General features: G+C 63.5%; 51 protein-coding genes and 1 pseudogene. 27 read left to right on the forward strand and 25 right to left on the reverse strand.

Annotation, left to right across the window (positions count from 1 at the left end):
- Nucleotides 1-585 precede the first annotated feature (585 nt).
- A pseudogene (locus GV832_RS22075) lies at nt 586-806 on the forward strand (hypothetical protein); the annotation flags it as partial.
- A gap of 44 nt (nt 807-850) precedes the next feature.
- On the opposite strand, the gene GV832_RS16565 reads toward GV832_RS22075, so the two are convergent.
- From GV832_RS16565 to GV832_RS16575, 3 genes are read right to left on the reverse strand one after another with little or no spacing between them, the layout of a single operon-like run.
- Nucleotides 851-1,114, reverse strand: coding sequence for a hypothetical protein (locus GV832_RS16565; RefSeq protein WP_168775997.1), 264 nt, complete (start codon nt 1,112-1,114; stop codon nt 851-853).
- A complete protein-coding gene (locus GV832_RS16570) occupies nt 1,111-1,719 on the reverse strand; it encodes a hypothetical protein (protein ID WP_168775998.1) in 609 nt (202 codons plus the stop codon). Before GV832_RS16570 ends, GV832_RS16565 begins: the two co-directional genes overlap by 4 nt.
- Entirely contained in the window at nt 1,716-2,441 is a 726-nt protein-coding gene (locus GV832_RS16575) for a nucleotide-binding protein (protein ID WP_168775999.1), read from the reverse strand. Before GV832_RS16575 ends, GV832_RS16570 begins: the two co-directional genes overlap by 4 nt.
- A gap of 776 nt (nt 2,442-3,217) precedes the next feature.
- Here GV832_RS16575 and mobC point away from each other — a divergent pair.
- The 3 genes from mobC (at nt 3,218) to GV832_RS22560 (ending at nt 7,559) form a co-directional block, all read left to right on the forward strand.
- Nucleotides 3,218-3,517: a plasmid mobilization relaxosome protein MobC gene (gene mobC, locus GV832_RS22080; RefSeq protein WP_227754487.1), complete on the forward strand. Its 300-nt coding sequence runs from the start codon at nt 3,218-3,220 to the stop codon at nt 3,515-3,517.
- A 157-nt stretch (nt 3,518-3,674) separates the two neighbouring features.
- A complete protein-coding gene (locus GV832_RS16585) occupies nt 3,675-5,318 on the forward strand; it encodes a relaxase/mobilization nuclease domain-containing protein (protein WP_168776001.1) in 1,644 nt (547 codons plus the stop codon).
- 144 nt (nt 5,319-5,462) lie between these two features.
- A complete protein-coding gene (locus tag GV832_RS22560) occupies nt 5,463-7,559 on the forward strand; it encodes a UPF0149 family protein (protein WP_494338079.1) in 2,097 nt (698 codons plus the stop codon).
- Between the two features lie 140 nt (nt 7,560-7,699).
- Here GV832_RS22560 and GV832_RS16595 read toward each other — a convergent pair whose 3' ends face one another.
- From GV832_RS16595 to GV832_RS16660, 14 genes are all read right to left on the reverse strand, one after another.
- Nucleotides 7,700-9,634: a type IV secretory system conjugative DNA transfer family protein gene (locus GV832_RS16595; protein WP_168776003.1), complete on the reverse strand. Its 1,935-nt coding sequence runs from the start codon at nt 9,632-9,634 to the stop codon at nt 7,700-7,702.
- Nucleotides 9,635-9,639: 5 nt separating this feature from the next.
- On the reverse strand, nt 9,640-11,673 hold the full coding sequence (locus tag GV832_RS16600) for a hypothetical protein (RefSeq protein ID WP_168776004.1): 2,034 nt from the start codon (nt 11,671-11,673) through the stop codon (nt 9,640-9,642).
- A gap of 295 nt (nt 11,674-11,968) precedes the next feature.
- Entirely contained in the window at nt 11,969-12,955 is a 987-nt protein-coding gene (locus tag GV832_RS16605; RefSeq protein WP_168776005.1) for an ATPase, T2SS/T4P/T4SS family, read from the reverse strand.
- Nucleotides 12,955-14,265 (reverse strand): TrbI/VirB10 family protein, encoded by a 1,311-nt coding sequence (locus tag GV832_RS16610; RefSeq protein ID WP_168776006.1) that lies wholly within the window; start codon nt 14,263-14,265, stop codon nt 12,955-12,957. The genes GV832_RS16605 and GV832_RS16610 overlap by 1 nt, the downstream gene beginning before the upstream one ends.
- Complete coding sequence (locus GV832_RS16615; protein ID WP_168776007.1) at nt 14,262-14,999, reverse strand: TrbG/VirB9 family P-type conjugative transfer protein; 738 nt, start codon at nt 14,997-14,999, stop codon at nt 14,262-14,264. The genes GV832_RS16610 and GV832_RS16615 overlap by 4 nt, the downstream gene beginning before the upstream one ends.
- Before the next feature lie 53 nt (nt 15,000-15,052).
- On the reverse strand, nt 15,053-15,712 hold the full coding sequence (locus tag GV832_RS16620; protein ID WP_168776008.1) for a VirB8 family type IV secretion system protein: 660 nt from the start codon (nt 15,710-15,712) through the stop codon (nt 15,053-15,055).
- 75 nt (nt 15,713-15,787) lie between these two features.
- A complete protein-coding gene (locus tag GV832_RS16625; protein WP_168776009.1) occupies nt 15,788-16,786 on the reverse strand; it encodes a TrbL/VirB6 family protein in 999 nt (332 codons plus the stop codon).
- Nucleotides 16,786-17,289 carry a hypothetical protein gene (locus tag GV832_RS16630; RefSeq protein WP_227754488.1) on the reverse strand — a complete coding sequence of 168 codons (504 nt, stop codon included), beginning with the start codon at nt 17,287-17,289 and terminating at the stop codon, nt 16,786-16,788. Before GV832_RS16630 ends, GV832_RS16625 begins: the two co-directional genes overlap by 1 nt.
- A 2-nt stretch (nt 17,290-17,291) precedes the next feature.
- Nucleotides 17,292-18,098: a type IV secretion system protein gene (locus GV832_RS16635; RefSeq protein WP_168776011.1), complete on the reverse strand. Its 807-nt coding sequence runs from the start codon at nt 18,096-18,098 to the stop codon at nt 17,292-17,294.
- Complete coding sequence (locus tag GV832_RS16640) at nt 18,095-19,192, reverse strand: lytic transglycosylase domain-containing protein (protein WP_168776012.1); 1,098 nt, start codon at nt 19,190-19,192, stop codon at nt 18,095-18,097. The genes GV832_RS16635 and GV832_RS16640 overlap by 4 nt, the downstream gene beginning before the upstream one ends.
- Before the next feature lie 259 nt (nt 19,193-19,451).
- The gene (locus tag GV832_RS16645) at nt 19,452-21,707 is read right to left on the reverse strand and encodes a VirB4 family type IV secretion system protein (RefSeq protein WP_168776013.1); all 2,256 of its coding nucleotides are present in this window, start codon (nt 21,705-21,707) and stop codon (nt 19,452-19,454) included.
- A 76-nt stretch (nt 21,708-21,783) separates the two neighbouring features.
- Nucleotides 21,784-22,050 carry a VirB3 family type IV secretion system protein gene (locus GV832_RS16650; protein ID WP_168776014.1) on the reverse strand — a complete coding sequence of 89 codons (267 nt, stop codon included), beginning with the start codon at nt 22,048-22,050 and terminating at the stop codon, nt 21,784-21,786.
- 10 nt (nt 22,051-22,060) lie between these two features.
- The gene (locus GV832_RS16655; protein WP_168776015.1) at nt 22,061-22,357 is read right to left on the reverse strand and encodes a TrbC/VirB2 family protein; all 297 of its coding nucleotides are present in this window, start codon (nt 22,355-22,357) and stop codon (nt 22,061-22,063) included.
- Nucleotides 22,358-22,384: 27 nt separating this feature from the next.
- On the reverse strand, nt 22,385-22,930 hold the full coding sequence (locus GV832_RS16660) for a lytic transglycosylase domain-containing protein (protein WP_227754489.1): 546 nt from the start codon (nt 22,928-22,930) through the stop codon (nt 22,385-22,387).
- 124 nt (nt 22,931-23,054) lie between these two features.
- Here GV832_RS16660 and GV832_RS16665 point away from each other — a divergent pair, with 124 nt between their 5' ends.
- From GV832_RS16665 to GV832_RS16710, 10 genes are all read left to right on the forward strand, one after another.
- Nucleotides 23,055-23,378 (forward strand): hypothetical protein, encoded by a 324-nt coding sequence (locus tag GV832_RS16665; protein WP_168776017.1) that lies wholly within the window; start codon nt 23,055-23,057, stop codon nt 23,376-23,378.
- A gap of 259 nt (nt 23,379-23,637) precedes the next feature.
- On the forward strand, nt 23,638-24,429 hold the full coding sequence (locus GV832_RS16670; protein ID WP_227754490.1) for a hypothetical protein: 792 nt from the start codon (nt 23,638-23,640) through the stop codon (nt 24,427-24,429).
- Between the two features lie 194 nt (nt 24,430-24,623).
- Nucleotides 24,624-25,475 (forward strand): hypothetical protein, encoded by an 852-nt coding sequence (locus GV832_RS16675; protein ID WP_168776018.1) that lies wholly within the window; start codon nt 24,624-24,626, stop codon nt 25,473-25,475.
- Between the two features lie 300 nt (nt 25,476-25,775).
- On the forward strand, nt 25,776-26,906 hold the full coding sequence (locus GV832_RS16680; protein WP_168776019.1) for a Fic family protein: 1,131 nt from the start codon (nt 25,776-25,778) through the stop codon (nt 26,904-26,906).
- A gap of 334 nt (nt 26,907-27,240) precedes the next feature.
- Nucleotides 27,241-28,386 carry a plasmid partitioning protein RepA gene (gene repA, locus GV832_RS16685; RefSeq protein ID WP_168776020.1) on the forward strand — a complete coding sequence of 382 codons (1,146 nt, stop codon included), beginning with the start codon at nt 27,241-27,243 and terminating at the stop codon, nt 28,384-28,386.
- Nucleotides 28,376-29,278, forward strand: a complete 903-nt coding sequence (repB, locus tag GV832_RS16690) for a plasmid partitioning protein RepB (RefSeq protein WP_168776021.1) — start codon at nt 28,376-28,378, stop codon at nt 29,276-29,278. Before repA ends, repB begins: the two co-directional genes overlap by 11 nt.
- A gap of 188 nt (nt 29,279-29,466) precedes the next feature.
- Nucleotides 29,467-30,534, forward strand: coding sequence for a helix-turn-helix domain-containing protein (locus GV832_RS16695; protein ID WP_168776022.1), 1,068 nt, complete (start codon nt 29,467-29,469; stop codon nt 30,532-30,534).
- A 109-nt stretch (nt 30,535-30,643) separates the two neighbouring features.
- Nucleotides 30,644-32,875 (forward strand): ParB/RepB/Spo0J family partition protein, encoded by a 2,232-nt coding sequence (locus GV832_RS16700; RefSeq protein WP_168776023.1) that lies wholly within the window; start codon nt 30,644-30,646, stop codon nt 32,873-32,875.
- 99 nt (nt 32,876-32,974) lie between these two features.
- A complete protein-coding gene (locus GV832_RS16705) occupies nt 32,975-33,445 on the forward strand; it encodes a UCP036055 family protein (RefSeq protein WP_168776024.1) in 471 nt (156 codons plus the stop codon).
- 517 nt (nt 33,446-33,962) lie between these two features.
- Nucleotides 33,963-35,021: a hypothetical protein gene (locus GV832_RS16710; protein WP_168776025.1), complete on the forward strand. Its 1,059-nt coding sequence runs from the start codon at nt 33,963-33,965 to the stop codon at nt 35,019-35,021.
- A gap of 153 nt (nt 35,022-35,174) precedes the next feature.
- On the opposite strand, the gene GV832_RS16715 is transcribed toward GV832_RS16710, so the two are convergent.
- Complete coding sequence (locus tag GV832_RS16715) at nt 35,175-36,062, reverse strand: AraC family transcriptional regulator (RefSeq protein WP_168776026.1); 888 nt, start codon at nt 36,060-36,062, stop codon at nt 35,175-35,177.
- Nucleotides 36,063-36,235: 173 nt separating this feature from the next.
- Between GV832_RS16715 and GV832_RS16720 the strand changes: the two genes are divergently transcribed.
- Nucleotides 36,236-37,261, forward strand: a complete 1,026-nt coding sequence (locus tag GV832_RS16720) for an aldo/keto reductase (RefSeq protein WP_168776027.1) — start codon at nt 36,236-36,238, stop codon at nt 37,259-37,261.
- 60 nt (nt 37,262-37,321) lie between these two features.
- Here GV832_RS16720 and GV832_RS16725 read toward each other — a convergent pair whose 3' ends face one another.
- The gene (locus GV832_RS16725) at nt 37,322-38,344 is read right to left on the reverse strand and encodes a hypothetical protein (RefSeq protein WP_168776028.1); all 1,023 of its coding nucleotides are present in this window, start codon (nt 38,342-38,344) and stop codon (nt 37,322-37,324) included.
- A 535-nt stretch (nt 38,345-38,879) separates the two neighbouring features.
- On the opposite strand from GV832_RS16725, the gene GV832_RS16730 reads away from it, so the two are divergent.
- Entirely contained in the window at nt 38,880-39,044 is a 165-nt protein-coding gene (locus tag GV832_RS16730; RefSeq protein WP_168776029.1) for a hypothetical protein, read from the forward strand.
- Between the two features lie 167 nt (nt 39,045-39,211).
- Here GV832_RS16730 and GV832_RS16735 read toward each other — a convergent pair whose 3' ends face one another.
- The gene (locus GV832_RS16735; RefSeq protein WP_168776030.1) at nt 39,212-39,508 is read right to left on the reverse strand and encodes an H-NS histone family protein; all 297 of its coding nucleotides are present in this window, start codon (nt 39,506-39,508) and stop codon (nt 39,212-39,214) included.
- A 454-nt stretch (nt 39,509-39,962) separates the two neighbouring features.
- Here GV832_RS16735 and GV832_RS16740 point away from each other — a divergent pair, with 454 nt between their 5' ends.
- Nucleotides 39,963-40,373, forward strand: coding sequence for a single-stranded DNA-binding protein (locus GV832_RS16740; protein WP_168776031.1), 411 nt, complete (start codon nt 39,963-39,965; stop codon nt 40,371-40,373).
- Between the two features lie 92 nt (nt 40,374-40,465).
- Here GV832_RS16740 and GV832_RS16745 read toward each other — a convergent pair whose 3' ends face one another.
- Nucleotides 40,466-41,455, reverse strand: a complete 990-nt coding sequence (locus GV832_RS16745) for a DUF5623 domain-containing protein (protein ID WP_168776032.1) — start codon at nt 41,453-41,455, stop codon at nt 40,466-40,468.
- 615 nt (nt 41,456-42,070) lie between these two features.
- Here GV832_RS16745 and GV832_RS16750 point away from each other — a divergent pair.
- A complete protein-coding gene (locus tag GV832_RS16750; RefSeq protein WP_168776033.1) occupies nt 42,071-43,267 on the forward strand; it encodes a DUF932 domain-containing protein in 1,197 nt (398 codons plus the stop codon).
- Between the two features lie 163 nt (nt 43,268-43,430).
- Nucleotides 43,431-43,871 (forward strand): JAB domain-containing protein, encoded by a 441-nt coding sequence (locus GV832_RS16755; RefSeq protein ID WP_168776034.1) that lies wholly within the window; start codon nt 43,431-43,433, stop codon nt 43,869-43,871.
- A gap of 119 nt (nt 43,872-43,990) precedes the next feature.
- On the opposite strand, the gene GV832_RS16760 is transcribed toward GV832_RS16755, so the two are convergent.
- Nucleotides 43,991-44,317: a hypothetical protein gene (locus GV832_RS16760; protein WP_168776035.1), complete on the reverse strand. Its 327-nt coding sequence runs from the start codon at nt 44,315-44,317 to the stop codon at nt 43,991-43,993.
- 355 nt (nt 44,318-44,672) lie between these two features.
- Here GV832_RS16760 and GV832_RS16765 point away from each other — a divergent pair, with 355 nt between their 5' ends.
- The 6 genes from GV832_RS16765 (at nt 44,673) to GV832_RS16790 (ending at nt 47,977) form a co-directional block, all read left to right on the forward strand.
- Entirely contained in the window at nt 44,673-45,179 is a 507-nt protein-coding gene (locus tag GV832_RS16765) for a DNA repair protein RadC (protein ID WP_168776054.1), read from the forward strand.
- Between the two features lie 114 nt (nt 45,180-45,293).
- Entirely contained in the window at nt 45,294-45,785 is a 492-nt protein-coding gene (locus GV832_RS16770; RefSeq protein WP_227754491.1) for a DUF6878 family protein, read from the forward strand.
- Between the two features lies 1 nt (nt 45,786).
- Nucleotides 45,787-45,993 carry a hypothetical protein gene (locus tag GV832_RS16775; protein WP_168776036.1) on the forward strand — a complete coding sequence of 69 codons (207 nt, stop codon included), beginning with the start codon at nt 45,787-45,789 and terminating at the stop codon, nt 45,991-45,993.
- Nucleotides 45,994-46,079: 86 nt separating this feature from the next.
- Complete coding sequence (locus GV832_RS16780; protein WP_168776037.1) at nt 46,080-46,517, forward strand: hypothetical protein; 438 nt, start codon at nt 46,080-46,082, stop codon at nt 46,515-46,517.
- Nucleotides 46,514-47,380 (forward strand): DUF7007 domain-containing protein, encoded by an 867-nt coding sequence (locus tag GV832_RS16785; RefSeq protein WP_168776038.1) that lies wholly within the window; start codon nt 46,514-46,516, stop codon nt 47,378-47,380. The genes GV832_RS16780 and GV832_RS16785 overlap by 4 nt, the downstream gene beginning before the upstream one ends.
- A 174-nt stretch (nt 47,381-47,554) precedes the next feature.
- Nucleotides 47,555-47,977 carry an antirestriction protein gene (locus tag GV832_RS16790; protein ID WP_168776039.1) on the forward strand — a complete coding sequence of 141 codons (423 nt, stop codon included), beginning with the start codon at nt 47,555-47,557 and terminating at the stop codon, nt 47,975-47,977.
- Between the two features lie 38 nt (nt 47,978-48,015).
- Here the strand turns inward: GV832_RS16790 and GV832_RS16795 are convergent, their stop codons facing one another.
- The 3 genes from GV832_RS16795 to GV832_RS16805 all read right to left on the reverse strand — a co-directional run bounded on the left by GV832_RS16795 (nt 48,016) and on the right by GV832_RS16805 (nt 50,515).
- Nucleotides 48,016-48,933 carry a nucleotidyl transferase AbiEii/AbiGii toxin family protein gene (locus GV832_RS16795; RefSeq protein WP_168776040.1) on the reverse strand — a complete coding sequence of 306 codons (918 nt, stop codon included), beginning with the start codon at nt 48,931-48,933 and terminating at the stop codon, nt 48,016-48,018.
- Nucleotides 48,923-49,735, reverse strand: coding sequence for a type IV toxin-antitoxin system AbiEi family antitoxin domain-containing protein (locus GV832_RS16800; protein ID WP_168776041.1), 813 nt, complete (start codon nt 49,733-49,735; stop codon nt 48,923-48,925). Before GV832_RS16800 ends, GV832_RS16795 begins: the two co-directional genes overlap by 11 nt.
- Nucleotides 49,736-50,218: 483 nt before the next feature.
- Entirely contained in the window at nt 50,219-50,515 is a 297-nt protein-coding gene (locus tag GV832_RS16805; protein ID WP_168776042.1) for a hypothetical protein, read from the reverse strand.
- Between the two features lie 223 nt (nt 50,516-50,738).
- On the opposite strand from GV832_RS16805, the gene GV832_RS16810 reads away from it, so the two are divergent.
- Together GV832_RS16810 and GV832_RS16815 are read left to right on the forward strand one after the other, a co-directional pair.
- Nucleotides 50,739-55,259, forward strand: a complete 4,521-nt coding sequence (locus GV832_RS16810; protein ID WP_227754492.1) for a bifunctional class I SAM-dependent methyltransferase/DEAD/DEAH box helicase — start codon at nt 50,739-50,741, stop codon at nt 55,257-55,259.
- 12 nt (nt 55,260-55,271) lie between these two features.
- Complete coding sequence (locus GV832_RS16815; protein ID WP_168776043.1) at nt 55,272-56,303, forward strand: DUF7146 domain-containing protein; 1,032 nt, start codon at nt 55,272-55,274, stop codon at nt 56,301-56,303.
- Nucleotides 56,304-56,512: the final 209 nt, after the last annotated feature.

The following is a 56,512-nucleotide window of genomic DNA, read 5'->3' on the forward strand; positions in this document are numbered from 1 at the left end:
CGAAAGCAACAACGCTCGCGACGAAATCAAAGCCTTCATGACAATCCCGCTCGATTCACAAATCCGTGAACCAGCCTAACCACCCATATCCCCAAATCAACCAAAAATTAGCAAACAATGCCAAAATCCCAGAAGCTTACCCCGCCACAGGCGCCTGGTGCACGCCTTACAGCGCCAAAATAACCTACTGTGCACCCAACCTCCACTGGCCAGCAGGAGGAGGCGGACGACATCGTGTGCTTTGCCTTCTCCCCGCTTCGCCATAGGGAGCTTGGGCGCTGGAAAGCATGCGACCCCTCAGCGGACCGCGGGACATCTGAACCTGCGCTACTGGGTTGGTCGAGGTGGAGTTTAGGACTTCAGCCACGAAAATCACGGAGAGCGCCCGGTAGTACTGATGCATCCTGCAAGTGCGTCACCGGAATGTTCTGCTTAGGTCAACCAAGGACAGATAGAACCGGCGTTAGTGTCCGCGGAGCTGGTGTAAATTCATCGCCGTCGGCGGTGTGATCCTGAGTGGCCATCGAGGTGTGGGATCGAGGTGGAGTTTGGCGACTTCCACCAGAGACCATACGGAGCCCCCCGATGACCAAGACCAACATGGACCCATCCGAGCTTCTGGCCAAGCACGATCAGGGTGATTTCCTTCGCGGCATAACCGAGGCCGTCCTGCAGCTGATCATGGATATCGAGCGTCAAGAAATCGATCCGGGGGATCGATTTTAGCGAAGATGGACGTGGAGGGCCTGATCGGCGCCGGTCGGCATGAACGCAGCGGCGAACGGACGACCTGGCGCAACGGGTATGGACCCTATTTCAAACCGACATCCGATCTCGGGGGCCCATTCCGCTATCCATTCCCATCCATTTCTTCGGCGCAAATCACTGGCTGGGGGCGCAAGGCCTGCAATTCCAGGAGACTGGTGACTGTCAAGCAGGCCTTTGGCTTGCGCTTGTTGGCGGTGTACCAAACGGACCTGCGTTCTCCGGACAGGGCGAATGAATAGGTCACTCCAACAAGCTCGCGCGTGACGGGGTTCAGCATCCATTCGACGGGCCGGCCAATGTCGAGCGGAGACAAATCTGCACCCTCGGGCGTCTGGATAGCGGTCATTGGGCGTCTCCCTCGTTGTCCTTGGTCATGAATTTGGCTTTGGTCAGGGCCGCATCGAAGGCGGCCTCGAACCTTTGTCGAAAGGCGGGGCCAATGGCGCGGCCGAGACCCATGAGGCCCAAAGGGTCACGCTTGGCCTTCAGGGCAGCCGCAAAATCGGCAGGCAGGGTCAGGGTGACGCTGGTCGGGTACTTGCCCCGGGCGCCGCGCGGTTCGTTGACCTGCGGTATCCCGCTGACCGCCCAATCCGCGCACATCTGATCTCGCATCCCTTGAGCCACGTGGCGGATCAACAAGGAAACGGGGCAAAGCGCAGCCTCTGCCCAAGCCTGGGCCAAAGTGGCTTGCCTCTCCGTCAGGGAGACCGCGACATAGACGACGCATCCCCTTGTGCCTGACTTGACCGAAGACGGCGCCAACGGGGCCGCAAGCGTTTCCTTCTCGTCACGGGTTTCTTTGGGCGCAGCAGCGATGCCGCCGGAGGATTGGCGCCCTCCAGCGGCTCCTTCATGAACGACCAATGGACCGCTGCCAAAGCCTAGCTTCTCGGAAAAGCCGCTGTCGCGACGGATGATCTGCATCAGGTCCTTGCGGGGCGCCATCATTCGGCCTCCGCAGGCGAAGAGATCAGCCGATCGATCTCGTCAAGGACTTCGCCCGCCTCGCTGATCGCATTCTGTATGTGAATGGCCAGGGCACGGTTCGGGATGTTCACGGCGATCTCGCCAAGGAGCCCTTCTTTGTCCATGCGCAGATAGGCACTGCGGTTCGACAAGAAGGCATCGCAAGCTGGCAGCGTGCAGAAGAGTTCCTCGGCAATTCCGCGCTCGGTTTCAGAGATGCGAACCGGTACCCGGCTCAGGGTCACGGAGAAGCCTGCGAGCTTTGATGGCTCTGCCACACGGCTGCGCAACTTGAGATACCAGTTGGCGGTCTCGATGGTTTCGGCCAGGTCGCCACGCGAGAGCATCATCGGCGCGACAATGCGGTGGGCTGCGATGGCCAAAAGGTCTTGCGCCTCTGAGCCGCCGCCGAAGGTGTCGATCAGGATGAGGTGCTCCTGATCGGCTTGCTCGTAGATCTGATCGATGGCCTCGGTCACCCGCTGCGCTTCAAGGGTCGCGATCACCTCGACCGAAGGCGACCAATTGCCGGAGGCCTTACCCTCTGTCATCCACTTCAGGCAGGACTTCGACGTGTCGGTGTCAAAGATCGTGACCGTCTCACCCCGCGAGGCAGCCACGGAAGCGAGAGCCCGGCAGAGGGTACTCTTTCCTGACCCGCCCTTCCTGTTCATCACCAGCACAACGCGTATGCCGTTTCGCATAAGTCCCCTCCCCCAAGTCTGATCGCATTTCTCCGAATGCGGATCGCTGAATTCTTTTATCTGAATGCGCAACGCTCAATTCACATGACGTGGCGCACTCTTCTGAATGCGCTTCACATGTATCATAAAGCGGAGTGCGCAAGTTTTATCGCGCTTGCCTTAAGTCTGAGCTCACTTCTCCGATATCTGAACGCACAAATCTTTTATCTGATCGCACATTTCATCTATCTGATCCCTGAACGCCGAATACGCAGTTCTGACCGCATATGACGCATCGCCGCCTTCCTTTCTCCGAACGGGGATCGCTGAGCGGCCCGGCCCGTAATACAACAAAAACAGTCCCCTACAGACTATTACCTCAAGCGGATCCTCTTGGCGCAGATCACTTTCCTGAACCACCAACCTGTCACCCCGGATCCCGTCGTGCGGTCAGTGATCAGCGTTGCGCATTCGGTGGCGGGTGACCTAACGAAGGTTCGGACTGACCGCAAGTAAATTTTTACCTACGCAACACCCTTGAAATCTAGAACGGAAGGAAGGATAAAAAAGGTGGCAGGAAGTGCGATATGTCTACAATAATTCCGGGGTTAGAATTGACGGCTGAGCGGTTGAAGAATTCGGTGGAGACCCCGACGCCATTGGTCGCGGGCATAAAGCAGCGCGGCCGTCCGGCACTTGAGGCTAAGGGGCAAGTCGTGAGTTGCCGGCTTCCGGCAGAAGAGCTCAAGGCTTTCGATGCGCTCTGCGGACATCTTGGTGGATCACGCTCAGATGGGATGCGCTCGATCATCCGCATGGCCTCGGGCTTCCTGGAGTTCAGCCGCGAGGACAGCGCCCGCTTGGAGGAGATCCGCTACGAGCTCGGCAAGATCGGGACCAACGTGAACCAGATCGCACTGGCGGCGAACCGGGGTCGAGTGCCCTTGGTGCGGGCACAGTGGGAGGCTATCGATGAGCTGCGACGTGCGTTGCCAGGCGTGCGCAAGGCCTTGAGCGATGTTGTGGCCGAGCATCGGCGGCGTGGCGTGGAGCTCTTCCGCCGCTTTGCCGCAGCCGAGGCGGCATCGCGTGGTTAAGTTCGCCCCTCGCTCACAAGGCCTCGCGGAGGCTGTCCTTGGGGATCTCGACCTCCTGCGCCCTCAGCGCGGTCGTGTGCAGGGCAGTTCATCGGGCTTCCGCTTCTCGCCCAGGGCCAGCCAGCTCTGGCGTTTTGCCCTTGGCTCCAACGCAGCCGTGATCAAGAAGATCCGCAACGGGGGCACTGCCAATGGGCGCGAGCTTGCGACCCAGATGGACTATCTCTTCTCGAAGTCAGACGGCCTCTTTGGCAACGCCGTGGTGCTGGATGCCGAGGGCAAGGGCCTGTCCAAGGAAGAGCGCGCCGAGATCATCGGGGATTGGTCGGAAGCCTGGCGCGGCAGCCCCAAGAACGGCCACACCACGCACCTGCTTCTGAGCTTCCCGGCCGATGTCCGCCCGGACAAGGCCAAGCTGATTGCGGAAGTCTGGGCCTTCGAGATGTTCCAATCGGGCGAGCACCAGGACGATGCTTGGGCCTATGTCGCCGCACTTCACACCGATCGGCCGCATCCGCATGTTCACATGGTGATCAACAACCGGGGCCTCATGCGCGACAGCTGGTTCTACATGGCACGCGATCATGTCTTCAACCTCGACACGATGAAGGAGCGCTTGGTCGCCATCGCTGCCGAGGAGGGGGTCTTCCTCGATGCCACCTCCCGGGCTGAGCGAGGCTTGATGAGCTATGGTCCATCAAGGGGAGAAGTCGAAACCGCGAGACGCGAGGGCCGGGCACCCGAGCCTCGCGCGAAGGAAGGGCGAGCCTTGGACGCGGCCCTGGTGACCTTTGCTCAGACAGCCGAGACAATGCGCGGCCTCGCCCAAGTTGCAGCGCTGACGGGGCTGACAGAGGTGCATGACCGGATTGCCGAGACTGAGCAGGCCTTGGCCAAGGGTGGCATCTTGCATCGCTTCCAAGGCAGCGCCGATGCGGGCCGCGCCAACCTCGCGCGGCACTTCGAGGGCTGGATGGCGGGCGCTGAAGACCGGATTCGGAAGCTGGGGGCACCAGAGCGCAATGCGATGCGGAAAGAACTCTACGCCCATGCGACCGAGATCGCGTTGCGCCTTGGGGATACCCGAAGCGCAGAACTGCTGAGGATGCCGCCGCAGACCGCCCTCTATGGGACCGCCATCGCGGGCGATAGGGTGATGGCGGGCGATACCGTCACCGACCTGCGACCTAGTGCGAGGGATGTTTTGCGGAACGATCTTGTCGCCGCGGCCGCGTCTTTCGGTCTGAGCAGTGATCGGATAGTGGAACGCCTCGAAACTGGCGCAGCCAATGCTTGGGAAGAGCGCGCCTGGGTGCGAAGTGACCTTCTGGTCCTTTCGGGCCGGAGACGATTGGGCCTGCGCGATCCTGCACAGGCCAAGCTGGTGGCGGGGGATCTGCAGCAGTTTTACGACAAAGCCGGAACTCTCATTGATCGCAGCGTTTCGGCCGAGCTGGGGGCCCAGACGTACCGTGTGGTCAGCACGCTTCGCTCCATGGGGCGCATGATGCAGCTCGATGGCAAGGTCGCGTTCCGAAGTGACAGGCAAGCGGAACGCTTTGCGGACGATCTGCGGGACCGTTATGGGCCGACCATCATCGGTGATCTCGCGGCGGGAAAGATCGACGCATTGGCGCAGGTTATCGAGAGCCCCCAGGAACGCCTTTTGATCGCAAAAGCGATCCTCGCCGCTGGAAAGGCGCATCAGGCGCTTAGGCCGACCCTGCAAGATCAGACCGAAACCAAACAGCACTTGGGCTTCGAGGCAGGCGGGGGCAAGGACTGGGATCGGGAGCGCTAAAGCGATGAAGGCTCGGCAGGCTTGAGCTGCCATCGGCAGACCTGCCCGTCGAGGCAAGCCTCGGTCGCCCAGGCGAGGCCCTGACAAATCCTGTCCGGGGGGTTAGTCTGACACCCGGTCCAGGAACGACAAGGCAGCGAAGACGTGACACAAGGACGGATCGACGGCGCGGTGGCCGCTCTCGAAAGGGCGACCGACGGCAACATGGAGCATCGCCGCTGGGCGCGGGAGCGGTTCAGTGCGGATCTCCTCGATCAACCCGTCTTGGGCGCCCAAGTTGTTGCACAGATTTGCGCCTCGGCAGAACCGGGTCCCCGCGCCGAGCACTTGGCCGATCTCTTGGACGCCGGCCTCGATGCCGCCCGTATCGCACAGGAGAACGGCAAGGCCAGCGGGGCCCGGCTTATCCAGGCCATGGAAGAGGCCCTCGTCCTGGCCAGGCAACAAGGACGATTGACCCCGGTCCATAGCCTGCTCTTCGCACGTCTCTGGAGCCAAAATGGGCTGACGGCACCCACCGCGCTGGTGCTGAACTCGGACGATGTTTTGCAATCGGATCGAAGCCCGAAGGGCACCTCGTCTGAGGGGGAAGCCATCCTGACGGATCTTTTTGCCGAGCTGACCGAACAGGCAGGAGGCGATCCTCTGACCTTGCACACCGCTTTGACCGAATGCTTTCCCTCGATGCCGCCCGAGTTGCGCGCGCAAGTCGTGGCCTACTCGGTCGGGCGCAGTGATCCGCTCCACGCTGACTTGGCGTGCTTCTGGCTTTTGAACCCAAGCCCAGAGCTGCGCCTCGCTGCCGCCCAAGGGCTTGGGGCGCGGCTGGCCAAGGGCGCCCTGGGCGGTCGCATCCATTCCAAGCTGGTTTTCCTGCGCAGTTGGATGCCGGCGGATGCCGCCCGACAGGTGATCGACGCACTCCTGAAAGACGCCCTGCGCCGTGGCGTGCAAACCGATGCCGACAAGAGCCCCTGGAAGATCACCGAAGCGCGCGCCAGCCTGCCCGATGGCAGCGGGGCACAAAGCATTGCGGTCGCCCTCCAACACGGGTCCAACCGGAAGCTGGCCATGCTGCTTTTGAAGCAAGGGCACGGGGTGAAGGATGCCTATGCGATTTCCTGCCGGACGGCGGCCAACCTGAAATCCCTTCTGACGCGCATGACCAAGGAAGTGGGGGCCCTGAAGGTGACCAGCGGCTATGTTCAAAGCGCGGTGGCTGCAGCTTTGGCCGACGGTCTCGCCCAGGATCAGCCCCCGGTGCCGGGACTGATCGATCTGGTTCAGCTTTGCGGTTTTGATGCCCTGCGCCCCGAAACCTCTTCCACCGCCGATCTCCTTGGTCGCTTGTCCGGGGCGGTACAAATCGCGACCATGACCCCCAAGGCACGGGGGGACCTTGTCGCCAAGAGCGATGAACTCTGGGAGCGCCTGGATTTCCTGGACAGCTGGTTCGAGGACAGCGACGCCGTCCAGGACCTCTTGAATGCAGCGCGCAGCACGAAGGCAGCCGAGGCGGCACTTTGGAAATGGCTGGAAACCCGCCGAGACTGGTGGGCGCGCATATTCGCCCGCACGGCCGAGGTTCTTGCCGCCGCAGGCGACAAGGATGCGGCCGCCTTCGCGGTCAGCAGCATGGCACTTCTGGACGGCGCCAATCTGAAAAAGGTCCCGCTGGTGGGGGACGTACACACCCAGACCATGCAAGCGTGGGAAGAGCGCAGCGGGGACAATGATGCTAAGATGTCCTTCGAGGAAGTGCCCATGGAGAGCCCGCCCGCTGAGAAAAAGGGCGAGTTCAACAGCTACCTGAAGGGCTCCGGGATCTCTCTCGACTGGGTGGAGGGCTACCTGACCTTCATCGTGATCACACCCAAGATGCTTCAGCCGAACCTCTGGCTGCCCCAGGTTCTGGCCGCGACATCGGCGCCCCTGACCCAAACGGAGTTCTTGCGCTTCATCGAACTGGTGATGATGCGCGCCCAGGCGATCTCGGATATGGCAAGCTCCGCTCAGGACTTCGCGGCAGCCTTGGCCGCTCGGTCCACCAAGAAGAAGCAGGACTGGCTCGCCGGCCTCGCCACTGCAGCGTCCGAGTTCAAATCTGCCTGGCCGAAGAAGGGGATGAAGCCAGAGGATATACGGCTCCTGACGCTTGCGGGGCGCGAAGCATTGACGCCTGACGAATGGGCTGAACTGGCCCCTTTGATTGCGTTCCGGCAATCGCGGAACAGGGACTGAACGCGCGTCAGACGCCGACGCTGATCAAAGGCCAGCCCGTCTTTGTGGGCCCATGGACACTCAGGCCATCAGACTGATGGCGGTGCCGGGAACGCTTCCGGCCTGAATGGCAACTATTCTTCGACGGGCCTAGCGCTGAACTACGCCCCCATTTCTGCCAGTTTGCCTTCGAAGCCAGCCATCCGGCGCATGGCCACAGTTTGCGCTGGTGTCAGGACCGCAAGGTCCGGACTAGCCTCGGGCTCCTTGGTCCGGGGCGCATGCACACCCACCGGAGCGACGAGAGCGGCGGCGAGGGACGGCTCTTTCGGCCCATCCTGCGCCGCACCCTTTCGGACATATTCGATTTGTCCGAGGGCCGCGATCTTGCGCTCCATGGCATCGAGCCGCGCGGCCAGCCCTTGGACTTCCGCCGTCTCAGAGGACGTATAGGGCAGCGGCCCGGTCTGTGCTTCGAAGATTTTCAGGAAGGTCGGGTCCTGGAAATAGACGATGCGGCTGACCAGGAGCGGGTTTTGACGCTCGGGGATCAGGATGGCCTGATCAGCATCGAGGCGGCGGATCTCGTCGGGCATGAGGAGGGGGCGTTCTTCCATGCGGCGGCTGACCGAGCGACGCTGCACGAAATCCCGGTCACGGGACAGGCTGTCGGAGACGGCGAGTTTGGTGGTCTTGCCGAGCGCGTTGGAGATCTCATCGGCGGTCTTCTTGTCGTTGGCTGCGAGATAGAGCTTCATGCCAGCGGCGGATTCCAGCGACATGCGAATGTTCTCACCATAGATGTTGTCGAGGCCGGGGATGGACTGGGTGATGATCGAAACGCGAGCCCCGTGGCCCGCCAGCTGTTTCAGGGCCTGTTCGACGATGGGCATGGGACCGAGCTGGTCGAACTCGTCCAGCAAGATCATCACGGGCCATGGTTCTTCCTCCGGATGGGGGAGGGTCGCGCGCATCGTGGCGATCAGCTCGCCGAAGAAGAGGCGGATCAGGGGGGCCAGGGTGCGGATGTCGTCGGCATTGACGACGACATAGATCGAGGTAGGGGTCTTGCGCAGGTCGCCAAAGGAAAAGTCATTGGCGCTGGTGGCGCGGTCGACGGCGGGGTTGTTCCAGAGCGTCATCCCTGCGCCGCCCAAGACCGAGGCATGGGACGACAGCGTCCGGTCGGAATAGCCCGCGAACTTGCGGAAGGTTTGGGCGGCGTTGGGGTGGGTCACCTCTTCGGCATGCTGGCCATAGATCTCAGACGTTGCTCCTTGGCCGAAGAGGATGCGGCTGATTTCGCCCAAGGTGGGGCGGCCACGCTCAATGGCGAGGAGACCGGCGGCGACGAAAAGTTCGCGCCCTTCGGTCAGGAAATCGCCCGCAGTCCCCTTGTCCGAAACCGTCAGGAAATAGTCCGAAATCTTGGCAAGTTCGGTGTAGCGCTGCTCCAGGTTTGCGATGCGCGAAACGCGTTCGAGCGGGTTGTAGCGGTGGGTCGGGTGCTCGAAGTCGAAGGGCGAGAAACGAAAGACCGCATCTCCCTCGGCTTGGCGGTGGCGCGAGGTCGCCTCGAAGATCTCGCCCTTCACATCGAGGATGACGCAGGAGCCATTGAACATGAGGGTGTTGGGGATGACATAGCCCACGCCCTTGCCGGCGCGGGTGGGCGCCACGACGAGGCAATGGGGGAACTTCTGGAAGGTGGCGCTGACGTATGGCCCCGGCTTGGCCGGCGCCGAGAGCTTGCCGAAAAGAAGGCCTGCGCCGAGGGGCTGGAGAAGCCCGTTCATCTTCATCTCGATGCGGCTTTGGAAATGCGCCTGGCCATATTCGGTAAGCTGCTGGCGGAAGGAGAAGAGGACGGCGGCGAAGCCGAAGACGAGAGAGGACGCGCCGGTGATTTGCCAGGGCAGTGCCCAAGGCGGGGAAAGGACCGCACGCAAGCCTGGAAAGTCGGTCAGCATGACAAAGACGCCGGAGGCATTCGGGTCATGGCCGCGGGCGAAGTTGTAGATCAGACCACCAGCAAGGAGACCGGCGAGGGCTCCGGTCAGGAGGCCGAGAGCCAGGAGGGCGAGGGTGCGGCGCATGGGTGTCAAAGCTCCCGGTCGGTGGAATGGGTGTGGATACGCTGGGGCTGGCGCTTGCCCTCGGGCGCGAGGGCTTCGGCCCGCGGCACATGACGTTGCCCCGCAGCTTCGATCTCGGCCGGGGTAAGGCCGATCCCGGGATGCTCCTTGGCGGCAGAGACCAGGGCCTCGGCCATGGCCGCGCGGGTGGCAGGGTTTGGGACATCCTTGGCGAGCGCCTCGGTGCGGCCCGCCGCGAGGTCTCGGATGACGCCCTGACCGAACTCGGACTTCAGGTCTTCGGCAAAGCTCCGGGCCTGATCGTCCGACTTGAAGGAGGCGGCGCCTTGAATGGCATTGACCTTGGCCAAGGCCGCCAACGCCCCAAGGACACGTCCGTGATCGGGCGCACGATCCAAGACTTGCTCGGTGCCATGGGCTTCGCGGAGGGTGTCGGCAGCTTTCTGGTAGAACCGGTCGACCAGTTTCGCGGCCTGGCTGCGATCATCGTCATCGCCCATGTCGAGACGGTGGCGGGAGGCGACTTCCCGGATGTCGGACTGGACCCAGCCTGCCTCCTGCCGCGCATTCACCGCCCCGGTTTCCAGGCGGCGCGTGATCTTGGCAGGGTCAATGCCAATGGCTTCGGCCTCGGTGGTCAGCGTCTCGCGAACCCGTTCGCGGCTCTCGGGAGTAAGGACCTTTGCTTCACCTCCGAGGGTCAAAGTCTCGGCATGAAGGCTCGCCCCATAGAGGGTTGAACGCGGGGCGGCGTCGAAGCTTGCCTTTTCCCGGTCAAGACCGAAGGCGGCAGCCGCCTCAGCGGCGATACCGTACATTTCTTTGCGGAGATCGTCTTGGGCATCCCAAGGGAGCTTTCCGATCCGGGCATCGGTGGCCTCGACCCAGGCCGAGAGACTGGCCGAAGGATCCCGCCAATCCTGGGTTCGGACCCGTTCTTCGGCCGCGAAGGCCTGCAAGACCGGGCTCTCGCTCAGGTGGTTGGCGACCGCACGACTGACGACGCTTTGGTCAGGAAACTGTACCAAGGTCGCACTCTGCCCCTCCCGGGTCTGGGCAGTGACAGTCAGGACCCTGTCGGGCAGGTGACCGATGGAGCCACCGTCGATGAAATCCCCGCGCCCGAGTGTCTCCTCCGCGTCAGGGACATGGGCCGCGACTGCCTTGCGGAAGCCGGGATCGGCCACGAGATCATCGGCGAGCCTTCGGGTTTGGCTGTCATTGCGGCCGAGGCTCAGGATCAGCTGGGCATCCTCGCCCGCGTAGATCGCCGTCTCGCGCTTGGGTTCATCGGGAGGCGAGCGCAGTTCGACGCCGAGCGTCACCCCTCGCTGGTGTGCTGGGACCACTTCCGGCACCCCCGCATCCGCCCGAACCATCCCCTCCTCCCGGGAATTGACCGCCGCTTGGAACTGCAGCCCGGGAGGAGGTCCTTCCCCATGCTCGGCCCACAGTGCCGCCGCCCTTTCGGGCCGAGCACCCGCATAGGTCTCGAGATCGTCCTTCAGCTGGGCATCGATCCTGGCCTCGGTGGTCCTTGCGGAAACGGCGTGCTCGGTCCCTTTGGGCGACACCTCCGCGCCGCGATCTGCATTGCTGAGACGCTCGGAGATCGAGACCTCCATGGCATCATAGAAGCCAGTGCGGAAAGCGGCGTCCGGGGCATGGGAGTTTGGCAGGGATTTGACGTGACGCGGTTCGCCCGCCTCGTTGCGCCCGTGGATCTCGGTGCGGGCCATGGTGCGGGCGGTGTTGCCATCGACATGGGTGACCGAGGGCCGCTCGGCAGGATCGGCGCGGAAGAAGGCGGCACCTGCCTCGCGCGGATCGGTGAACTCCCGGGCCTCACCGGAATGGGTCAGGCGAACCGAGAAGTATTCTCTGCGGCTTTCTGGAGGAATGGCCTCGAGATCGGCGCCGGATGTTTGGGGCCGCTGGGCCAAAGGTCGCACCTCAGGCGCCCGCACTGCCGCCGTCGGCACCGGCACTGGCGTGGCTTCGCCCCTTGCCGCGGGCTCCCCCGCCCATTCCTTGGACACCGTCCGTTCCGTGGCCCCTTTCTCCTTCCCGGGCTCTTCACCGCTCTCAGCGGTCACTGTCTTAACCGGCTCAGTCACCGCGGCGGCCTTCCGCGCTCGGGGCGCGCGTTTCTTCTCGGTCGGTTCGACCGGTGTGTCAGTGTCTTGGTCCATGGCTTGGCCTCGGGAAAGTTCAGGAATGAAGAGCTGGGGATGGGCGCTTTGCGCGGCGCGACCGCTCAAGCACTGCCTCTTGGCGGATCAGGGCAAGGCTGCCTTTCGGGGGCTCTGCGACGGGCCCAGAGATGTCGACCGCTCACGAGTCGAGCCCGGGAAAATACATCTCCATGATGCCCCGGCGTTCGCCGTCACGGCCCATCTGGAGGATCACATCGATGGAGGTCTCGAGATAGCGGATCACCTCGCCGAAAGAGAGCCTGGTCCCCTGCCCCATCACCAGAAGAGCCAGGCGATCCATCGCCTTGCGCGCCGAATGGGCATGCAGCGTCGTGAAGGAGCCAGAGTGGCCGGTGTTGATCGCATCGAGAAAGGTCGCGGCCTCGGCGCCACGGAGTTCGCCCAGGATGATGCGATCAGGGCGGAGGCGAAGGGTCGCCTGCAGAAGCTTGTCGGCAGAGCGAGGTGAAGCCTCCACGCGCTGAGCAATCAGGCTCACAGCATTGGGCTGGGAGGGCATGAGTTCAAGGGAATCCTCAATGGTCACGACGCGCTCTTGCGGGGCGACGAGGTCGAGGAGCTTGCGGCCAAGCTCGGTCTTGCCCGTCGAGGTGCCGCCCGAGACGATGACGTTGAGCCGCTCTTCAACAAGGCGGGCGAGAAAGGCCTCGACATCGGCCGCATCGGACTGAGCGCGGATCTCCGCCACCCGCGCGCGGCGCTCGTCCTCCAGCGACCTCTCCTGTCCGCGCAGGAAGTGGAAGGCCTTCGGCGCCCGGCGCACCTCGCCTTGACGGGTTCGAAAGATGCGGAAGCCAATGACCGTACCGCCCGAGACTGCGGGGCTGCCCACGACCTGGGCGCGGAGCATCAGGTCCCGGTAGCGCACCGTTGTCGAAACGAGGGGCGCGCCTTCGGTAAAGGTGTTCGAAGTCGAATTGGCGATCTGGGCGGCGAGGTCGCGGACCTGGGCCGACGGCAGCGGCGCCATGCCGCTCGCGGTCATATGGATCTGACCCGCGCGCTCGACCCAAGCCTGGCCATCGGCATTGATGGCCAGTTCCATGACGGCGGGGTCGGAGAGCGCGGGGTCCAACGCTTGAAGGTAGGTGTCGAGATAGCTCATCAGCTGAAGGCCAGATCGGCATCCACACGGACCATGACGATGGCGCCTTGGTCGACAGAAATGGTGGGCGGGATGAGCAGGTAGTCAGCCATCACATCGCTGACCGCACCGCCAAGGTCTTTGCCCACATTCTCGGCCGTGTCCGAGGCAAGCTGGTTGTTGGCATAGCGGGCCGCCGCAGCGGTCGGGACAGCACCGATGACCGAGATGAGGGAGGCCGTGCCAAAGCGCTGCAGGAAGTGCGTGCGGACCTTTCCGGGCAGGCCCGAGCGGCCGACGCGGTCGGTGCCATAAGCCGCAAGACTCACCGATTGGCCGGTGGTGGTGACGATCCGGTCCCAGGCAATCAGGACCCGACGCTGGCCGGAGGCGACCTCGGAATCGTATCGCCCATAAAGCCGCGAGCCCCTCGGGATCAGCACGCGGGACATATCAAAAGACCAGACATCATGGGAGACAAGGGCTGAGACATTGCCCGCAAGATCGGTGCTGAGCGCGGTCTCGAGGGCTGCTTCGATCAGCGTGCCTTGCATGATGGTGTGGCTGGGGTCAGCGATGACCTCGGCCTGACGGACCTCGGCAGCCTTGGCCCCCGCAGTGCGAAAGGCTTCATCGCCCGATGTGCCGGAATCCGCGATTTCCGGTGGGTAGGCGGAATGGCTGTCGAAGCCCCCATCAGGGCTGCCGCCGTCACCGGTGCCGGAACCGCTCGCGCGCAACGCCACCATATCTGAGTTGATCTGCGCCGAGGCCAGAGTCTCGGCATCCTGGACCTTCTGGTCCTCTGCCGCGCCGTCCCCTTCGATCAGCGCCTTGGTATCGAGCGCAGTCTTGAGTTCGACATTCTCACGCTCGAGGTCCGATAGCTTGGCCTCGCGCGACTGCGCCTCGGTGGTCAGGTTTGCAACTTGGGACTTCAGATCAACCAGTTCGGGATCGGGCGTGGCCGCATCGCCTTTGAACTTGGCAATCTTGGCATTCAGGGTCTCGATCTCGGCCTTGAGACGGATCTCTTCGCTGCGATCGACAACCACCGGCGTGATCTGCGGCTTGGCCTTGGTCGCCATGAAGCCCTCCGTCCCGGGCTCTTCGCCCTGGAAGCCGCTGACCGAAGCGGTTTCGAGAACCGGCGCAGGGGGTGGGGCCGCAGGCGCTGCGAGCACCAGCCAGGCACCGATGCCTGCACCCGCCACCGCAGTGACCGCGGAGAGGGCATAGGGGTTCAGGCCAACCTTGCGCTTCGGCGCCTCGGGCGGCTTCATGCGCGCCATGCGCTCGGCGAGCTTGTCTTGTGGCTCGATCTCGCTCATCGGGTGCCCCCCTTCTTGCCGGTGATGCAGACGTAAGCCTCGCCGTAGCGCAGGACCCAACGTTCGGAGCGGGTGGGCACGGTGATCGTCGTGCCCGAGACCATGGAATTGACAGCGTATTCCTGGCCGAGCTCGTCGGCGCGGAAGACCGTCGGCATCGGAGCGCCGGGCGGAATGACGAAGGTGGTCTTCTGACCATCATCCGAGATGGCAGTCGGCGCGAAGTCGGGAACCGGACGCCCCTTCTTCAGGATGCGATAGGTCATCGGCGGCTCGAGCGGGATCGGTGCCGCCGCGCCCGTGCCAGAGGCCGGACGAACGTTGCCGGGGGTGGTGAACTTGACCGAATAGGCGGGCGCCCTGCCGCCTTCGCTCACTTCCAGGAAATAGATGCTGCGCTGAGTCTCAACCGTAAGGTTGGTCACGGCCCCCGCGACCACCGGCTTGATGATGAAGAGGTTTGGCCGCTCCAGCTTGTCGATCTTGAAGCTTTCCAGATCCCCGATGGCGATGGACTGGATGCGTTCACCATCACCAAGTTCCACCAGGGTCACGGTCCGAAGCCGCGTGGCGATCTTGTAGACTTGGCCCTCCTGAAAGGTGGCATAGGTCACCCTTGCATCGCGAGACCCGGCCTTGGGCACGGTTTCGGCTGAGATGGGCAGCACGAGACAAGTGGCGAGGGTGGCGGCGCTGGCAAGCATCCGGGCGGTGGAGTTGATGATCCTGGTCATGCGAATGGACCTCGCTCGCGCCCCGTTCAGGGTTGAATTCATGGAGGCACGCATCAGCTCTTCTCCTCGGGCATGGCCTCGGAGGTCAGGCGGTAATCCATGACGAGGAACCCGGTCGGGTTCTGCCAGACGAGATCGAGCGCGGTCTCCTTCGTGGGCTCGAAGCGGAAGGTGACGGTGGCGGTGAACTTGCCCTCGCGGTCGGGAACGCCCTCGCCATCCGAAACCCAGGTCTTGGTGAGGCGCACCTGGGCCGTGGTCTCGCTCACCGGCGTGATCGAGAGGATCTGGACGCGCACCTTGGCGCTCGGACCATAGAGCTTCGGCGGATAGTTCGGGTCACCCTCGGTCCAGAGGCTGACGAGCGATTGCCGGGCATTGCCCTCCGACCAAGTATAGGCCCTTAGGATCCGCTTCTCGTTGTCGTTCTGATCGTAGGTCTCGCGGTCGGTGACATAGGCGAATAGAAGGCTCTGGCGGATCGCCTCGGCCTGTTCCATCCCCGCATTGTCGACCGCGACCACACGCTCGGCCACGCCCGTGTCCTTGTCCACGATGGCGAGAAAAGCCTCGGTCTGTTTCAGGGGCAAGAGGACCATGACGGCGACCATGCCCATGAGACCTATGGCAAGGCCGATACCCGCCACGCCATAGGCGATACGCTCGCGCTTCTTCACGCCGAAGAACATCTCGGCTTCGAGAAAACTTCTCAATTCAGGTGGGGAACCTGGCATCGTCTGCTCCGGATTTTGGGGAACCGAGGTTGTGGTTGGATGGCGGTGCAGCCGTCAGCTGTCACGGATGAACTGGCCGAGGCGCTGACGCGCGGCATGGCCGCTCTCGGCGTCTGACCGCGCCTGATCGCGCGCATGATGGTGCTGGGTCTTGCCGGTCATGAAACCCGAGCGGAACTCGTTCAGCCGCCGTGCAGCATAGTCAGTGCTCTTCTCCAGGGGCTTGCCCGCAATGCGCAGCGCTTGAGGCGCGATCGTGCCAAGGCTGATCTGCCCAGTGATGTGGGTGACGGCATTCGGAACGGCCATGAGGGCGAAGATGCCGACGAAAACGATCACGAAAAAGCCGAGGATCGAGCCGAGGTCGGTCACATCCTCCCCCTCCCGGAACACCTTGTGGGCTACGGTCACGACCGAGACGATGATCCCGGCCGATGCCACCGGATACATGAGATAGCCGATCATGGCGGACAGCCAGGCCTCGAAGATCCCCTTGGTCTTCTCGAAGATCGTGGCCCCGAGGGCCAGGGGCGCGACCCCGAGAAGGAAGGCGATCATCAGTTTGGCGAAGCCCACGATGAATACATAGACGGCCATGAGGACGCCAAGGACCACATAAAGAAAGGCGGCCACGAAACCCCGCATGATGGACGACATGGCTGAGGAGACCGAGTCGACATTCCCGGCCATCATGTTGGCCATGTCATCCATGGCAGCCGTCGCGGAGGCGCCGACACGGGCACCACCCAGACGAAAATACTCAATAGCCAGATCGCTGAGGCCGTTGCTGCTTGCCTCGTAGATCTGGCTGAAGTTTGCCCAGGTCAGGCCGAACATCAGGACCATGACGATCCGAAAAGAGAGTTGAACTGCATCCCGCATAGCGATGCGGTAGACATTCAGTGCCATATTGATCCCGACGAGAACCAACAGAAGGGCCAGCAAGCTCGTGTAGATGGGCCCAACTGCCCGGGCAGTGGCCTCGAAATACTGCCGTCCTGCCGCGGTGATCGCCCCATCCAAGGTCGCGAGGATCGTCGAGACGCTTTCCATCAGAAATCGCCGCCGCACATGGTCTCGGCCACAGCGATCAAGCGGTGTGCCTCGGTCGAGATCGCCTCCGTGTGGAACCAATCGAGTGTTGCGACGCCTTGCTTCTTCCGAAGAATGGCCGCCACCGCCTCGACACTGTCCCAGGAGGCGACCTTTCCGCTGCAGCTGCAGTCCTTTGTCGCAATTACGTTCCGCGCCCGAACCAGGCTATAGATGTCCCGAAGGGCGCGTGCTTCCGGGCCTGATTGGGCCGCGGAATATTCCGCCGGCCAGGCGGCGCGGCAGTTGCGGAATTCTTCATTCACTGCGCCCTTGATGGGTTGGACATCATCGGGCACCTCGACTTTGGGCAGCACATAGAGGAAAGCATCCTCTGCCTTCAAGGCGGGGGTCTCGGCACGGGCGCCGAGACCCGCGAGGCCCATTCCGACCAGAACGGAGAGGGTTCCAGCCAGGGTCAAATTCAACGCGCGCTGGGTACAGGAGACATTTTTCTTCGGCATGGTCATTTCTCCCCGGTGACCTTGATGAACTTCTCTTCCTCCGCAGCAGTGGCCGCATCCATGACACCAGCCTCGCCCATGCCCATGAGCTGGACGGATTCCGTCGACCAGATGTTGGCGAGGGCGATGGAAAGCTCGGCCGTGACGCGGGTGTTGAGATCGACGGCTTCCTTCAGCCCTTCGGTGTCAGGGATTTCCTGAACGAGGTCATGGACTCGCTCGAGGCTTTCCGATGCCCGGGCTGAAGAGGATTCCGCCGCCGCCGACAGGAAGGCAGCCGTGTTGGCTTGGGTACCGATCCGCGCCGCGCCCTCGTCCTCACTCTTGGCCAGGGTGTCCACGGTTGCGACATCGAGCCCGGCTGAGCCGAAGAACTCGGCCACGAAGTCCTTGGCCGACTGGTCGCCGACCTTGCCGGAAGTGGTCATCAGCTCGTAATGGCCATCCTTGGCCGCAAGGAGCCCGCCGGTCAGGTCGGCCACATCGGGCATGATATCCTTGAAGAAGGTCGCGAGGTCTGGGATGCCGAGCGCGTCCAGCGTCAGGCCGTTCTTCAGGGCGTCGAGCTGGGCTTTCAGCGTCGTGATTTGCTGGACCTGCTTCAGGATCTGGTCGTCGAGTTTCAGGTTCGAGGTGATCAGCTCCTTCACCTGCAACTTGGCCTGGGCGATCATTTCACCGAGCTTGGCGATGTTGGTCACATCCACCGTCGGGACGCCCTGGGCCTGGACGGCGCTGACGGAAAACCCCGCTGCGAAGACAAAGGGGAGGAGAAGGGGGCCGATGCCCCGGACACTGTGCGGGATCATTTGGAACCTGCCTTTACCTTGAGGAATTCTGCATCGCGGGCATAGGCTTGCAGCCAGAGGGCATAACGCGCCGCATCGACCTTGCCCCGCGCCGCCTTCATGCGCTGCACCATCAGCGCGATCCGCGTGGCCTCGGCCCGCGCATAGGTGTTGAGATCCATCGCCTCCTTGACCGAGGCGGTATTCGGTAGGCGCTCGAGGATCGCACGGAGGCGTTTCAGAGCCGCCTCGATCTCGCTGGCCGCCTCCATGCCATAGTGGAGCCCCGCGTCCGAGACATTGCTCGCTCCCGCGATGGCCATGTCAGCGGGAGCAAAGGTCCCGACCTGATCCACGCCGGTGATGGTCCCGGCATAGGCGTTGAAGAAGCCTGTGATGCGGGTGACGTAATCCTGGGTTTCCTGAAACGGCGGGATGCCACCGTATTTCGTGACATTGCCGGGGCCAGCGTTATAGGCAGCCAGCGCCAGGGGCACCGAGCCGAAGGAAGCAAGCTGGCTCAGGAAATACCGCGCGCCTCCGTCGAGCTGCAGCATCGGATCGTCATAGTAATCCGGGTAGATGCCGAGGCCCTTGGCCGTGTCGGGCATGATCTGGGTGAGGCCGAAGGCCCCCATCGGGCTGCGCGCCCCGATCGAGAAGTTGGATTCCTGCTTCACGAGGCTCTGGAACCAGATGCGGAACTCGGTCGGGTTCAGCCCCGTCCGTGCCAGCCCCGGATGGGTGGCATATTTCTGGGCGGTTGCCACGATCATCTCTTCGACCGAGGTCTTGGCATCGCCGAAGAGCCTGGCGGCATAGGGGCTGTCATCCTCGACGTCATAGAGGACCTGCGCCTCCGCGCCGGGAATGTCCTCGAGACCGCCGAGCGACAGGTCCGGCCCGCGCATCGCGGCGAGCGTCGCATCCAGCGCCGCGAGCTGATCGGCCTGAAGATCGGCCAAGCGCCGCTTCTTCTCAGTCTCAAGCTCGCGCGCGCCGGTCAGCGTGGTCATCTGCGCGATCTCCAGCGCATTCTGGATCGCGGTCCTTGCATCGACGGTCGGCACGCCTTGCGCGAGACTGAGCGCAGGCCAAATGGCCAGCGACAGCATCACCGCCAAGTGTGATCCATAAACTTTACCTGCACGGGGTCGCATCGGCATCCTCGGGGCTCGAGAGTGCCGTGGTATCGCCGGCCGCGCGGGTGACTTGCGCAGCGCCCCGGGGGGTGCTCATCGTCGAGGCGGCAACGCTGCCGCCAGCGCTGGACCAGCAATTGGTCTTCAGGATCGGCATTTCGGTGCAGCCCCCGAGCAGAGCCAGGGCGGGCGCAAAAAACGCCAGTCGAACAGTCGTCATCCTCATCAGGTCTCACCCTCTCCAAAAACTTGCCCTCTGGGCATAGTCCGCGCCGAACGCATTGACCCCGGCCTGACCGCCACCGAGCGCGGTCAAAAGCGGCCCCAGCGCCTTCAGATCGACATTCAGGACCGTCGAGCCGCGCGGGCTCCGCGACAGCGCCAGCCGCTGACCCGGGATCGGATTCAGCACGAAATCGATCTCACCACCCGTCAGGCGGAAGCCCTCGTAATCCGCCCGCGCCGCCTCGCCATTGGGGAAGATCAGCTGGTTGGGCAGCGCCTCGAGGATCGAACGCGCCCTGGAGCCGCGGATCTGGCTCGGGAACTGGGTCATCATCACGACGACCACGTTCTTCTTGCGCGCCGTCACAAGCCATTCGGCGAGCTTCTTGCCGAAGTAATCGTCATCGAGCACCTTCCAGGCCTCGTCGATCACGATGAGCGTCGGGCGGCGCTCTTCGATCAGCATCTCGATGCGACGGAAGAGATAGGCCAGGATTGCGGTGCGCTCGGTGCCGAGATCGAGGATCTCGGTCAGATCGACGGCCGTGACATCATGGCTGGCAAAATCGACGACGGGCTCCTTGGCGGCACCGAAGACCCAAGCATAGCGCCCATCCGGGCCCCATTCGCTGACGCGCCGCGCCAAATCGAGCCCATCGCCGACATCGCCGAAAAGCTCCTGGAAGGCGCGGAAGTTCCTCAGGCTATTGCCCGCCTTGGCATTTTGCGCGATGGCGGACTTGAGCGCTTCGGATTGAAGGGGCGTGAGCGGGGCGGCCTTCTGCTCAAGAAGCGCCACGAGCCAATCGAGCGTCCAGGCTTCGCCGCGCTCGCCCGTCTCGGTGGCGAGCGGGTTCAAGCCGGTGGGTCGCCCGGCGCGCAACTCGGCATAACGCCCGCCGAGGGCTTGGACGGCCATCTTGAGGCCCGCTTCCTTGTCGAAGATGATGGTCCGCCCTCCTGCCCTTTGAGCCTGGGCCATGAGGAAAGCCGCTGTCGTCGTCTTGCCGCCGCCGGATTTGCCGAGAAAGAGGGTGTGCCCATTCGTGGGCTCAGCCTTGGGATCGCCCGGCTCATGGAAGCTGAAGCGGTGGAGCGAGCCCTGCAGCGTCTGGAAAAGCGTGATCGGCGTGCCCCAGGGGAGCCGCGCGGGTTCAGTGCCGGTGTCTGCCGCGTGAAGTGCGGCCATATCGGCGAAGTTCAGCGACGAGATCACCATGTCCCGCGCCCGGTAGTCCATATTGCCAGGGTGCATGGCGAAAAAGCCCGCCTCCAAGGCGGTCACTTCGCGCACGAGCCGCATGCCGTTTTGATGCGCGATGCCACGGATCCGGGCCACTTCGGCATCTAGCGCGGCAGAACTCTCGGCAAAGACCGTGATCGTCATTTGGTGGGTGCCAAAGCCCAGGGCGCCGCTTTCGGCCTTGTCGGCCGCCTCGAAAAGCTGCGTCTCCACCGTGGCCGCGATGTCATCGGCCGCCCGCATCTGGGCCACCCGACGCTTGACCCGCTCGGCGATGCTCGCACGCTCGATCGGCGTGTAGCTGTGGGTTATGATCGTATCTTGCGATGATCCGAGCGCATCGAGCATCCCGGGCCAGGTCGCCGTGGCATAGGACTTGACGTAGAGCACGGCAGCCACCCTCGGGGATGTCGTGCCTTCCTCGATCTGCACCCGGCCAGGCTCGAAGCGTATCGAGGCGCCTGCGGCGTCTTCTGCAATAAGGCACCAAGGGTTGCGGGGAGCAGCGCGCAACTCACCGGTCGAGAGCGAGGCGTAAAAACCAACGAGGCTGCCATCGCTCATCTTCAGGCGCTTGGACTGCACCCCAAGCCCGGTCTCCAGGATCGAGACGACTTCGCGCAACTCTTCGAGCCGCCGCGCCGTGTCCTCGCCCCAGAGCGTGCTGGCTGCCCTGGCGAACAAGGGCACCGCCAAGGGCGCGACCTGCGCCCGAACCACGGTCAGGATCAGGACCGGCTCCTGAAGGTTCCGGCGAGCCAACTCACAGCCCCAGGCGCGGTCGATCTCGGCGGCAAAGCCGGATCCATGAACTGGGGTGAGCCCCGTCTCGGCCGGACGCATCATCCGGTGAAGGTAGAAGGTGAAGCGCTCGTCCAATGTATCAAGAAGATGGGCAAAGCCTGCCCGAAGGCCTGCGGTCGCCGCATCGCCCGAGGTGATACCGTCGACGCCGGTCACCTCGAGAGAGAGCATCAGCGCATTCTCCCTTGTGCGCACCACCTCGTCATCCACTTCCATGACATATGGCAGATGCGCGTAGAGTTTCGGGCCCGTCGGCAGAAGGGCCCCTGCCCTGCCCCGCGCCCTCATCCCCTCAAGAAACATGAAGCCGCCCTTTCCGCAGGATCGCCATTGGGGTCACCTGCATCATCACCGAGAAGACGTGATGCCCATTGGGGTTCACCCGCGTCGCAATTCGGGCGAGCCCGTACCAAATGGGCGCGGTCAGGAACCACCAGACGGGCTTGAAGAGGATGAAGGGCAACACAGTCATCCCGCCCACCGCCATGGCATAGGGCAGCGGCAAGCCGAGGAATTTGGCTTGCCGCGAAAGCCCGAGGATGACCGCGCTTTTTTCCATGGCCGTGCCTTCAGCTGAAGGAGGAACGCAGATTGGCCACGACCGCCGGACCTGCGAAGACCAGGAAGGCGCCGACGACCACCAGAGCCACCCAAGCCCAGCTGATCCGGTTGAAGGCCGCAAGAAAGCCCGTCACCACGAAGGCGATGCCGAAGAATGCCGTCGCCAGCGTGCCGCGGAACGAAGCCAACAGACCAGTGGCCACAGTCTCGGCCTTGGTGAAGACAACCTGGGCCATGGCAGGCTCGAGGGTCAAAATCAGGGTGCAAAAGGTCAGGCCCATAAGAGCCATCTGGGTCTTCGACATGTGGGTAAGTCCTTCCTTGGGGAGAAATCAGAGGGTCGCGAGGATGCGGTCGTAGACCGCCATCACCCTGGCGATGTGGTTTTGGGTCTCGGCATAGGGCGGGACGCCGCCGTAACTGCGCACGGCTTCAGGCCCCGCGTTATAGGCCGCCAGGGCCAGGTAGAGGCTGCCAAAGGCCGCCATCTGTTCCAAGAGATAGCGCGCCCCACCGTCGAGGTTCTCAACAGGATCGGCGGCGTTGACACCGAGATAGCTGGCAGTCGCGGGCATCAGCTGCGCCAGCCCCATGGCCCCGGCATGGCTCACCGCCGATTGCGTGTAATTGCTCTCGACCTTGATCATTGCCTGGAAAAATGCCGACCATTCCTTCGGCGAAAGATCGACCACCTTCAAGGCCGGGTCGTCCTGATAGCGCGCCGCGATCAGCCGGATTTCCGGCAGGACGTCAGATGGTGCCAGAACGGCTGCGGGGTTGAAGGTGGCATCGGACAGCGCCACGCGCTCCTCGTTCCCATCGCGGGCTTCTTCTTCGCCCTCCGGAACGACGAGCCTGCCTTGGGCATCGTAGCGCAAAACGGCCGCACCGGCCAAAGGTTCTGCCAGCCCCCCCTGCCCCGCCTCATTCCACCGCAGCACGTCGGCCAATGAGACTCCGCATGCCGCGCCGGACATCACCAACGACAGAAGGCACGTCGAGATGATCGAGCTGCAACTTGCCAAAGGCGAGGCCGAACATGCCGATTGGCGAATTGACGACCCGTTCCCGCGCAAGCGCCGTGACCAACATGTACCGCTCGCCATCTGCCCCCACGACGTAAAAGAGCCACTCCCCCGAGAAGCGTCCCTCAGGGTCTGGCGCACCAATACACTCGATCTCAACCGTCGCTCCTTCGGTCGCAGCCAGCTTCTTGAAGTCACGCTCCAAGAGGACGGGCAGCAAGCGCCTTTTCGTATTCATGACGTTCCCTCAGCCTTTGGCCTCGGCGGTGTAGCAGAAGAATTTCCGCCTGACGACGCCTAACAGAAGCTATGGCGCGTGCAACGCAAAAATGACAAACACATGGAAAGAAGTTCTATGCACAAACAGACCAGAGTCCACTTATTGGCTCCAACGGGCTCGTTTGTCCTGCGCTTGAAGCAACAAAACAAGGATTTTCGTACACCCGAATCGCTCTGATCCGCCCCCTGCCCCGCCGCCTGACCTCCTGGTGCAGCCGTCTGAACCCGGCCGCATCACGGGTCTTCTTTTGCCTGCGCCCTTGTCCTACATGGAGTTTTGCATGCGCACCTTGCCGCGTTCGGCCCCGGCCAAATCCCGCTTTGCCCCATTGGCAAGCCTCTCTATAGCCCTTTCAGCCGCCCTCTTCGGCAACCTCATCACCCCTACACCGAGTATGGCCTATCCCGTCGACTGCGCCATTCTCCTGTGCCTCGCGGGCGGTTTCCCGGCCTCCATCGAATGCGCCCATGCCCGTGCCGTCATGATCGCCCGCATCACCCCCTGGCCCATCGAGCCACCCCTGCAAATCTGGAACTGCCCCATGCGGATCGAGTACCGGCGGCCGATGAACAGGCGCGGGAAGGCGACACCCGTCCTCCAGGAGGTGAGCCTGCCGCTCCCGCGCGGCAGCACTCCTGAAGGCTGGGGAGTTCCACTGCCCGTCCAGAGCACCGCGATTTCCGGAGCCTGGAGTTCCTCGGTCGAACCAGCGACGGGTTTCTCGGTCGACAAGACGGGCGCCGCGTTGCCTGACCTCATCCCTGTTCAGGACCGAGCCGACGTTGATATCTCCGATCCGAGCTATGACTTCGTCCGCTCGATCCGCGTCACCAACATCGAATATTCCCAACGCCGCAACCACGACGGCGACTGCAACTCCTCCACCTACGTCCGACTGGGCCTCTATGGCGCGCAGGGAGACTACATCTGGAAGCGCGGCACTTCTGGCGACATCCCCGCAGTCTCGGGCTTCGCGCCACGCGACTTCTGCGGCGAATACAGCTTCAAGAGCGTCGTGATCCAATGGCGCGACAGCGCCGGAAAGTCCGACTTCGAGGAGGTGACCTACTGAGGCCCCTACCCCACAGCCCGTCGCAAAAGAAGCAGCGCCAGACCTGAAGCCCGACGCCGCTCTGTCAGGATGGGGAATCTCAACCTCTTGGGAGCCCTGCAACCATAGCGCGATCCGTCCAAAAACTCAACCGGCACACACCTGGGTCGGGCCGGTCGAGTTTTGCCCGTCCCGACCTGCAAAAGGAGATCCTCATGGACCTGACCACCGGCGCCCTTCTGCGCCGCATCCTCGCAACGCCCCTCTCCATGGGCGCGCACAAACTTGCGACCCTCCTCCTCGACGGCATGGCCTGGAAGGAAGGTTACAACGGGCTCGCCCGTGGCACTGCCGCTTTCACCACCCGGCAGTTGATGCAAGGCATGGGGATATCCCGCCAGCACCTGCGGACCCTTCTCACTGAATTGGCCCAATCCGACCTGAGGCTGGAGCGCTGGAAAGACCACGGCCACTTCGCGCCCTGGATCTTCCGCTTCAATCCTGTGGATAACTCCGACACCGGCGATGACGGGCTGACAAGCAGAGACGCCAAATCTCCTTTATTGGAATCTCATCACAAAACTGTCTTCGCTGGGTTCATCGAAATCGACGGTGAGTGCCCGTCTCAGCCCGCTGCGTGGCTCGCCCTCATCGACGCGGCCAAGCGCGCCCTGCCCTGCGCCGGTGTGGCCGCCAGCACAATCTGGGAGCGATTCCTTACCTTCAACCGCGCCAAAGGGAAAACCACGGTCCCGGCTGGGTTCCTTCTGGGGTTCATGCGGAAATGGAAGGTCTGTCGGGTGAAGGAGATGCCAGAGGCCGCAGCGCTGATCGCCGAAAATCCCGCGCATGCGGCCGCTACGCAAGACCTCGAAGCCTTGCATCTGGCGGCACTGGCGCCCGTCGGCAACTGGCAGTTCCACCAGGCTGACCTCCTGCGCCAAATCGGGGCGGATCGCTACGAGGACCGCATCCGGGTCCTGATGGACAGGCTCGGCGTCAAGCGCTTCGCCGCGATGCTCGCCGTCCATGGGCAGGCGGTAGCACATGGGGAGTTGAGCGCATGATGGCCATCAACCCTCGACATCACCCGCTCGACCCGGTCATTATCCTTGCAAATCTTCCACGCCATGGCAGTTCTGCAAGGATAATCAATTCCAAGGGGTATGCAGACCCCAGTGCCACCCGCACGCGCCCAGTGAACTTGACGGCAAGATTTTCCGAAATCCTGCCGTCAACGTGGTTTGGTGTTAGCGAACTGTCATCAAATCCATTTGACAACAAGATCAGACCGAATCCTGTTGTCAAAGTCCTTTGGTGTTACTAGCTTGCCGTCAAACGGGTTTGACAACAGAAAGAACCTCAAAATGGTTGCCAAAACCCTCGACCTCTCGGGCGCCGTCCCTTACCACCTCGGCGACTTCCCCCCCAAATCCTTGGACTACCAGACGCTTCTGGGCCCGTTGGAAGAGGCTGCCGCCTCCCTCGCCCGCTATGACGCCAAGATGTCCAGCATGGTCAACGGCGACCTCTTCTTGACCCCGCTGCGCCGCCAGGATGCTGTGGCCTCCTCCCGCATGGAGGGCACGATCTCGACCATCGAGGACCTTTACCGGATCGAGGCCGAAGAAGATGCCGGCAGCGACCCCTTCCACGAGGCCCGCAACGACGACATCGAGACCTATCTCTACTCACGCGCACTAAAGAACGCCCAAGCCGCCATCGCCGAGGGCATGCCGATCAGCGAGCATCTGATCCGAACCGCCCATCAGCAGCTCTTGTCATTCGGACGCGGCGCAGCCAAGCGGCCGGGCAGCTACAAGACCGAACAGAACTATGTCGGCGACGGGCGCAGCGGCACGGTCAGCTATATCCCGATTGCCCCCGAGCACCTCGGCCCGGCCATGGCAGAGCTGTTCCGCTTCATCCACCAAAGCCCGATGCGCCCTCTGATCCGCACAGCCTTGGCACATGTCGAATTCGAAGCACTCCACCCGTTCGAGGACGGCAACGGTCGGATCGGGCGCATGCTGATCACGCTTATGCTCTGGGATCTCGGCACCCTGTCGCAGCCCAACTTCTTCGTCTCGGGTTATTTCGAACGTCACAAAGCCGACTACGTCGAACGCATGCGCGAGGTTTCGGCCTCGGGCGACTGGACGGGTTGGGTCGTCTTCTTCCTCCAGGCCTTGCACGCCCAAGCGACGTTCAACATCCAAACCGCCGATGCGATCTTTGGCCTGCATGCCGAGATGCGCGAGAGGTTCCGCGTGCTCTTGAACTCGCAATACCACGACCAAGCGCTGGACTATGTCTTCGCCAGCCCAATTTTCCGCAACGACCGTTTCGTCGAGAAGTCCGGCATCCCGGCTTCGTCGGCGCGGGCCTTCTCGCGACGGCTAGCGGAGGCGGGACTGCTGCGGACAATCGAACCCGCAGCCGGGCGCAGGGCGGCGCTCTATGCCTTCGATCCGCTGCTGGAGATTTTGAAGGTCTGACACGGGTTCCCGACCGTGGACCACAGTGCCGACCTCCTGTCGAATCTGGGTCGACCGATTCTCGCGTTGGCTGAAGGTATGACTGGAACACAGGTGGTAGGAACTTGGTGGATATCTTGTGGCTGAGGGCCCCAAGCCTTCCAATTCTAGACAAGCACCACGCAAACTGCTGTTTTTCCCCCGATTATCTCAACAACTCACGCCCACTCAACACCCAAAGCTTACTCAACAGATAACGGTGGATTTATCTCGATTTTCTGTTATGGTTCTGAAAAATACAAATAGCCGAGGGCAGCCGATGACCGGGATAAGGGCATCCCAAAGATTTGACGTCATGTCCAAGCGGCTTAGCAGCCGTCTGCGCGAACACACGCAGGAGACATTTCCCCCCGACGCCCAAAAGGGCCTTCGGCGCTTTGCCATGCGTGAGGCGGCCGACCTTCTCCGCATCAACCAGAACACCTTCCGGCACCACGTGTCAAACCTGGAAGGCTTCCCGGAAGGCACGCTTGAGGGCGGCAATCGGCGCAGTTTTACAGCAGCCGAGATGGTGGAAGCGCAGAAGGTCTTGCTCGAGACCGGGCGGATGAAGCCGGAAGAACACCCGCATCGCCGTCCGGGCGAGCAGGCGCAGGTCTTGACGGTCTTCAACCTCAAGGGCGGCTCGGCCAAGACCTCGACGGTGACGCATATCGGCCAGCTTCTGGGCCTGCGCGGCTACCGGGTGTTGCTCGTCGACCTCGACAGCCAAGCCAGTCTGACGAACCTCTTCGGGGTCACCCCGGAGCTCGATCCCGAAATGCCGACGTCCTACGACCTGATCCGGACGGAAAGCCCCCTGCCTGCCTCCCAGGTGATCCGAAAGACCAATTTCCCGACTGTAGACCTGATCCCGGCCTCCATGGACATCATGGAGTACGAGTTCGAGGTGGCACTCAGCTTCCGCCACGGAACAACGACGTTCCACAGCCGCATCCGCGAGGCGCTGGAGCCGGTTCTGGACAATTACGACATCGTCATCTTCGACACGCCACCCCAGCTGAACTTCACAGTGATCTCTGCGCTCTTCGCATCGACCGGCGTGGTGATCCCACTGAACGCCTCTATGCTGGACGTGATGTCGCTCGCCAGCTTCCTTGCCATGGCGTCGAACTTGATGGGCGTGGTCGAAGCCCATGCTCCCGAGCACGGTTTGAACTTCGTGCGGGTGCTGATCACGCGATATGAGAACATGGACGGACCGCAGGTGCAAATCTCGTCGCTTTTGCGCACGGTGCTTGGCGACGCAGTTCTACCGGCGGAGTTCCTGAAATCAACCGCCGTGGGTGATGCGGCGAACACGCAGCAAAGCATCTTCGAGGTAGAGCCGCGCGACGTCAACCGCAAGACCTATGAGCGGGCCATCGAGTCGGTCTCTCGGGTAACTGACGAGATTGAAAAGGAAATCCTGAAGGCGTGGGGGCGGACCAATGGCGCGTAAGGTCTTTGGGGACTCGCTGAAGTCTGCGATGCGCCAAGGTTTGGAAGAGCCCGCAGAGGTGACCCGCTCAAGCCCGACGGTCGCGCGGGCCCAGGCGTCGGTTTTGGAGGAAGACAAACACGCCACCCGGCTCCTTGATCCCGGCTCGATCCGAATGTCGGCCGTCATGGACCGGATCGACCCTGCCGAAGGGCTTGATGACCTCGTCGCCTCGATCCGCGAGCATGGGCAGAAGGTGCCGATCCTGGTGCGCCGCATCCCGGATGGATACGAGATTGTCTATGGCCGCCGCCGGCTGCTAGCCTGTCGGGCCCTTGGCCAACGGGTCCGCGCCACCGTCATGGAGATGACGGAAGAGGAAGCAATCATCGCCCAGGGCGTCGAGAACAACGCGCGGCTTGACCCTTCCTTCATCGAGCGCGCCTTGTTTGTTGCGGGCATCATCCGCGAACTTGGCAAGACCGAAGAGGGGCGCGGGAACGCCCAGACCGTAGCCTACCGGGCCCTGCAGATCGACGAGTCCCTCGTCTCGCGGATGAACCGGATCGCAAATAGCATCCCGATAGAGTTGATCCGGGCGATCGGCCCAGCTTATGGCGTGGGTCGGCGCATCTGGGAAAAGCTCGCGAAGCTCTGCGAGGCTAATCCGAAAACGGCCAGCGCCGTTGCCGCTCAGGTCCCGCAAGGGCTTGCCAGCCCGGACAGGCTCAACGCGGCCATCATCTTTTTGTCGCCCCCCTCGGACCCTCCGCGCAAGTCGGCCGATGGCGTCAAGATGACACGCAAGGGCAATCGCATCATCCTGGAGGTCGAAGCGGCCATCTTGCCTCAGATCGAAGCCACGATCGAACGGGCCATTCGCGCGTTTCTGTATGACGATCCAGCGTCTTGACCGCGGTCAAGACGACAAGAACAACACCAAGAGAACAGAAAGGAGGAACGGACCGAAAAAGAAAGACCCCCCGAAAGCGGAGCTTCCGAAGGGCCTCGATTAGTCTGGACAACTGATTGATACCCCCAAAGTGATTCGATTTCAACACCGCTCGCGGTGAACGGGGAAGCTTTTTCGCCCGAGACATCATGAAACACGTGCTTGGCACCTCACCCGCTGTGGCGGATTGCTTCTCGACGTCGATTAGGATCAGCTATGAGCTTCTGGCGCCAGTAAAGGTGCTGCGCAAGGAGCTTGGCCTCACGCCTAACGACATCGCCGTCCTGACCGCCCTGATCAGTTTCGCGCCGCGAGACAAGGCACAGCCTACTGCCCTGACGATCGTCTTCCCTTCGAATGAAGTGCTGTCCGAACGCGCGAATGGTCTCGACGAACGGACCATCAGGCGCTGTATTGCCCGCCTTGTCTCAGCGGGTTTGATCGCCCGGAAAACCTCAGCCAATCGCAAGAGGTTTCCACTTCGGTTCGGAGGAGCCATCAGGGATGCCTTCGGCTTCGATCTCCTTCCTCTTGTGAAGGACCACGACACTCTGTGTGAACGGGCCAAACAGGTTAGCCAGCTCAACCAGGATCTCGTTTCACTGCGTTCCAAAGCGCTCGCCTTGCGAGCAGCGGCGATGCATGCCCCCAACCTGTCGCCTGGCCAATTGGAAATCCTCGCTACAGCGCGAAATACTCTGCGGCGAATGACGCTGACTGTTGATCAGGCAACCGCAACCATAGGCACTATCGAACAAATCCTCCGCTCAACGGGCTCCGACAAGTCTGCGGAACAAGACAAAAATGTTGCTCCAGATACTGTCATGCCCGATGAACTGACCGCCACAGACGGACAAAATGTCCGGCACATAGATGCCTCAAAAAAAGAATTAAAAACCTACGCCCGCGCGAAGGTGATCGCACGTCCCTACGCAGGTCGAGATTCATATCCGATGAACAAAGAAACCGACCACATGGAATGGCGAGACTTCAAGCACGTTGCATGCTTCTTCCCTGAAGAGCCATCAACACGGGAAACTTTCAAACGAACACTCTTTGAACTGGGAAAGGTGACGCGGGTTACACATGAAAAACTCATGCAAGCTATGAGGCACATCGCTCCTGGTCGAATCCTTTTGGCTTTCGACTGTCTGCTCGCGAAAGGCGACTCCATTCGAAATCCGGAGGGTTACTTTCATCATCTACTTGCCACCTGACCATTCTTGACCGCGGTCAAGAAGCCAGAGTCCGAGTGTGGCTGGAGGGTTTTTGACGGTGAGTGAGATCGGGAGAGTAGCTCCTGGCGCCCGTCGTGGAGATGATCTGATGGCCAAGGCTGCTCAAAATGTGATCCTGTCGCACTCGCGCGATATCCCCTTCGACCGGCTGGTGCTGAGCCAGTCCAACGTCCGGCGCATCAAGCCCGGGGTGTCGGTGGAGGAACTGGCGGAGGACATCGCCCGCCGTGGGCTCCTGCAGAGCCTGAATGTCCGGCCCGTGTTGGACGAGGCGGGGGCGGAGACTGGCAAGTTCGATATCCCGGCCGGTGGGCGCCGCTTCCAGGCGCTGTGCTTGCTGGTGAAGCAGAAGCGTTTGGCCAAGACCGCGCCGATCCCCTGCATCGTGCGGGACGCTGGGTCGACGATCCTCGCCGAGGATGACTCGCTGGCCGAGAACATGCAACGCGTTGCCCTGCACCCGCTCGACCAGTTCCGCGCCTTCTCGACCTTGCGCGAAAAGGGCCTCGGCGATGAGGCCATCGCAGCGGCCTTCTTCGTGACGCCCCAGGTTGTGCGTCAACGGCTGAAGCTGACCTCCGTGGCCCCTGCCCTCCTCGATATCTATGCCGAAGATGGCATGACGTTGGAGCAGCTGATGGCCTTCACCGTGACTTCGGATGCCACGCGGCAGGTGCAGGTCTGGGAGGCGGTGAAGGGGTCGTGGAACAAGGAGCCCTATGCCATCCGCCGCATGCTGACCGAAACCTCGGTTCGCGCCTCGGTTCGCCGGGCGATCTTCGTCGGTATCGAAGCCTATGAGGCGGCGGGTGGGATCGTGGCCCGCGATCTCTTCCAGGGCGACGATGGCGGCTGGCTCGAAGATGTCGCGCTCTTGGAGCGTCTTGTGGGTGAGAAGCTGCAAGCCGAAGCTCAGGCGCTGGTCCCCGAGGGCTGGAAGTGGATCGAGGTCTCGGCTGACCTGCCCTACGGCTTTGGTTATGGCCTGCGACGGCTCTCTGGTGAGGCGGCACCGATGACGGAGGCCGAGGCCGCTGAGCATGCCAAGCTCCTCGCCGAATACCGGGCGCTGGAAGCCGAATGGTCGGAAGCTGATGAGATGCCGCAGGACATCGATACGCGGCTCGGCGAACTGGTCGCGGCGATGGAAGTGCTGGAGACCCGGCCGATGATCTTCGATCCGGCGGAAATTGCACGGGCAGGGGTCTTCGTCACCTTCGACCGTGAGGGCAAGTTGGTCCTCCATCGCGGCTATGTGCGTCCCGAGGACGAGGCTCCCGTCGAGACCGCGGACAACGAGGTTGCTGATGGCGTCGAGCTCGGCGGTTTGGACGGGCAGGGGGATGAAGCGTCGGTTTCCGGGCGGGTGAGCGGGCAGGGCGCTGTCCCGGCCACTTCGGGCACCGTGATCACCTCGGCAGGGCAGTCGCTCTCGGCCTTGCCTGATGATGAGGACGACGGTGCCTTGAAGCCCCTGCCCGAGCGCCTGGTCATGGAGCTGACCGCCCACCGCACCCTCGCGCTGCGCGAGGCGCTTGGCCGCTCGCCGCAGGTCGCCCTGACCCTCCTGCTCCTCAAGCTTGTCACGGACACCTTCCGCACGTCCTCCTCCACGGGCTCCTGCCTCGAGGTCGCGGTGCGTCCCGTCTACATGACCGCGCAAGCGCCGGACTTGAAGGACAGCGTCGTTGCGCAAACCATCGAGGCGCGCCACGCCGCCTGGGAAGCCGATCTGCCCCTGGGCGATGATGCCGCGCTCTGGGACTATCTCTCGGCGCTGGATGCCGCGAGCCGCCTCTCGCTCCTGGCCCATTGCCTCTCCCAAGGTGTCAATGCTCTCCACGAGCGAGTGAACCCCTACGGTGCGGGCATCTCCTCCTCCGGTCTTACCCGTCGCATGAAGCATGCCGACATGCTGGCCAAGGCGGTCGATCTCGACATGGTCGAGGCGGGTTGGGAGCCCACGGCAGAAACCTATCTCTCCCGCGTCCCCAAAGCCCGGATCATCGAGGCTGTGCGTGAGGCCAAGGGCGAGAGAGCGGCTCAGCTCATCGACCATCTCAAGAAGACCGAAATGGCGACCGAGGCCGAGCGGCTCCTCAAGGGCACCGGCTGGTTGCCCGAGGTCCTGCGTCGCAGCGACCTCGTCGCGCTGGAGGATGGGACCGAGGAAGCCGGGCAGGGCGATGAGGCCTCGGACGATGCCGCCTTCTCCGATCAGGCCACACACGCAGTCGAAGATGCGTCGGGTATCGACCTCCCAGCCTTCCTCGTCTCCGATCTGCCGTCCGATCCGGCCCAGATGATCGCCGCTGAGTGATCCCGGCTCCCGAGGGCGGGGAAGCCCGCCCTCGCTCAACACAAAATATAACAATATCAATGTAATGAGTGCGTTTCTTCGCATTCAGGATGAGGAATCATGTCTGCAACCCACATCATCGACGCCGCGCCCTTGGGGGCCCTGGTCCGCTACTCCGACGGCAGCCCCAAACCGCCCGCGCGCTTCACCAAGAAGCTGGCCGCATGGGAGCGATCCAACGGCCTGGGCCGTCTTGTGAAGAAGGAGCCGCCCAGGCCCTATCCGACCTGGACCGCTTCCGCATCGTTCACACTGCACGAAGGCAACTTCTCCTCCGACGGGGTCATCCTCGTCACCATCATGCGCAGCCACTCGGCCGACAGTGCCTTGACCTTCGAACTCGTCGAAGTTCCGCAACCCGGGCAGGTCAAGGTGCTTCTGGACTTCGGCGGTTCGACTGAACTCCTGCATCTCGCCGCCAACAGGACGGCAGCAGAGTTGTGGATCGCCCGGGAGGGCTATCGCAATGCAAGGCTGGAAACCGTCGGGACCTGCGACAGCAGGGCAGGGGAGGCGGACCTGGCCGCCTGAGCCTGCCGGCAGACACGAACAAATGCCTTGTCCTGCCCAATTGGCGGGGCAGGGCGGTAAGTTATAGCATCGCCTCGGAGTAGTTGGGTCTCAGTCCGACGACCTACACCCGGCACACCAGGCCGATGCCTGGGCGACATTCCCATCAGTTCTCACAAGGAGTTCGCGCATGGCCGCGACCTGTTTCCCATATGGCTTCCCGACCAGCCACTCGCGGGTCGAACCCTCGCGCGGTCAGCCTTGGCCGCGTTGTGTAAACGCTGAACCCGGCACCTTCGGACACGAGTGCGGCAAGCCTGCGGCCTTTATCGGGACCAACACCATTTCAGGGACTCAAGGCTGCTTCTGCGCCGCCTGCAAAGAAATCGGATATGACGCTAGCCGCTATAGGCAATGGTCAGAATTGCCCTCTATCGGCCCGCGCCAAGATTACGACCCTGACCCGCGCTGAAAGTCATGGGTTGATTGAGCCCAGGGCAACAGAAATACTGCAGCCATTTTGGGAGGCTCGGTAAAATTGCTCTACAAGGATTTGATCGCGACCTACGGGTCTTCATTGGCAGGGCGCTCAACCTTGCTGGACGACAGGGTCTGGCATGTCGTGCCGTCGGAGGATCTTGCCCGCTTCCGACGCTATGCGCTCGATGCCTTGCTGCAAGCCAAGGTCTATCTGATGGATCATTTGGCCGCGACATACGCGGACACGCTGCACGACACCTTGCAAGAGCATGCCCAAGCCTCTGGCACCCAAGCTATGTCCTACCTCGGCGAAATTCAGTTTCCGGCAAAGGTGACCTGGGTCGAATACGACTACGGACAGTTGGGCGTCTCGCGCTTTGAGCGAGGTTCGCTATCTACAACGCATGACGATAGGCCCCACGGCAGCGGTTTGCATGGCTTCCTTATCGACGATCGCGAGGCCGATCATCTGCGTGTCACCTTGTTCGCCCGCGCCGATGAGACAAAAGTCATGGATCCGATGAGCTTCCTCCGGCTCAATCGCAAGCCTTCGGGTCAGTTGGACTATGAGGACGTGAAGTTCGAGTTCAATACATCGATGATCGATTTCTGCATCCGCGTTGGCGAATCCGAAAAGTTGATCGAAGCGAGGCGCACGGTGCATTTGATCAACTCAGGCTCAGACCTGTTCATTCCTTGCGCGCTCTTCGCCATGCTTGTCTCACCTGACTTGGGCGGCATTATTCCAGCGGAGACCGAGACATTCTCCTCCACAGAGGCCAAGACGGCCAAGAAGTTCGGCAAGTCCTGGATTCTTGGAGCTCCCAAATCGCATCTTACGATCCGGATTGGCCCACAGGCTGCGGCCCACTTGCGTGAGCGTGCAGAACGGATCGCCTTTGAACAGCAGAACAATGCAGAGCGGAGTGGCCCCGTACGGCATCGAGTTTCAGAGCACGAGCGGCATTACCGCAGCGGAAAGATCGTCTTGGTCAAAGCCCACGAACGCGGTCATGGTGAGAGGCCAAACATTCCCACCCGGGTTATGGGGCCACGTGAACATGAACCTGCGTTCAATCTTTCTGGCGGCGAGACTGCGGGCCGGGATGAAATCTGATTGTCCCGTGATCTCATTGGTTTGCTTGAACATATCGATGGTGCGACCACCTTGCAGTGGACCGAGTGTCTCGTGTTTTGGGCCATTGCGAAATAGTCGAAGCAAACTCTCGAATGGTCTTCTTGCCGCAAAAGATGTCTGGAGATGATGACTTCACAACTCACCCGCGGGTGCGAGGCCCTTTCGTATTGCGAGCCCATCCCGCCCCGGAGGCGCTCCGAACAGGCGGCGATATTCCCTGCTGAACTGCGAGGGGCTCTCATAGCCGATAGCATAGCCCACCCCCGCCACATCGGCCTGGTCCAACAATAGAAGCCGCCGCGCCTCCTGCAGGCGCAATAGCTTTTGATACTGTACCGGCGTCATCGCCGTCATCGACTTGAAGTGGCGGTGGAAAGTGGCTGAGCTCATCCCCGCGACATCGGCCAGCTGAGAAATGCGCAGTTGGCCTGTGAAGGTCTCGCGGATATGAGAGATCGCCCGACCGATCCGCGCCATGGGGCTGCCTGCCAGCCCGATCTGGCGGAGTTGAGGCCCCATCGGACCCTGCAACAGACGCCAGGTGATCTCGCGCCTGATCAGGGGGGCGAGGATGGCGATGTCCTTTGGCCTTTCACAGAGTCGCATCAACCGGAGCAGCGGTTCTAGCAGATCGGGATCAAGCGCATGGACCGAGAGCGCCGGGGCAGGGGCCGACTCCGGCCAGTCCAACAGCAGCTCGGCGATCACAGAGGGGTCAAGCGTCAGGCTGAAGGCCAGATAGGGGTCTTCCGGTGTGGCGCGTGTGATCTCTGCCCGGATCGGCACTTCCATCGAGGCGATCAGGCATTTGCCCGCATCATATCGAAAGGCGCGGTCAGCCAGCATCGAAGTCTTGGCCCCCTGCACGACAGCGCAGAACGAGGGGCGATAGACCGTGTGGATTGGCCCGGAGGGCGTACTGGCCATGGTCAGATAAAGTCCGTCAATCGGCGTTTCGCGACCATGGGTCCGCCAAAGTCGGATCATGACGTCTTTCAAGGGAGCAAGGGTGGTTTCCATGTCTTGATCCTAGCGCCGAGAGGGATTTCTCGACAGCCCCCGCGCGACGGGAATGAGAGGATTGTGCAAGAGGATGCGAGGATCGGCGTAGCGAGAAGGGTGCACCGCGCGCTATCTTGACCTCAGCCCGGTGGCAGAGGCCCCCGGCTCTTCCCGTTACAAAGGACTATTCCATGCGGTATCGCAAACTCGGCCCCTCGGGCCTCTTGGTGTCTGAACTTTGTCTTGGCACCATGACCTTCGGCGGCTCCGAAGGCATGTGGGGCCTGATCGGCCAATTGCGCCAGGACGAGGCTGATGCCCTGGTAAAGACCTCGGTCGAGGCGGGCATCAACTTTATCGACACGGCCAATGTCTATGCCGGCGGCGAAAGCGAGCGCATCCTTGGCCAGTCGATCCGCAACCTCGGCATTGCCCGCGACGATGTGGTGATCGCGACCAAGGTGCTGGGCCAGATGGGGGAGGGGCCGAATGCGCGCGGCGCCTCGCGGGCGCATGTCTTGGCGCAGGCCAAGGCCAGCCTGACGCGGTTGCAGATGGATCACATCGACCTTTACCAGATCCATGGCTTCGACCCGCTGACGCCCATCACCGAGACGCTGGAGGCGCTGGACACCCTCGTCCGCCAAGGCCATGTCCGCTACATCGGCCTGTCGAACTGGGCCGCCTGGCAGATCGTCAAGGCCGTGGGTATCGCCGAGGCCCGCAAGCTGGCCCCCATCCTGTCTTTGCAGGCCTATTACACGCTGGTCGGCCGCGATTTGGAGCGCGAGGTCGTGCCGATGCTGCAAAGCGAAGGCCTTGGTCTGATGGTCTGGAGCCCTCTGGCCGGTGGCTTCCTTTCTGGCAAGTACAGCGGCGGCCAAGCGTCGAACGAGGGCCGGCGGACGGCCTTCAACTTCCCGCCGGTCAACCTTGAGCGCGGCGATGCCGTGATTCCCGTCATGGGTAGGATCGCGGCGGATAAGGGCTGCAGCGTCGCACAGGTGGCTCTTGCCTGGCTCTTGCATCAACCGGTGGTGACCAGCGTAATCGTCGGTGCCAAACGGGTTGATCAGTTGCAGGACAACATCGCCGCGACCGGGGTGAAACTCTCGCCCGAGGATCTTGGCGCGTTGGACGCGGTGACCAAGCTTCCGGCTGAATATCCCGGCTGGATGATCGAGCGTCAGGCCCAGTATCGCGTGGTAAAGGGCTGATCGCCTTGCGCCGCCCTGGCCAAAGCCTGGGGCGGCGCAACAAAAGCACTGCGGCGCGGGTTAGTCCTCCTCGACCTCGGTGCGCAGGTAGATGTCGTCCGGGCAAACCGCCGTCGGAGCCATGCCCCGATGCGGGTCAGCAAGATAGGCATCGAGATCCGAGGTCGCGGGTGGCCCGCCCAGGAAACCCTCCATCCGGCTGGAAACCTCATACAGGCTTTCGGCTTCCAAGAGGCCCTCGGCGACATAGGCCTGGAAGGTCTCCGTCAACCGGCTCACCAATCCAGCCGCCGCCTCGCGGTCGAGCTTCGCAGTGCCCATCGCATCCAGCCGCACTGCATGGGCAAGCGCGCTCGTAACGATCTCCAGCGCGACCTGGACGTCCGTCAGTCCTTGCGCCCAACGGCTGACAGCCAAGAGCTTCCCTGCATCGGTCAGCTCGAACCCAAGAAGACCTACGGCTTCGCTCAGGCCATCCAGCCGGTCCGACGCTGGGATCTGAAACCCGCTGTCGAGCGGCGTCCCTCCCAGGGTCTCTGTGAAATCCAATGGCGTGAAGCGGCGCGGCGCCGGTGGGCGCTTGCTCTGGGGCGCCGGGCTTGGCGCAACGATGGACGTGACTTCAGGCAGCGGGTCTGGAACTACGACCCTGACCGGTGTGTGCTGCGGCATGCCCATGGGCGCGACATCGACGACTGTGGAAGGCTGCGGCTGCGCTGTCGCGACATCTGAGGTCTCGAGTGGTGCCGGGTCCGGTTGTCGCGGAAATGGCGGGGTTTCCAAAGCCACTGGTGCTGGTTCGGCCGGCACGTGCTCGGCCATTGTTGCCGCGACCTTCTGCCCATAGTCCGTGACGCGTACCCAAAGCGTCTCTCGCGCGCCGAAAAGGCGACGGAAGAAGCCGGGCTGGACTCGGGTCTCTTCGATCAGGCCCTGCTGGCATAGGTTCAGGTAAGGGCGCCCGAGCTCATGCCCACGCGCTCCTGCCAGCACGCGCAGAGCATTGCGTTCAAGTCTCTGGTCGCCGAGAAGCTCAACCAAGACGCTGAACAACTCCGCTTCCAGGGTAGCGTACATGGCCATGGTGATGGTCTCCTTTGGTGAGGGCGCCCAGCTATGCAATTGGCGGTGCAGGTGCAATGGCATTCGTCCTGAGATGTCCCCGGACGCTGTGGCGGACGGAAGGAGGTCGGGCCATTTTGTGCGCGGCGCACCACAAAAGCCTTTGCGCGGACAGTGGTCAATTCACTGATACACCGCGCTCTCCCAAGATGACCTGCCCCCGAACGGTGGGGCAAGGTGACATAGGTCCCATCCCCGTCTCATCTTCCCTGGCCATCATCCTGGCAGCGAAGCTGGCGGCAGTGTGCATCTGCTGGACATCCGGCTCCTGGGGCCTGAGCCCCATCCCCCGCTCGCCCGTCCCTTCCTTGGCCGGAGGCCGGTCTTCGAGATCAACCCACAAGGGCTCGGACTACGGGCAAGCCCGTGCCGCCGGGCGGATTCGGCCCTGATCCTGCAGGGGGCCGAACGCACCCGGTGATGTCAGACCGTCTCAGGCTTTCGAGGTCCTGTCGCGCGGGGGATGGTCCTCCGCCTCCAGACAGGAGCCGAAAAGATGTCCCGCAAAGATGCACATGCTTACGCCGCCAGCCTTGCCGCCACGCTGATGGTTGCCATCGTGGTTTTCCAGGCCGGGGATGGGACCTATGGCGCCGTCCCCGCCGATGAGATCGACGGCGACGAGGTTCTGGTGATTGGTGAGCACGATCCGTGGGCATAAGCCCACGGTCCGTGCAAAGGCCCGGGCGGCGCAGTCGCGCCCCCGGGCCCTTCGCCTGTCCGTCGGCGCGACCGACAGGCACAAGGCGCCGACGCGGCGTCGGCATTGCTCTTCGTGGCAGAAGCAGATCAGCAGAGGCAGCCCCTGAAAGCCGCCGCTTTGTCTGGTCAGCCGGGCAGGATTTTCGGCTTTCCGTCCGCATCGAGGTGAGCGGTGTACCATGCAGGTTTGTGACCTCGGCTGGACCAGGTGATGGTCGGGCTCTCCGGATGCTTGTTGATCGTCGTCGAGGTCGCCCGTTTGCTCTTGGGTCCTTCCTCTGCCGCCAGTTCGTCAAAGGTGTAGCCCAGCTCGTGAGCGAGGATCGCGAACTTGTTGCGGGCCTCCGCCTTTTGCCGGACTTCGCAATGCGTGATCGCCTTGTCGACTGCCTTTGCCAGATCCCGCAGTTCCGCGAGCGACATTGCGCCTAGGTTGAAGCGGCGAAGCAGTTCCCCTCGCGGTCCATCCTCTCCCGGCCGTGCTTGAACGGAGTTTGGGCGGAACGTCCATGGCAGGGCAGGGGGCGAGATGAGGTGAAGCGCAATTCCTCAATTCCCCTTTTGCGGGTTCAATCCTCCTGGGCCTGACATTGCCGGTTGGTTGGTCTGAACTCAGTCTGCTTGGGTTTCTCCTCCCACGGTCTGGCTGAGGCACCTCCCCTTCGACTGACAATCCCCTAAGCCCGTTCGGTCTCCTGCCCGCAACCCCAACTCCTGCCCGGGCCGTGTTGCCCTGTGCCAGGGCTGCCCGCTCCACCCCGGGCCCCCGGGGGTTTCCGGCTGGTCCCTTGGCCCAGCCGTGCTGGCGTCCACCGACAGGCTTTGGCCGGGTCTTGTCGAAGGGATGGTCCCTTCAGACAGACACAGGAGCTACCCCATGCAGAACATCGTCATCCTCGCCGGCAACATCGGTCAGGCCCCGGAGGCCCGCACCACGCAAGGAGGCACGAAGATCGTGCATTTCACCCTCGCCACCTCCCGCCCGCGCCTGGCCGAGGGCCGCCCGATCCGCGACGAGCACGGCTACCGGGTGATGGACACCGAATGGCACCGCATCACCTGCTTCAACGGGCTGGGCAAGTCGGTCGCCGAGAACTGCGAGAAGGGCATGAAGGTCCTCGTCCAGGGCCGGATCCACTACACGAAGTGGACCGATGCGGCGGGCGTGGACCGCTACGGCTGCGAGATCATCGCCGAGAAGGTCGACTTCCTCAGCCGCCCGAAGGCGACCGAGGGCGATGGCCCCGAGCTGGTCGACCGCGACCGCGACGACGAGGTCGGCTTCTAAGCCGACCAACCCCTTGCCCGGCGGGGAGACCCGCCGGGCAAGGATTTCATGGAAACGGAAACCGCAACAGTGCCCAATCCTGCCCCTTGAGTTCAGGGAGCACCAGGCACTGAGGCATTGGCCTTTTCAATCATTGACATCGCCATCTCGATACGCCCGAGCTGGCGTCGCAAGGGTGCGCAGTCGGGGTAGGCTTCAAGCAGCTTACCCTTCAGTGATTGGAGCCAGGCGATAAGATCTGCTCGAGTGCGCAGTGTTTGCCGGAAGGCTTTGTCTTCGTCGGTCTCGCCATAATAGACTTGGAAGAATTCGGGTCTCTGACGTTGTTCAGGCCCTATTTCAAGGCAGAACCAATCTTCGAGGTCCGCGCGGAGGGAACCCAGCCGCATGTACCCCGCGGCGGGAGCGAATTCAGATCCGATCGCCGCTTTGATGATCCTCCCCGCTTCAATGTGCCCTTTGATCCCAAGTTCCCCGATCGGGCGGCGCTGAGATGTTCCTCGCGCGAAGTTGTATGGGACGGTCTTGAGGCTTGCTTCTGGATAAATCATGCCCTTGCACTTTGCGCGCCGCTTCGCCTGCGCGGTCGTGGCCATGGGGCTAACAAACGTTTCCCAAGATGCCGTTGACTCGCCATCCCAGTTCTCAGTGATTGAAGGGTCCGCCATCGAATTGACGCTGCGGAGAAGGCTGTCTATGTCGGAACCACTGCGACCGTCGACGGCGACATAGAGATCACATTCGTATGGTCGGTAAATGCCCGGCCAGGAAGCCTTTTCGACCCGCCATCCATGGCAATCGGCCCAAGCGGTGCGCTCAGCCTCCAGAGCCCTGCTTTCGTAGGGCTCGTCAATAAAGAACCTCTGACCGTTTGACGGATCGACCCAAAATGTCGCGTGATCGCGACCCGGCAATATCTCACCGCTCAAACTTCTGGGTTCGAGCTTGCGCGGATTGCGGTCAGGCAGCAGGCCGGTGGCTTCGATGAATTGCAGGGATCGCGCTGCGGTACAAAGCCCCGCTCGTGCGTAGTCTTGAGACGGTGCAATACTGTCGCAAACAAAATGGTCTTCGGCGACCATCCGAAGGTTCCCAAACCCGCGAGCGGATTTGAGCAAGTGCCTGTTGCAAAGCTCGGCGAGCGGTCTGGTGAGTTGGATCCTCAGCGTCTCTCGGCCGCATTGGAAACGTCGTTCGTTGTCACTCCAATAGGTGGTGAAAAAGACAAGTAACTCTCTCGAGGAGAATCTCTTGGTGGGCAAGCTGCGGCTTGCGTGCGCGAAATTGCTGCACCCAGCCGCCTTTGCAGCGTGGTCAAGCGCTTCCGAATGCTTGAGCCCCTTCCGCTTCCGCAGCTGTGATGCCAAGCGCTTAACCCCGTCGATCGTCGTCGGGCGAACTTCAGATATCAACATAGCGTCTCCCGGCTTGAAATGCTGAGCGTCACTCGCCAACCGCCCATCAAGCCTGAGTGCTTGTTGATGGGATTCTTCTGGAGACTTTCGGCAACGCTGCCAGCAGCTTCGGAACGGCGAGTGCCATGCTCATGCCCAGAGCGTCTTCACTATATTATGCGGCTTGTTGTTTTTCAACTGGATCTCGATTTCGGTTCGAGAGTCCGAGTTTGGCTGGATTTCCTGTGACGGGTTGAGGGTTCGGGAGAGTGGCTCCCGGGCGCCCGTCGCGGAGGGTGACGCATGGGCGTTGTGGAAGTTCTGGATCCGGTTCGCGGGACGAAGGGCGGCTGGAAGGTCGACGTGAGCCAAGGCGAGCGGAACGGGCGGGTCTCGTCCGAATGGTTCAACCGACCGGATGACGAGCGGTATCTCTCGCTCGACAGCCTCTACGCCTCGGTGAAGGGCCGCTCGGAGCGCAGCCGGTCGCGTGTGGTTGAGACCGCCGATATCCGCGTGGAGGCGACGCGCGACAATGCCGAGCGGATGCAGCTGATTCTGCCGAAGGCCCATGAGCCCTTGGCGCCGACGCATTGGGCCTTCGGTCAGCTCGCCAGCATCGTGGGCGCTCCGGCATCCTATCTGCGGCAGCTGCCCGCGCCACTGGCGGCGATCAACCTCCAATACGGTCTCTCGACCCACCGCGCCGAGCAGATCAAGACATTCGAGACCGAGGATGGCCTGACGGAACTGCGCGCCGTCACCGGCCCGGATTATGGCCGGATCCATGACCATGAACTGGTTGAGGCAGTGCAGCGGATCGCGGGCAATGGCACGGGGGACACGCGCTGGAAGGTGCCGGGCGTGCTCGACTGGTCGACCGGGGTCTACAACCCCGATGTCGAGATCAGTCGGGATACGACGACGCTTTATGCCTCGGACCGGGACGTCTTCCTCTTCTTGGTCGATGACCACAACCCGATCGAGGCGGGGCGGCTGGCCGATGGCTCGCCGGACCTCTTCTTCCGGGGGTTTTACTGCTGGAATTCGGAGGTCGGCGCGAAAACGCTCGGGATCGCCAGCTTCTACCTGCGTGCCGTCTGCCAGAACCGCAACCTCTGGGGCGTCGAGGATTTCCAAGAGATCTCGATCCGCCACTCGAAGTATGCGGCCTCTCGCTTCGCGCATGAAGCCGCGCCTGCCCTGACGCGCTTTGCCAATTCCTCGGCGCAGAGCTTCGTGAACGGGATCAAGGCGGCGCGGCAACAGATCGTGGCGCGGACCGATGAGGAGCGCGACGACTTCCTCCGGAAGCGCGGCTTCTCCAAGGCCGAGACCGGCAAGATCATGGATGCGGTGCTGGTCGATGAGGGGCACCCTCCAGAGTCCGTCTTCGACTTCGTCCAGGGCATCACGCGGCTGGCGCGGGACAAGACCCAGCAGGACGCGCGGCTCGACATGGAGGGCCGGGCCAAGAAGCTCCTCGACCGCGTCGGCTGACGCACCGTTCTGGCCGCGCCGTTGACCCCCCTGCCACCTTCGGCGGGGCAGGGGGCTTCGGCACGCCCTTGATCCTTCCTCCCCCTCCCGGGCTTCTCCCTCGTCATCCGCCCAGAGCGGATCGGCGAGGGTACGGCCTCCTAAAGCACGAAAGCATCTCCCCATGACCCCCCAGGAAGAAACCCTGATCCTCGAGGCCCGCGAGGTCCTCGGCCGCTATTTGAACCGGAACCCGGCGCTGACCTCCTGGTCCGCCGTCTGCGACTATTGTGCCCTCAGCGTGAGGGGCGAGGAGGAGCGCTTCCACGTCCTCTACCTCGACCGCAAGAACCGGCTGATCTCTGACGAGCGGATGGCGGTCGGCACCGTGGATCATGTCCCGGTCTATCCGCGTGAGGTGATGAAGCGGGCGCTGATTCTGAACGCCTCGGCTCTGATCCTCGTGCACAACCACCCGTCAGGCGACCCGACCCCTTCAGAGGCTGATCTCGCCATGACCAAGGAGATCCAAAAGGGCTGCCGCTACCTCGGCCTGACGCTGCACGACCACATCATCGTCGGCGCGGGCACCGAAATCTCGTTGCGCGGCCTGGGGAAGATGTGAGCATTCAGGTGGTGCCCGAACGTTCCCGGAGCGCCCTCGAGGAGCGTGCAATGTCTTCGAGACTGGATTACATGCCGCGGAGCATGACCGCCACGGCAACAATTTCTCCCGCTGCCAGGTCAGGAGATCGCACCAGGTGGCAGGCGGCCGGGCTTTGGCGGGTGAATGCGTGACAGGTCTCCCTGAAGGACCCAGCCACGAGAAAGGAGGAGCCAAGCGAGGGACTTGGGTCTACGGAAGGGTTCAGGGGTTGGATATGCCTGTTGCCAGGGAAAGTACGCCATATCCCGAGTTGCGAGGTCCCGACGCTCCCGATCCGCGTACTCAGGATTGAGCCCTTCCACTTGAAGTCCGCTGATTTCGCCGGTCTCGAAGTCGATATCGAACTCCATCCGCGACTTCACTCGCGGGTGATCATCGATGGCGATCACATGGGTCTTGGGCATTGATCCTCCGAGGATATCAAGGACAAAACGATCCGGCTCGAGGGTGTCAACCCTAAGGACATTCTGGGCCGGGACATTTTTGGCCCCCGCTGCACTTGATTGAAGTCTGGCCGCGCGGCCCTGGGAAGGTTTGAAGCCCCAGCGGGCGCCTGACGGTGCCGCAAGATCCGCCAGCTTCACGGGGCGTAGTACCTGCCGCACGGTTCCGCGCGGCCACCTGGGTTTGCCCCGCCTCCGGACTCCTTCGCTTGCGCTGCTTCCGCCCGCCGCTGCCCCTTCGAGGAAGAGGGCGGCGGTTTGGCCTTTGACGGCTGAAGCGAGGGGAGAGGCCCCCGCGCCGTCGGAGGTGATCCCCATGCTCGACCTGTCCTTCTCTGCGTCCCGCCCCAGCACTGCGCTGCCGCCCCTGCCGGGGCTGGTGCCCGATCTCGGCTTGCCCTTCGCTTTGACCGCTGCGCCCGAGCGTCAGCGCGTCGCCTCCGGCGAGGCCCGCCCGGTGATCCTCGCCCGCGCTGCGACGCTGAGCGAGGCCATGGCTGCCGCCATCACCCACGCTGAGGACCTGAACCACGGCGCCGCTCCGCAGATGCTCGCCATTCTCGACCGCGATGAGCGGCTGGTCCTCGCGGGCTCCGCCAGCGACGGTGCCGTCGCCTGGTGCCACCCGGTCCGTTCCGCAGTCGATGCACGGGGCGTGGTGATGGAGGCGAGCCAGTTGCGCGCCGAGGCCCGCCGGGCGCTCGACTGGCACGAGGCCGGCCTGGCCACCCGTCTTCGCCACCGCGCCGAACTCCTCGAGGCCCGACTGGTCGATCCTCTGTGGCGGAGCTTCGCCGCCCGAGCACTGGACCTCGCCGCCTGAGACGAGAGGTCGAGGAGGGCAGGGGGAGATGGCCCTCAGGCGAGATGGAGAGAGCGAGTTGCGCTCGCCGCCGCCTGGGGCTTCCCCCCAATCATCCCATTCCGGAGATCCCAGATGGTTCCCAACCAAGCCACACTCCGTGCGCCGCTGGCGCCGCGCTTCCGCCTTGCCTCGCTTCTCGGGGTGCGCGTCAACCAGCAGGCTCGGATCGAAGCCATGCGCCCGGTCAACCAGGCCCGCCTCTTCGAGGCTTTGGCCGAGGCCGGCATCTCCCACCTGACAGTGGTCTTCACCGGGCTCTGCCCCGCCGCCCGGATCGACAGCATCGCGCCCTGGGCCGGGCCGCATCCGGTCGAGCTTCCCGAGACCCGACTCCGCTACGCTGCCCTGACCTGGGATGCGCCGGAGGTCGAATGGCGCGACCTCAGCCTCGTCGAGGTCGTCGAGCAGATCGTCCTCGATCTCCTTGGCGATCCGACCCTGCGGAAGATCCTCCCCGGCGGCGCCGAGGGCAAGTTCTGCTTCGACGCCAAGGCGCGCACCGTTCAGCTCGACATCAACGAGACCTCGGCCGAGGCCGACGTCGCCGGTCGAGGGGGTCTCTGACATGAGCCGGATCTACAAGGATCTCGGTCTCCCGCCCGAGGCGTCGAACCTGACGGTTCTGCGCACGGCGATCCGGCGGCTTCACCCCGACACGCTTGCCATCCGCAGCTGGCGCGCTGCGCGCAAGCGCTACTACCGCGAGCTGTTGCAGGCACATGATGAGGCGCGCTCTGCAGCCCGGCGGTGCCTTTGCACCGAAGCGCAATGACGCACGCCCCTGCAGCGATCCAGCTCGCTCATCCCGACCTCTGGCTATCTGGCCCGAGCATCCTCCCCACTCGAAAGGAGCCCATCATGGCTGACTACTACACCCATTTTTCTTGCGCACTCGACGTAGGTTCCCCGGAGAAGGCCGCCCGAGCCCTCGACCTGCATGCCCGCCTTCGCGCGGAGGACGAGGCATCCGGTCATCCGGAACACGGCGGCTTTGCCCTGGCGCTTCAGGATGGGCCGGGCACCTCGGTCCTCTGGTTCCACGACGACAGTCAGGGCGATGTCGAAGGGCTCATCGCCTTCGTCTTGCGTTTGGCCTCCGAGATCGACCTGACGGGCCTCTGGGGCTTCAGCTACGCTCTGACCTGTTCTCGCCCCCGGCTCGAGGCCTTCGGCGGTGGCGCCCATGTCATCGATCTTGGCGCCCGCAAGAGCATCGGCTGGGTCAGCACCCATGAGTGGCTGGCGGCAGCCTTGGACGGCGCTGATTTCGACGCGGTGGAGGCGCCGGTCCAATGAACCTCACGGTTCCGCCTTGCGCCTCCCTCCCCGCCCCAGAATTCGGCCAGAGCTCAGATGGTCTGACGGTCGCCCGGCTCGGCGATGCCGCCTTCGCCATGATCCCGAAACGCCATGGGGGCTTTTTCCTCGGCAGCGGGTGGAGGCTCTCCAAGCCCCTGGCGGATTGGACCCGTTCGGACTTCTACGGTCACGGCGGGGACGTGGCCGACGAGACTGCTTTCCGTGCGCTGGTGCAGGAGCAGGCCGAGCAGCAAGCCGAAGTCGCCACGCTTGCTCGGCGCGAAACCCGCTCCTCGGCCAGCACGCCCTGGGGACCGTCGCAGGGCGCGACCCACTACGGAGAGGGCGTCGTCTTCCACACGACTTCCGGCCATGTCGGCTTCCATCTTTCGCCCGAGCGCAACGCAAAGGTGCATCTCCACTCTTGCAGCCTCGCGGGCTTCTACGAGGAGGATGCCGCCTGGGCGGCCGTAGCCACTGCCTGGCCCGAGATCTTCACCACCCTCGAGCGGAAGCAGGCCGAGAAGACCCTGCGCCACAGTCGGCCCGATGCCTGGGAGGCGATCCACGGCCGGGCGCTGCTTCCGGGCGAGTCCCGCACCCGCGACGCGGAGTGTTTCGCCCAGGATCACGCCAAGGACTGGGTCGTGATCTCGGCGATCTATTCCGATCCCCACCCGGGCTTCACGGAAGTCGTCGCCACGCTCGGGGGGCAGTGTGACCCTTCCGCCCAGGAGCGTCGCTTCCTAGTCCCATCCAAGGAGTACAAGGTCGGACCTTTCGGCTTCGTCATCGATGAGAGCCGCCATGCCGCCTATGACGGTCCGTCGAGTTTCATCGGATGGCGGGACCGCGGGTAGTGGCCACCCCTCAGTTTCCGGCATGTGCGGGTGGCTTGCGTCAATCCGGCCAGCCCACTGCCTGCGATCCTCAGTCATCGAGAGAGGCTGAGAAAGGTGGGGGACGGGAGACTTGTGGGCGGGTCGAGAGAGCCGCAGCCGCGCGTCCCATCCCCCCAATCCGGAGGTCACCCGATGACCGACCTTGCGACCTTGTCCGCCACCGCCACCCTTGTCCCCGAAGCCAGCCGCATGGACTTCCTGCCCGAACTCTTCGGGCGCAGGCTGATGCTCAAGGGCGAGCAGACCGTCTACAACCTCATGTCTTGGCTCTCGCCTCAGGACTACGCCGGGGGCCTCTGGCATTTTCACGAGCAGAACGGCTTGCCCCTCTTCCTTTCGCCCGCCACCGACAAGCGCTTCCGTATCTCCTGCGAGACCAACGGCTATCAGGGAGAGGTCAGTGCCGAGGCTGCCGGGATCATCGTCACGCTCTTCGCCCTATCCCACCTCTCGTTCCAGCACGAGGCTGACATCCTTGCGGAGGCCTACCTGCGGCTCTGCGCCTTCGCTGGAGATCATCCCGAGGCCCGCGAAATCTTCAAAGCCATCGACTGAGGAGGCCTGTGCCCCTCCCTCTTGGGGAGGGGCGTGTCTCAGCCGAGGAGCTTCACTAATGCGTCTCGCTGCGCGGTGTGTTTTTCGGGATTTTCGCGCTTCAGCTTGTTCAGGTTGAGGAGTTTCCACTTCACGGCCGGCAGGTCAGCGGCTTGCGGCCGGTCGATGGCGGCAAAGTCAGGCGCTCCGTCTTGCAACGTCAGAAGGAATCGCTTGGCCTTGTCGTCGAGCCGCGATTGCAGATCTGCGACCAACTTCAGGCGCGTTGCCAGCAATGTGTCGAGGAGGACCGGCGTCCGGGTCATACCCTCGAACTCCCGCGCATAGGGTTGCGTGAGGTCGATCATGTTGGGGTCGAGCAGCTCGTGCGCCGGACGCGGCGAGCTGGCGACATAGATCAGGAAGGTGCGGAACAGGTCCTGTGTCAGGCCCTCGTTTTCGTAAAGGAGCGTGACGTCGTAGAGGTCTCGGGGGTGCTGTCTGTCCAGGGCGGCATGGAGCTTTCCAGCGAATAGATCCTCGAAGGAGACGATCTGCAATTCGGCATAGCCATAGGCATCTTCCACGGCGGCCGAGATGGCCCTGACCTCGGGTTCGTGGACCACGCCCCGGGTCACGGGCGAGGTTTCGATCTTGATCTCAGCGTTGCCGAGACGCGCGAGGAGCCGCGTGGCTCCGCCGCCGCCCCCTTGGATGCGCAGGGACTTCGCGCCAGGGATGCCGACCTCGATGGCCGCCGCGATGCGGTCCATCGCGGCGTTGATCTCGTCCAGGCTCTCGGCACGGTCCTTGATGGGCAGGTAGGTCAGGTCGATATCGACCGACAACCGCGGCAAGTCGCGGTAAAACAGGTTGATGGCCGTCCCGCCCTTGAGCGCAAAGACCTTCTCGCCCGCGACATGGGGAAGGACGCGCACCAGGAGCGCAACCTGGGCTTCATAGGTCTCACGCGCCACTTTCGGCCTCCGCTTTCACGAAATCTTGCGGCACCATGATCCGATAACGCGGGTGAATCCTGCCGCCCGGGACCAGAGCCCGGTCCCCGCTCCCGAGGTCGAAGGCCTCGGGGTCGATTCGCTTGCGCCAGGGATGCTCGTGGCGATCGGCGAAGACGAAGAACAGGCGCTTGACCTTGATCTTCCGGCAGGACTGCAAGAGGTTGGATAGCAGTCTCGGACGCAGGGTTGTCAGGCTCTCGAAGGCCATGTCGAGCGCGTGGAAGCTTTCATGGTCGGGCAGTTCGTCCATGGCTTCCAGGATCGCGCGCTCTGGAGTCGAGAGGGTCAGACCCCAATCCCACGGCAGGCCCTTTCCATTGCCTTGGGTCACGCCCAGCTTAGGGTCGGCGAACAAGGAGCGGGGGCGGATGTTGATCTGGGCATCCGTCGGCAGTTTCGCCAGCCAGTTCGGGATCTTGTCCCCATAGACCCAAACCGGGGCATTCTCACCGAGGCGCAGGTAATGGGCATGTCCTTGCAGGCCGAGCGCTGTCGTTCCACCAATATGCATATCGTAGCCCAAGATGTGCTGCATGGACAGGATGCAGGTCTTCCAGTCGATACTGTTCGAAGGTAGGGCGTTTGGGATCGGCCTGCGGAAGACGCCACGGTTGATACGCTCCAGCCAGCCGCGTTTGACATAGTCGCGGAAACTCTCATAGGCGAAGCCTTGCGAGACGAGCCAGACAGCATCAACCAGGTAGCCGGCGGGTACGGCATCGAGCAGCTTCTTCAGATTCTTTGATCTTGCGGCGTCCATAGCGCCTAAATTGGCGTATTTCTAAAGTAAAGGCTACTGGTTTCTTTGATGAGTGTGGCTTCTCAGCGTCAAAGACGCTCTAAGTTAAAGATTTTCAAAGAGTGTGATGGGCAGCCTTAAGCAGAGCGCGACCCAGAGAAGCGGGGTTCCAAGTTGACTGACGGGTCGCCGTAGGTGCTGACGGACGGTTCGGGCACCTCCCAGCGTGCCGCCGGGACCGGGCCTTGGTCCTGCGGACTGGAGCCTGCCAGGGCAGTCTCCACCCATGCGGGCAACAGTCCTTGGTGCAAGAAAGGGGGCAAGGCTATCGAAGATAACTTGAGGTGCACCCATACGACCCTTTTCCGAAAAGGGTCGTTTGTGTCCCGTCAGCCCTGCCATGGTTCAAAGGCTCAGGCTGGACAAAAACCCATGACAAAACCATTGCGGTTTCGGGGGGGTTTGGCCCGGTGATTAGAGAACTGCACGCTCGGGGCATGTAGCTCACCTGTTCCCGTCGATCCACTTCGACATGAGCCCCTTGTCGCGGAAGCATTCCTCCGGGACGGCGCGTCGCTTGATCCGAGCGAGGCGCTCTGCGAAGGCGACCTGCTTCGAGGAGGGCAGGCGGTCGAGGTCTGAGACCGGTTTCAGGCGGGCCTGACCGTCGATCCAGGCGCTGAGGGAGCGGCGGTCTTGCTGGACCTCCCAGGGGAGGAGGGTCTGGTTCTTCAGGGCGAGCGATCGGGCGTAAGCGATCTGCTTCGCAGTCGCGGGGAGGGCAAAGGCGGTGTCTTCCATCGGGAATCTCCCTTCTCGGCTAGGCTCTCAGATATAGAACAAAAACGGAACAAATGCAAGGTGAGGGGGCTTGCCCCCCTTGCCGATCTGGCGCTGCTCTTGCCGCTGAGGCGCCCAGGGCAGGCCCGAGAGGGAGAGCGGTGGCGGGTCAGGGTGAGCCTGGAGGGATGCCGAGAGAGGGATCCGGCCAGGCGTGATCCTGTCCTCATCCCGGAGATCCCTGATGACCTTCCACTCGCCTGCCGTGCTGGCTCCGCCGCCTGCGGTGCCTCTCGCACCTGCCTCCACCGCCGCCCCGATCTTGACCGTCGCCGAAGCTCTGCAGCCCGGGCTGGTCGCGGGACAGCGGATCGACACTGGCCTGCTGCGCGCCGAGATGGAGCGCGCCTTTGGCGGCTCCGACGCCTCGGCCGCCTGGGATTGGAAACTGGCCTACGAGGCCTGCGAGGCGGCGCTGGTCCTCTTCCTGCGGAAGTTCGGCCGGGCACTCCTGGCCCGGGCCGGATCGCCCGCCGCGCTCCTGCCCATCCTGGCGCGCGTCTCCGACCTCCTGCCGACGCACACGCGCCGGTCCGAGGAGATGGAGCGCTTCCAGCAGTTCTCGACGCCTCTGCCCTTGGGTCTCGCGGCGCTGACGGCCGCACAGCTCACGCCCCGCGACCTGGTCCTCGAGCCTTCGGCGGGCACCGGTCTTCTCGCCATCCTCGTCGAGATCTCGTGCGCCCGGTTCGCGCTAAACGAGCTGGCCGAGACCCGGGCCGATCTCCTGCAGCGCCTCTTCCCGAGGATCCCGGTCACGCGCTTCGACGCGGCACAGATCGATGATCATCTCGACGCCGGACTTCGCCCGAGCGTGATCCTGATGAACCCGCCGTTTTCGGCGACGGTCCATGTGGAGGGCCGGAACACCGAGGCGACTGCACGTCATCTGAGGTCGGCTCTTGCCCGCCTCGCTCCCGGCGGTCGGTTGGTCGCCATCACCGGCGCGGGCTTTGCGCCCGATGCGCCCGCCTGGTCCGAGAGCTTCGCCCGTCTGACCGAGACCGCGACGTTGGTCTTTACGGGCGCCATTGCAGGCGGCGCCTTCGCCAAGCACGGCACCATTTTCGAGACCAGGCTTTCCGTCTTCGACAAGCCGCTCGGCGGTGGGCAGGGCGATGTCACTGCCGACCTGGCACAGCCGATGTCGCAGGATGTGGCACACCTCCTGTCGCGGATCCTCTCCGAGGTCCCCTCGCGCCTTGACCTGGAGGTGGGCGTTGCCCTCGCCACTCGACCCTCATTCTCGGGACTTCCCATCCCTTCCTTATGTGCCAATGCCCCGGCGTCGCGCGTGACCCCCACGCCGACCGCTACCCGGTCTGCACCCCAGGGCCACGCCGCCGCCCCTTGGGCAGCGAGCGCTTCGCGCCCTCACGACGCCGAGATCCTCGAACTCGCCTACACCCTCATCGGTGGCACCGAAGCCGATGGCGGTGCCACTGTGCCGTCCGGGGCCTCTGGCGCCCCAGGTTCCGTCGATCCGACCAGCACCCAGACTGATGCCGACACACCGGCCGATGCATCGGCTGGCACCGCCCCGACACACTTGATCGATGCGATCTACGAGCCGTTCAGGCTGCAGTCGATCGCGATCCCCTGGGCAGCCCCGCACCCGACCAAGCTGGTGCAGTCCGCCGCCATGGCCTCGGTCACTCCGCCTCGGCCAAGCTATCGCCCGCGCCTGCCCGCCGCGGTCTTGCGGGACGGACTGCTGTCGGACGCCCAGTTCGAGACCGTGATCTACGCCGGCGAAGCCCATGGCGCACATCTCGCGGGCTGCTGGACGGTCGATGAGACCGGCGACCTGGTCTTTGCCGCGCCGGAGGAGGCGGCGAATGCCGTCCAGTTCCGCCGAGGCTTCTCCCTCGGTGATGGCACGGGGGCGGGGAAGGGCCGCCAGTCGGCAGGGATCCTTCTGGACAACTGGTGCCAGGGCCGCCGCAAGGCGCTCTGGATTTCCAAGAGCGACAAGCTCCTCGAGGATGCGCAGCGCGACTGGGCGGCCCTGGGGCAGGAGTGGCTGCAGGTCACGCCCCTGTCGCGCTTTGCCCAAGGTCGGGTGATCCCGCTCACCGAGGGGATCCTCTTCACAACCTATGCGACGTTGCGCTCCGAGGAGCGCGGCGGCAAGGCCTCTCGCGTCGATCAGATCGTCGCGTGGCTCGGGGCCGACTTCGACGGTGTCATCCTCTTCGACGAAAGCCACGCCATGGCCAATGCCGCAGGCGGCAAGGGCGAGCGAGGCGACACGGAAGCCTCGCAGCAGGGCAGGGCGGGCCTGCGCCTTCAGCACAAGCTGCCCAATGCCCGCGTGGTCTATGTCTCGGCCACCGGGGCCACGACGGTCCACAACCTTGCCTATGCGCAGAGGCTCGGCCTCTGGGGCGGAAGGGACTTTCCTTTCGCGACCCGGAGCGAGTTCGTCCAGGCCATCGAGGCGGGCGGGGTCGCGGCCATGGAGGTGCTGGCCCGTGACCTCCGGGCGCTCGGCCTCTACACGGCGCGCTCGCTCTCCTACGACGGTGTCGAATATGAGATGCTGGAGCATGTGCTGACGCCCGAGCAGCGCGACATCTATGATGCCTATGCTGGGGCGTTTTCCATCATCCATCGCAACCTGACGGCGGCTCTGGAGGCCGCCAATGTGACCGGTTCTTCTGGCACGCTGAACGCGCAGGCGAAGTCCGCCGCGCGCTCGGCCTTTGAATCCGCCAAGCAGCGCTTTTTCGGCCATCTTCTGACGGGGATGAAGACGCCCACGCTGATCGCCGCCGTCGAGGCCGATCTCGCGGCGGGCCATGCTGCGGTGATCCAGATCGTCTCGACCGGCGAGGCGCTGATGGAACGGCGGCTCTCGGAGATCCCGACCGAGGATTGGGGCGATTGCCGGATCGACATCACGCCGAGGGAGGCCTGTCTGGACTACCTCCAGCATTCCTTCCCGGTGCAGCTCTACGAGCCCTTCACCGATGGCGAGGGCAATCTCTCCTCGCGACCCGTCACGCGGGAAGGTCAGCCGGTCGAGTGCCGCGAGGCGGTCCGCCGCCGCGATGCGCTGATCGAACACCTGGCCTCCCTGCCGCCAGTGCCCGGGGCGCTGGACCAGGTCGTGCAGCACTTCGGGGTGGAGCAAGTGGCCGAGGTCACCGGCCGCTCGCGGCGCATCATCCGCAAGGGCGAGGGCGGGGCTGCCCGCCTCGTCGTCGAGACGCGCTCGGCCTCGGCCAATCTCGCCGAGACCGCCGCCTTCATGGATGACGCCAAGCGCATCCTGATCTTCTCCGATGCCGGCGGCACGGGGCGGAGCTACCACGCCGATCTCAGGGCCAACAACCAGCGCCTGCGCGTCCACTACCTCCTCGAGCCGGGCTGGAAGGCCGATGCGGCGATCCAAGGCCTGGGGCGGACCAACCGCACCAACCAGGCGCAACCGCCGCTCTTTCGGCCCGTGGCCACGGATGTGAAGGCGGAGAAACGGTTTCTCTCCACCATCGCCCGGCGGCTCGACACTTTGGGCGCCATCACACGCGGTCAGCGCCAGACCGGGGGGCAGGGTCTCTTTCGCCCCGAGGACAACCTCGAGAGTCCTTACGCCCGCGATGCGCTCCGCCAGCTTTACCGCCGCATCCATCGCGGCGATCTGCCGGGCTGCTCGCTCGGTGCCTTCGAGGAGGCCACGGGCCTCAGCCTGACCGATGACAACGGGCTGAAGGATGAGCTGCCGCCCATCACGACGTTCCTGAATCGCCTGCTCGCCCTGACGCTCGACATGCAGGCAGTGCTGTTCGGGGCTTTCGAGGATCTCCTCGACGCCCGCATCGAGGGGGCCAAGGCCGCCGGGGTCTATGACCTCGGCCTCGAGACGCTCCGTGCCGAGAGCTTCCGCGTCACGAGCCGCCAGGTGATCCACCGCCACCCGGGCTCGGGCGCCGAGACCGAGCTCATCACCATCGCGGAAACCCGCCGCAATGCGCCGACCCCGCTCGCCGAGGCGTTGAGCTGGTTTGCCGAGCCCAAGGCCCGGCTTCTGGTCAACGCCCGCTCCGGCCGGGCGGCGGTGCAGATCGGGGCAGCAAGCCTGATGCTCGACGATGGCACGATCGAGCCGCGCGTCCGACTGATCCGCCCGATGGAGCGGGTCACGCTGCCCACGCGTGCGATGGAGGAGAGCCATTGGCTCGAGGCTGACCGCGCCGCTTTCGCCGCCGCCTGGGAGGCGGAGCTTTCCGAGATCCCGGAGACTTCTGAGACCACGCTCCACCTCGTCTCGGGCCTGCTCCTCCCCATCTGGAAAGAGCTGCCCCCCGACGAGACCCGGGTCTATCGCCTGCAGACCGATGCCGGGGAACGGCTCATCGGCCGCAAGGTCTCACCCGCTTGGGTGGCGAGCAAGCTCGCCCGAGGCGCGGCACCCAAGATCGCGGCCGCCGATCTCCACGCTCTCCTCCTCGCGGGCAAGACCCGCGCCGTCCTTCGGGGCGGCATGGAGCTTCACCGCGCCCGGGTCATGGGCGTGCAGCGGATCGAGCTCTCGGGCTTCCCGGCGTCCGAGAAGGACCGGCTGAAAGCCCTTGGCCTCTTCTCGGAAATCATTGCCTGGAAGCTCCGGCTCTTCGTGCCTGTGGATGGGCCAGGCATACCCATTTTGGCCGGTGTTCTTGAACTTTTCCCGGTTCAGTCCCTCGATGCCCGCGAAGGTTGAACTGGAGAACAAATGTCATTGGAGACCGAAGAGCTCTTGCGCGAGCTGGCCGCCCAGGCTGAAACCGTCTGCCGCCATTACCTTTCCGCCGGACGGCGGGAGGGCTCCTGGTGGCTGGTCGGAGATTTGCAGAACAATCCCGGCCGCTCGCTCTTCGTGCGGCTGGAGGGACCGACCTCGGGCCCGGGATCCCGGGGCCGCTGGCGCGATGCCGCCACCGGCGAGCATGGCGATCTTCTCGACATCATCCGGGAGCGGACGGGCATTACGCGCTTTCCCGATCTTCTCGCCGAGGCCCGAGCGCATCTCGGCCGCCCGGCGCCGGTTGTCCCGGAGAACCCGTCCCCTCGCAAGCCCAAGGCCCCAGGAGGATCCCCGGAGGCCGCCGCGCGCCTCTTCGCAGCCAGTCTGCCGATCCAGGGCACGCTGGCGGAGACCTACCTCCGCAGCCGCGGCATCACCCGTGCCGTCTCTGGGAGCGCCCTCCGCTTCCACCCCAGGTGCTGGCATCGGGAGGAGGGTCAGACCAAGGGCATGCCCCGCCCGGCGCTGATCGCCGCGGTCACCGATGGGGCCGGGGTCCTGACCGGGGCGCACCGCACCTGGCTCGCCCCCGACGGCCAAGGCAAAGCCTCCGTCGAGGTCCAACGGCGGGCCATGGGTCACCTCCTGGGCAATGCCGTCCGGTTGAGCCCATGTGACACCATCCTTGTCGCAGGCGAAGGCATCGAGACCATGCTCTCCCTCCGCGAGGCAGCGCCCGGCCTTCCGGTCTGGGCCGCGCTCTCGGCCTCCCACCTCGGAGCCCTCCTGCTGCCGGAGGGGCTGGAGCGCCTCTACATTGCCATCGACCGCGATCCGGCAGGCCGATGCGCGGCAGAGCGGTTGACCCTCAGAGCCCAAGAGCTCGGGATCGAGACCCGGGTCCTGGAACCGAGGCATGGCGACTTCAACGACGATCTGATGGAACATGGGCCCGAAGCGCTGAACCGGCATCTGGCAGAGCAGATCGCGCCCGAAGATCGCGGGCGCCTCACGCGCTGAAGCGCCTCCAAAGAGGGGCCTGGGCTGTCAGGGACAGCGGCGGGGCAGGGGGTCCCCCCCTGTCCCGGCTCTCGAACCCTCATCTCTCGCCTCCCCAAGGGGCTCCAAGAGATCCCCGCATCCCCCCGCACGGCCTTCAAGAGATGGGCAGGCGGCCGTCCAAGGGGCCGACCCTTCAAGGACGGGGGGCGACTGATTTCCGCCGGCGG

The organism is Stagnihabitans tardus (genome assembly GCF_009925085.1).
GTDB classification, from domain to species: Bacteria; Pseudomonadota; Alphaproteobacteria; order Rhodobacterales; family Rhodobacteraceae; genus Stagnihabitans; species Stagnihabitans tardus.

What these genes read in the sequence shown, in the direction of transcription:
- GV832_RS16565 (WP_168775997.1), bottom strand. Translation starts at nt 1,114, where the DNA reads ATGACCGCTATCCAGACGCCCGAGGGTGCAGATTTGTCTCCGCTCGAC.
- GV832_RS16570 (WP_168775998.1), bottom strand. Translation starts at nt 1,719, where the DNA reads ATGATGGCGCCCCGCAAGGACCTGATGCAGATCATCCGTCGCGACAGC.
- GV832_RS16575 (WP_168775999.1), bottom strand. Translation starts at nt 2,441, where the DNA reads ATGCGAAACGGCATACGCGTTGTGCTGGTGATGAACAGGAAGGGCGGG.
- mobC (WP_227754487.1), top strand. Translation starts at nt 3,218, where the DNA reads ATGCGCTCGATCATCCGCATGGCCTCGGGCTTCCTGGAGTTCAGCCGC.
- GV832_RS16595 (WP_168776003.1), bottom strand. Translation starts at nt 9,634, where the DNA reads ATGCGCCGCACCCTCGCCCTCCTGGCTCTCGGCCTCCTGACCGGAGCC.
- GV832_RS16605 (WP_168776005.1), bottom strand. Translation starts at nt 12,955, where the DNA reads ATGAGCTATCTCGACACCTACCTTCAAGCGTTGGACCCCGCGCTCTCC.
- GV832_RS16610 (WP_168776006.1), bottom strand. Translation starts at nt 14,265, where the DNA reads ATGAGCGAGATCGAGCCACAAGACAAGCTCGCCGAGCGCATGGCGCGC.
- GV832_RS16615 (WP_168776007.1), bottom strand. Translation starts at nt 14,999, where the DNA reads ATGACCAGGATCATCAACTCCACCGCCCGGATGCTTGCCAGCGCCGCC.
- GV832_RS16625 (WP_168776009.1), bottom strand. Translation starts at nt 16,786, where the DNA reads ATGGAAAGCGTCTCGACGATCCTCGCGACCTTGGATGGGGCGATCACC.
- GV832_RS16630 (WP_227754488.1), bottom strand. Translation starts at nt 17,289, where the DNA reads ATGCCGAAGAAAAATGTCTCCTGTACCCAGCGCGCGTTGAATTTGACC.
- GV832_RS16635 (WP_168776011.1), bottom strand. Translation starts at nt 18,098, where the DNA reads ATGATCCCGCACAGTGTCCGGGGCATCGGCCCCCTTCTCCTCCCCTTT.
- GV832_RS16640 (WP_168776012.1), bottom strand. Translation starts at nt 19,192, where the DNA reads ATGCTGTCGCTGGCCATTTGGCCTGCGCTCAGTCTCGCGCAAGGCGTG.
- GV832_RS16645 (WP_168776013.1), bottom strand. Translation starts at nt 21,707, where the DNA reads ATGGAAGTGGATGACGAGGTGGTGCGCACAAGGGAGAATGCGCTGATG.
- GV832_RS16650 (WP_168776014.1), bottom strand. Translation starts at nt 22,050, where the DNA reads ATGGAAAAAAGCGCGGTCATCCTCGGGCTTTCGCGGCAAGCCAAATTC.
- GV832_RS16655 (WP_168776015.1), bottom strand. Translation starts at nt 22,357, where the DNA reads ATGTCGAAGACCCAGATGGCTCTTATGGGCCTGACCTTTTGCACCCTG.
- GV832_RS16665 (WP_168776017.1), top strand. Translation starts at nt 23,055, where the DNA reads ATGATCGAGCTGCAACTTGCCAAAGGCGAGGCCGAACATGCCGATTGG.
- GV832_RS16670 (WP_227754490.1), top strand. Translation starts at nt 23,638, where the DNA reads ATGCGCACCTTGCCGCGTTCGGCCCCGGCCAAATCCCGCTTTGCCCCA.
- GV832_RS16675 (WP_168776018.1), top strand. Translation starts at nt 24,624, where the DNA reads ATGGACCTGACCACCGGCGCCCTTCTGCGCCGCATCCTCGCAACGCCC.
- GV832_RS16680 (WP_168776019.1), top strand. Translation starts at nt 25,776, where the DNA reads ATGGTTGCCAAAACCCTCGACCTCTCGGGCGCCGTCCCTTACCACCTC.
- repA (WP_168776020.1), top strand. Translation starts at nt 27,241, where the DNA reads ATGTCCAAGCGGCTTAGCAGCCGTCTGCGCGAACACACGCAGGAGACA.
- repB (WP_168776021.1), top strand. Translation starts at nt 28,376, where the DNA reads ATGGCGCGTAAGGTCTTTGGGGACTCGCTGAAGTCTGCGATGCGCCAA.
- GV832_RS16695 (WP_168776022.1), top strand. Translation starts at nt 29,467, where the DNA reads ATGAAACACGTGCTTGGCACCTCACCCGCTGTGGCGGATTGCTTCTCG.
- GV832_RS16700 (WP_168776023.1), top strand. Translation starts at nt 30,644, where the DNA reads ATGGCCAAGGCTGCTCAAAATGTGATCCTGTCGCACTCGCGCGATATC.
- GV832_RS16705 (WP_168776024.1), top strand. Translation starts at nt 32,975, where the DNA reads ATGTCTGCAACCCACATCATCGACGCCGCGCCCTTGGGGGCCCTGGTC.
- GV832_RS16715 (WP_168776026.1), bottom strand. Translation starts at nt 36,062, where the DNA reads ATGGAAACCACCCTTGCTCCCTTGAAAGACGTCATGATCCGACTTTGG.
- GV832_RS16720 (WP_168776027.1), top strand. Translation starts at nt 36,236, where the DNA reads ATGCGGTATCGCAAACTCGGCCCCTCGGGCCTCTTGGTGTCTGAACTT.
- GV832_RS16725 (WP_168776028.1), bottom strand. Translation starts at nt 38,344, where the DNA reads ATGGCCATGTACGCTACCCTGGAAGCGGAGTTGTTCAGCGTCTTGGTT.
- GV832_RS16730 (WP_168776029.1), top strand. Translation starts at nt 38,880, where the DNA reads ATGTCCCGCAAAGATGCACATGCTTACGCCGCCAGCCTTGCCGCCACG.
- GV832_RS16735 (WP_168776030.1), bottom strand. Translation starts at nt 39,508, where the DNA reads ATGTCGCTCGCGGAACTGCGGGATCTGGCAAAGGCAGTCGACAAGGCG.
- GV832_RS16740 (WP_168776031.1), top strand. Translation starts at nt 39,963, where the DNA reads ATGCAGAACATCGTCATCCTCGCCGGCAACATCGGTCAGGCCCCGGAG.
- GV832_RS16745 (WP_168776032.1), bottom strand. Translation starts at nt 41,455, where the DNA reads ATGGTCGCCGAAGACCATTTTGTTTGCGACAGTATTGCACCGTCTCAA.
- GV832_RS16750 (WP_168776033.1), top strand. Translation starts at nt 42,071, where the DNA reads ATGGGCGTTGTGGAAGTTCTGGATCCGGTTCGCGGGACGAAGGGCGGC.
- GV832_RS16755 (WP_168776034.1), top strand. Translation starts at nt 43,431, where the DNA reads ATGACCCCCCAGGAAGAAACCCTGATCCTCGAGGCCCGCGAGGTCCTC.
- GV832_RS16760 (WP_168776035.1), bottom strand. Translation starts at nt 44,317, where the DNA reads ATGCCCAAGACCCATGTGATCGCCATCGATGATCACCCGCGAGTGAAG.
- GV832_RS16765 (WP_168776054.1), top strand. Translation starts at nt 44,673, where the DNA reads ATGCTCGACCTGTCCTTCTCTGCGTCCCGCCCCAGCACTGCGCTGCCG.
- GV832_RS16770 (WP_227754491.1), top strand. Translation starts at nt 45,294, where the DNA reads ATGGTTCCCAACCAAGCCACACTCCGTGCGCCGCTGGCGCCGCGCTTC.
- GV832_RS16775 (WP_168776036.1), top strand. Translation starts at nt 45,787, where the DNA reads ATGAGCCGGATCTACAAGGATCTCGGTCTCCCGCCCGAGGCGTCGAAC.
- GV832_RS16780 (WP_168776037.1), top strand. Translation starts at nt 46,080, where the DNA reads ATGGCTGACTACTACACCCATTTTTCTTGCGCACTCGACGTAGGTTCC.
- GV832_RS16785 (WP_168776038.1), top strand. Translation starts at nt 46,514, where the DNA reads ATGAACCTCACGGTTCCGCCTTGCGCCTCCCTCCCCGCCCCAGAATTC.
- GV832_RS16790 (WP_168776039.1), top strand. Translation starts at nt 47,555, where the DNA reads ATGACCGACCTTGCGACCTTGTCCGCCACCGCCACCCTTGTCCCCGAA.
- GV832_RS16800 (WP_168776041.1), bottom strand. Translation starts at nt 49,735, where the DNA reads ATGGACGCCGCAAGATCAAAGAATCTGAAGAAGCTGCTCGATGCCGTA.
- GV832_RS16805 (WP_168776042.1), bottom strand. Translation starts at nt 50,515, where the DNA reads ATGGAAGACACCGCCTTTGCCCTCCCCGCGACTGCGAAGCAGATCGCT.
- GV832_RS16810 (WP_227754492.1), top strand. Translation starts at nt 50,739, where the DNA reads ATGACCTTCCACTCGCCTGCCGTGCTGGCTCCGCCGCCTGCGGTGCCT.
- GV832_RS16815 (WP_168776043.1), top strand. Translation starts at nt 55,272, where the DNA reads ATGTCATTGGAGACCGAAGAGCTCTTGCGCGAGCTGGCCGCCCAGGCT.